Genomic DNA, 50,212 nt, shown 5'->3' with positions numbered 1-50,212 from the left:
AATCCACACCGAACCGGAAGGCCCTCACCCGTTCAAGATCCCTCAGCCGAGATCTGACTCACCCGTCCACAACCTCCCCGGACAGAACACCTAGGGCGCCGTAATACCTGGGGCTGATGGGTAAACGGCTCTGAGGTCTGACGACGGACGTGGCCCGGGTCACTACCTTCGTACGCGTGACTGTGATCGCGACCGAAAGCCTGAGCAAGCGGTTCCCCCGGGTGACCGCACTCGACCGGCTGTCCATGGACATCGGACCCGGTGTGACCGGCCTCGTCGGGGCCAACGGCGCCGGCAAGTCCACCCTGATCAAGATCCTGCTGGGGCTGTCCCCCGCCACGGAGGGCCGTGCCGAGGTGCTCGGCCTCGACGTCGCCACCAAGGGCGCCGCCATCCGCGAGCGCGTGGGATACATGCCGGAGCACGACTGCCTGCCGCCGGACGTCTCGGCCACCGAGTTCGTCGTCCACATGGCGCGCATGTCCGGCCTGCCGCCCGCGGCCGCCCGCGAGCGCACCGCCGACACCCTGCGCCACGTCGGTCTGTACGAGGAGCGCTACCGCCCCATCGGCGGCTACTCGACCGGCATGAAGCAGCGGGTCAAGCTCGCCCAGGCGCTGGTCCACGACCCGCGGCTGGTCTTCCTGGACGAGCCGACCAACGGCCTCGACCCGGTCGGCCGCGACGAGATGCTCGGCCTGATCCGCCGCATCCACACCGACTTCGGCATCTCCGTCCTGGTCACCTCGCACCTGCTGGGCGAACTGGAGCGCACCTGCGACCACGTCGTCGTCATCGACGGCGGCAAGCTGCTGCGCTCCAGCTCCACCACCGACTTCACCCAGACCACGACCACGCTCGCGATCGAGGTCACCGACAGCGACGCCCACCCGGACGGCACCCGCGCGGTCCGCGAGGCGCTCCACGCGCGCGGGGCCGACACGCACGCGGAGGCCGGCGGCCTGCCCGGCGCCGGACACATCCTGCTGCTGACCGCCACGGGCGAGGAGACCTACGACCTCGTCCGGGACGTGGTCGCCGACCTCGGCCTCGGCCTGGTGCGCATGGAACAGCGCCGGCACCACATCTCCGAGGTGTTCACCAGCAGCGACGACCAGCGGAAGGAGGCCGTCGGCCATGGCGGTTGAGCAGCCCACCCATGCGGCGACCCTGGCCGGCGACCAGACCCGCATCCACGACATCGGCTACCGCGGCTACGACGGCCCGCGCCTCGGCCGCGCCTACGCCCGCCGCTCGCTGTACTCGCAGTCCCTGCGCGGCGCCTACGGCCTCGGCCGCTCGGTGAAGTCCAAGGTGCTGCCGATGCTGCTGTTCGCGGTGATCTGCGTGCCCGCGGCCATCATGGTCGCCGTCGCCGTCGCCACCAAGGCGCACGAACTGCCGGTGGCCTACACCCGGTACCCGGTCATCATGCAGGCCGTGATCAGCCTGTACGTCGCCTCCCAGGCACCCCAGGCGGTCTCCCGCGACCTGCGCTTCAAGACCGTACCGCTGTACTTCTCGCGGCCCATCGAGAGCGTCGACTACGTGCGCGCCAAGTTCGCCGCGCTCGCCTCGGCGCTCTTCGTCCTCACCGGTGCCCCGCTGCTCGTGATGTACGTGGGCGCGCTGCTGTCCAAGATGGGCTTCGCCCACCAGACCAAGGAATTCGCCCAGGGACTGGTCGCCGTGGCCCTGCTCTCACTGCTCTTCGCCGGTATCGGCCTGGTCATCGCCGCGTTCACCCCGCGCCGCGGCTTCGGCATCGCCGCTGTGATCGCCGTACTGACCATCTCCTACGGTGCGGTGTCCACCCTCCAGGCCATCGCCGACACCCAGGGCAGCAGCAGCGCCGTCCCGTGGATCGGGCTGTTCTCGCCCATCACCCTGATCGACGGCGTGCAGTCCGCCTTCCTCGGCGGCAGCTCCGCCTTCCCCGGCGGGACCGGCCCGTCCGCCGGCGAGGGCGCGGTCTACGTCCTGTTCGTCCTCGGGCTCATCGCCGGCTGCTACGGCCTGCTGGCGCGCCGCTACCGGAAGGTGGGACTGTGACCACTCTCTCCATCGACCACGTCTCCCGCTGGTTCGGCAACGTCGTCGCCGTCAACGACGTCACCATGACCATCGGCCCCGGCGTCACCGGCCTGCTCGGCCCCAACGGCGCCGGGAAGTCCACCCTGATCAACATGATGGGCGGCTTCCTCGCCCCCTCCACCGGCACGGTCACCCTCGACGGACAGCCGGTGTGGCGCAACGAGGCCGTCTACCGGCACATCGGCATCGTCCCCGAGCGGGAGGCGATGTACGACTTCCTCACCGGCCGCGAGTTCGTCGTCGCCAACGCCGAACTGCACGGCCTCGGCGACGAGGCCGCCCGGCGCGCCCTCGCCACGGTCGAGATGGAGTACGCGCAGGACCGCAAGATCTCCACGTACTCCAAGGGCATGCGGCAGCGCGTGAAGATGGCGAGCGCCCTCGTCCACGACCCGTCGCTGCTGCTGCTCGACGAGCCGTTCAACGGCATGGACCCCCGTCAGCGCATGCAACTGATGGATCTGCTGCGCAGGATGGGCGACGAGGGCCGCACGGTGCTGTTCTCCTCGCACATCCTGGAGGAGGTCGAGCAGCTCGCCCGGCACATCGAGGTCGTCGTCGCCGGACGGCACGCGGCCAGCGGCGACTTCCGCCGGATCCGCCGCCTGATGACCGACCGCCCGCACCGCTACCTGGTGCGGTCCAGCGACGACCGCGCCCTCGCGGCCGCGCTGATCGCCGACCCGTCCACGGCCGGCATCGAGGTCGACCACGCCGAGGGCGCCCTGCGCATCCAGGCCGTCGACTTCGGCCGCTTCACCGCCCTGCTGCCGAGGGTCGCCCGCGACCACGGCATCCGGCTCCACACGGTCTCTCCGTCGGACGAGTCCCTGGAGTCCGTCTTCTCGTATCTGGTCGCGGCGTAGGAGGCCGAAGATGTACGACCCCACTGTCGCCCGGCTCACCTACCGGGCCCTGCTCGGCCGCCGTCGGGCCCTCATCCTCGGCGCTCTGCCGCTGCTGCTCATCGTGATCTCCGTGGCCGTACGCGGCCTGACCGGGGCCGACGACCAGACGGCCGCCGACGTCCTCGGCGGCTTCGCGCTCGCCACCATGGTGCCGATCATCGGTGTCATCGCGGGCACGGGCGCGATCGGCCCGGAGATCGACGACGGCTCCGTGGTGTACCTGCTGTCCAAGCCGCTCAAGCGGCCCACGATCGTCTTCACCAAGCTCATCGTCGCCATCGCCGTGACCATGGTCTTCTCCGCGGTGCCGACGCTGATCGCGGGCCTGATCCTGAACGGCAACGGCCAGCAGATCGCCGTCGCCTACACGGTCGCCGCGCTGGTCTCCTCCATCGCCTACTCGGCGCTCTTCCTGCTGCTGGGCACCGTCTCCCGGCACGCGGTGGTCTTCGGGCTCGTCTACGCGCTGGTCTGGGAGGCGCTGTTCGGTTCCCTGGTGCCGGGCGCGCGCACGCTGAGCGTCCAGCAGTGGTCGCTGGCCGTCGCCCACAAGCTGGCCGGCGGTGACCTGGTGACCTCCGAGGTGGGCCTGCCGACGGCCACCGTGCTGCTGGTGGCGGTCACCGTGCTGGCCACCTGGTACGCCGGCCAGAAGCTGCGCTCGCTGACCCTGGCGGGCGAGGAGTAGCCCGCGACGGCCACCGCGGCCTTGACGGGGACTTCACCCGGCCCCGGGCATTCTGGGCAGAACGGGTGGTACGGCTGGGAGGCCGCGGATGGCTGAGGAGATGCCGCAGCGGGAAGGGCGGGGGCGGGACGGCGAGGACGTCCGGGACAGTGACCGGGACGGCGTCTGGGACGACGTCGTCCTGGACGAGGCGTTCGTCCGGGCGGCCGGGTCCCGCGAGCCGTCCGCCCGGGCCCGGATGCTCGCCGCACGCTGGCGGGCCGAGGCGCCCGAGCCGCAGCCCTGGCGCTCCGAGGAGCCTCCGGCGGGCTGGTTCTTCGGCAGGACGCGGCGTCGCAGGTGGCGGCGCCGCTAGGCCCTCCCTTTCGGATCCTGCCGGCGTCGCCGGAAGGCACCGCCACCCGGAGCCGGCCTGATCCGGAGGAAAGGACCTGGCGGCCGTTTGCCCGCTTTTATTCGGTGGCGCCCAACTCGGTGGCGGGGCAGAGTGGTTGTGCACCATCCGCCGGGATCGTCCCGGCGTCACCGACCGGGAGCGGAGGCGGGCGATGTCCATGCACGGCAGTACGCCCGGCTCCCGACAGGGCAGCCCGAGGCCGGCTCCGGAGTGATTCCCTACCGCTCCGTGGAGCCACGGAAGCTGCCCGGGGCGGTCGCTTCGAGCACGCGATGTCGCTCTCGCGTGGACCGCCCACCCGGAGGATTGGCCGAGTGGTAAGGCACCGGCTCGCGCTGCGTTCCACCAGCGGCGAGCCGTGATCGGGCCCCTGACAGCCCGCGCACGTTCGATCCGTGCATCCTCCGCGAGACGACACCACCGGGATTCCCGCCGCCGTCGGCGGCCCACGGCGGCCCGGCCGGGGCGTTCAGCCCAGCAACCGCTCCAGCACCACCGCGATGCCGTCGTCCTCGGGGGACGCGGTGACCTCGTCGGCCACCGCCTTCAGTTCCTCGTGGGCGTCCGCCATGGCCACGCCGTAGGAGGCCCAGGCGAACATCGGGATGTCGTTGGGCATGTCGCCGAAGGCGATCGTGTCGGCGGCCTTCAGACCCAGCCGGCGGGCCGCCAGGGACAGGCCCGTCGCCTTGGACAGGCCGAGCGGCAGCAGCTCGACGATGCCCGCGCCCGCCATGGCCACCGAGACGAAGCCGCCGGCCGTCCGCCGGGCCGCGTCCGCCAACTCGTCGTCGCTCAGCGTCGGATGCTGGATGTAGATCTTGTTGAGGGGCGCCGTCCAGAGGTCGGAGGCGTCCGTGAACGGGGTCGCGGGCAGCTTGCCGGTGACCGCGTACCCCGGGCCCACCAGCACCTCGCCGTCGAGGCCGTCCCGGCTGGCCGCCAGGTACAGCGGACCCACCTCGGCCTCGATCTTCGCCAGGGCCACGCCCGCCAGCTGCCGGTCCAGGGTGACCGAGGTCAGCAGGCGGTGCGCGCCGGCGTCGTAGACCTGGGCGCCCTGGCCGCAGACGGCGAGGCCGTCGTAGCCGAGGTCGTCCAGGATGTGCCGGGTCCACGGGACCGCGCGGCCGGTGACGACGATGTGCGCGGCGCCCGCCGCGGTGGCCGCGGCGAGCGCGTCACGGGTGCGCCGCGAGACCGACTCGTCCGGGCGCAGCAGCGTTCCGTCGAGGTCGGTGGCGACCAGCCCGTAGGGGAAACTCACCGGGACACCGGCTCCAGGACCTCGCGGCCGCCCAGGTACGGGCGCAGCACCTCGGGGACCCGGACGGAGCCGTCGGCCAGCTGGTGGTTCTCCAGGATCGCCACGATCGTGCGGGGTACGGCGCACAGCGTGCCGTTGAGCGTGGCGAGCGGCTTGACCTGCTTGCCGTCGCGGACCCGGATGGACAGCCGGCGGGACTGGAACTCGGTGCAGTCCGAGGTCGAGGTCAGCTCGCGGTACTTGCCCTGGGTCGGGATCCACGCCTCGCAGTCGAACTTGCGGGCGGCCGAGGAGCCGAGGTCACCGGAGGCGACGTCGATGACGCGGAACGGCAGCTCCAGCGAGGTCAGCCACTGCTTCTCCCACTCCAGCAGGCGCTGGTGCTCGGCCTGGGAGTCCTCGGGCGCGACGTACGAGAACATCTCGACCTTGTCGAACTGGTGCACGCGGAAGATGCCCCGGGTGTCCTTGCCGTGCGAGCCGGCCTCGCGGCGGAAGCACGGGGAGAAGCCCGCGTACCGCAGCGGCAGCCGGTCGGCGTCGATGATCTCGTCCATGTGGTAGGCCGCCAGCGGGACCTCGGAGGTGCCGACCAGGTACAGGTCGTCCTTGTCGAGGTGGTAGACGTCCTGGGCGGCCTGGCCGAGGAAGCCGGTGCCGGCCATGGACTGCGGGCGGACCAGCGCCGGGGTGAGCATCGGGGTGAAGCCGGCGGCGGTGGCCTGGGCGATCGCCGCGTTCACCAGGGCCAGCTCCAGCAGGGCGCCGACGCCGGTGAGGAAGTAGAAGCGGGAGCCGGAGACCTTGGCGCCGCGCTCGACGTCGATGGCGCCGAGCAGCTGGCCCAGCTCCAGGTGGTCCCTGGGCGCGAAGCCCTCGGCACCGAAGTCGCGGATCGTGCCGTGCGTCTCCAGCGTGACGAAGTCCTCCTCGCCGCCGACGGGCACGTCGGGGTGGACGAGGTTGCCGAGCCGGAGCAGCAGTTCCTGGGTCTCGGCGTCGGCCGCGTCGCGCTCGGCGTCGGCGGCCTTGACGTCGGCCTTCAGCTGCTCGGCACGCTTGAGGAGGTCGGCCTTCTCGTCGCCGGTGGCCTTGGGGATCTGCTTGCCGAGCTGCTTCTGCTCGGCGCGCAGCTCGTCGAAGCGGACGCCGGAGGACCTGCGCCGCTCGTCGGCAGACAGGAGGGCGTCGACGAGCGCGACGTCCTCTCCACGGGCGCGCTGGGACGCGCGCGCACGGTCGGGGTCCTCACGAAGCAGGCGAAGGTCAATCACAGGGCCAAGGCTACCGGTGCGGGGTCGCGGCTCACGAATCACTATTCCGGAGGGTTCTGATTCGCGGCTTACGTTCCGTTATGCGGTTATTGCCGTTCGTGTCAAGGAAAAGTGTCTCACTCCCTGGGACGGGGCATGCCCCGGACGCCCGGTTGACCGGATTCCCTTGTCGCGGACGGGATTTGGCGGCCGGGTTGTCCACAGAGGGCGGCACGTTCGGCAGAGTTATCCACAGGGTGTGGGGAAAGTCTGTGGACTTCGGAATTGATCACCGTCGAAACCATGATCAGCTCGATGAATTCCCAGGGCAAACTCCGTCGACACCCACTTTCGGGTGGAAAACGGTCGCTCCAAAAGATGAACCCCGGGAAACGGGTGGACGAAGGGTGAACCGGGCGAAGGTGGCCTCGGTGGGGCACCACAGGGCGATTTGTCGACCCGCCGACCCTGTCCTGTCGACTTGTCCCCAGGTCGAGAAGGGCACCTGTGGATAACTTCTGTGGATAACGTTCGTCCGCAGATACGACCGGTCAGAACCGGCCGTCCTGGCAGCGCGCCACCCAGTCCGCCGCCGCGATGAACTCCTCGTCGGAGGTCCCCGGCGCGGTCGGCCTGGCCCCGCCCGGTGCGATGTCCGCCCGGGGATACGAACCGAGGTAGCGCACCTGGAGGCAGATCCGCCGCAGCCCCGTCAGCGCCTCCGCCATCCGGCGGTCGGCGATATGGCCCTCGGCGTCGATGCAGAAGCAGTAGTTCCCGATGCCCGCGCCGGTCGGCCGGGACTGGAGCAGCATCAGGTTGATGCCCCGCGAGGCGAACTCGCCGAGCAGGTCGCGCAGGGCGCCGGGGTGGTCGTCGCGCTGCCACAGCACCACCGAGGTCTTGTCGGTGCCGGTGGGCGCGGCCGGCCGGGCCGGGCGGCCGACCAGCACGAACCGGGTCTGCGCGTTCTCCGCGTCGTGGATCCCCGTCTCCAGCGCCTCGAGGCCGTACCGGGCGGCGGCGAACTCGCCCGCGAAGGCGGCGTCGTAGCGGCCCTCCTGGACCAGGCGGGCGGCGTCCGCGTTGGAGGCGGCCGACTCCCAGAGGGCGTCCGGGAGGTTGGCCCGCAGCCAGTTGCGCACCTGGGGCTGGGCCGCCGGGTGGGCGGAGACCGTCTTGATGTCCGTGAGCTTCGTGCCGGGGCGGACCAGCAGCGCGAAGGTGATCGACAGCAGCACCTCGCGGTAGATCATCAGCGGTTCGCCGGCGACCAGCTCGTCCAGGGTGGTGGTGATGCCGCCCTCGACGGAGTTCTCGATCGGCACGAACGCGGCCTCGGCCTCGCCGGCCCGCACCGCGTCCAGCGCGGACTGCACCGACACGTAGGGGATCAGCTCCCGGGTGGCCGTCTCCGGGAGCGTGCGCAGAGCGACCTCGGTGAAGGTGCCCTCCGGGCCGAGATAGGCATAGCTCGCTGGCATGACCTCACCCTAATGGCCGCGGGGAGGCCCGTCGCACGTGTCTCATGGATGCCACTCGACCGGGTGGTTTGAACCCGGTTAGCCCTCCAGCAGCCGCTGCCCCACGTACTCGCCCTTCGCCGCCCCGCCCGGCACCGCGAACAGGCCGCTGGCCTCGTGCCGGATGTACGCGGACAGCGCGTCGCCCCGGTCGAGCTTGCGCTGCACCGGTACGAAGCCCCGCAGCGGGTCGGCCTGCCAGCAGACGAACAGGAGACCGGCGTCGGGCGTACCGTCCGCGTCGATGCCGTCGTGGTAGGAGAACGGGCGCCGCAGCATGGCCGCGCCGCCGTTCCGGTCGGGCCGGGTGATCCGGGCGTGCGCGTTCAGCGGGACGACGTAGTTCCCGTGGGCGTCGGCCTTCTCCAGGTCCATCGGGGTCGTCTCGTCGCCGCCGGACAGCGGCGCCCCGTCGGCCTTGCGGCGCCCGATGACCTGCTCCTGCGCGGTGAGCGACAGCTTCTCCCAGTCGTCCAGGAGCATGCGGATCCGGCGTACGACCGCGTAGGAGCCGCCCGCCATCCAGGCGGGCTCGCCCGCGTCCGGCACGAAGATCCGCCGGTCGAAGTCGGCCTCGGTGGGCTTCGGATTGCGGGTGCCGTCGACCTGGCCCATGAGGTTGCGGGCCGTCATGGGGTGGGCGGTGGCGCCCGGGCTGCGGTTGAAGCCGTTCATCTGCCAGCGCACCCGCGCGGCCGAGCCGGCGTCCTTCTGGATCGCGCGCAGGGCGTGGAAGGCGACCAGGGCGTCGTTCGCGCCGATCTGCACCCACAGGTCGCCGTCGCTGCGGGACTTGTCGAGCCGGTCGGAGGAGAAGTCCGGCAGCGGGTCGAGGGCGGCCGGCCGCTGCTTCTCCAGGCCGGTCCGGTCGAAGAAGGTGTGGCCGAAGCCGAAGGTGAGGGTCAGCGCGGACGGGCCCGCGTCCCGGGCCACACCGGTGTCGCCGTGCGGGGCGGCCTCGCCCGCCATCAGCCGCTCGGCCGTCGTCGACCAGCGGCGCAGCACGGCCGCCGCGGCCCTGCGGCCCGCGCCCGGCGCCAGGTCGAACGCGACGAGGTGGCCGCGCGCCTGGAGGCCCTCGGTGATGCCGGGCTGATGTTTCCCGTGAAACATCGCCCGCTCGGAGCCCACCGAGGTCAGCGGGGTGGCCCCGGCGGGCGCGGCGGCGTAGCCCACCGCACCGCCGGCCGCGCCGAGCACGAGACCGGTGGCGCCGGCGGTGCCCAGCACGGCACGCCGGGAGACGCCGCCGGGTCCGGAGGGGGACCCGGGCCGCGCCGGCGGCGCCTCGGGCGTACGGGCCTGGGGGACGGACTGGTCGGGCATGGTGCGGTTCAGCCGATCTGCGCGTTCTTGGAGACGGTCACCTGGTCGATGTCGGAGGTGCGGACCGTGACGGCGACCTTCCAGTCGCCGGCCATGGGGATCTGCACGCCGTTCGCCGACCAGTGGCCGGTGGCGAGGTGGTCGGGGTCCACGGTGAGCGGACCGATCTTCTTGGCCTCCAGGGTGAAGGCGACCTTCACCTCGGGGACGTCGAAGGCGCGGCCGTTGGGCCGCTGGACGTAGACGTGCATCTCGTTGCCGCCCACGCGCGCGGGGTCCAGGTCGACGCTGACGACGCCCTTGCCGTCGGTGCCGCCGGTGTCGAACGGCATGTCCAGGGTGAGCGCGCCGGAGGACGCCGAGGTGTCGGAGCCGGTCGACGCGGAGGCGGCCGCCTTGGCCTCCTGCTCGGTGCGGCCGGGCTCGGTCTGGGTGAGCGCGGTGGTGACGGCGAGCAGCACGAGGGCGACGCCGGCCTCGGCGAGCACCGAGCGGCGCAGGCCGAAGCGGTTCGGGTCGGCGTCGCGCAGCCGCTTCTCACGGGCGGACGCGACGGCCGCGCGCTGCCGGGCGAGCTGGGCGGCCCGCCCGGAGTCGGCGCCCCCGCTCTTGCCGTCGCTGCTCTTGCCGCCGTCGCTCCTGCCGGCGCCGCTCTTGTCGCCGCCGGCCGTCCGCGCGGCGGCGACCTGCTCCTTGCGGGCCTGCACCTGGGCCTGCGCCCTGCGCGGCTTCCCGGCGCCGGCGACCGGGTCGGTCAGCCGGGCCGTCCACCGCCGGGACACGCCCGCGATGCCGACCAGCACCGCCACCAGGGCGATCTTGACCAGCAGCAGCTGACCGTAGCGGGTCTCGGTGAACGCCGACCAGGAGCCGAGCTGCCGCCAGGACTGGTAGACGCCGGTGACCACGAGGGCGAGGACGGAACCGAAGGCCACCCGCGAGAACCGCCGCACGGCGGCGGCCTCGACCGGCGTCTCGGCGGGCGCCCGGTACAGCGCGGTCAGCAGGGCGGTGAGGCCGCCCAGCCAGGCGGCGACGGCCAGCAGGTGGACGACGTCGACCGGCATGGCGAGGCCCGGCTGGAGCCCGGTGGAGGCGTGCTCGGCCATGGCCCAGCTGGCCGCGAGCCCGGCCGCGACGACCACTCCGCCGACCGCGAGCCCGAAGGTCAGGTCGCGTTTCTCCTGGCCCTCCTCGCGGCGGGTGTAGGCGCCGAAGAGCACCGCGACGAACAGCGCGGCGGCGGCGAGCAGCAGCAGCCGGGAGACCAGGGCGGCACCGGTCTTGGTCTGGAGCACCTGGCCGAGCAGGTCGAGGTCGAAGACGTCGGCGGCCTTCCCGGAGGTGGTGTAGGAGCCGCGCAGGAGCAGCAGCCACAGGGTGGCCGCGGTCAGCGCGACCCAGCCGCCGACGACCAGCCGCTGCAGGGGCCGTACGCCCGCGCCGCGCCGCCAGCAGGCGAGCACGAAGGCCGCGCCGCCGGCGAGCACGATGAAGCCGGCGTACGACACGTACCGCCCGACCGCGTAGAGGCCGCCCACGACTCCGCCGCCGGCGACCGGTCCGGTGCCGGAGACGACGGTGCGCGAGGGCGCCCCGATGGAGAAGGTGTAGGCGCCGGCGACGGGGTGGCTGTCGGCGGACACGACCTGGTAGGTGACGGTGTAGGTGCCCTTGGACAGGCCGCTCTTGAGCCGCACGGCGTACGTCGTCCCGCTCAGGTTGGCCGGGCCGCCGGTCTGGACCGGCCTGCCCCGGGGGTCGAGGACGCGCAGGGAGTCGTCGTTCATCGCCACCTTCTCGGAGAAGGTGAGCGACACCTGGGTGGGCGCCTTGTCGGCCACCACCCCCTGTGCGGGGTCGCTGCCGGTCAGCGCCGCGTGGGCGGAGGCCGGTCCGGCGCCCGCCAGCAGCGCCCCGGTGACGGCGATGAACAGCAGCACCAGGATCCGCAGGCGGGGGGTGATGGTCCGGGTCACGGTGGTCCCTCCCTCAGTGGCCGGTCGACGGGTTGTACGTGGTGGACCTCACCGGCATCTCGACGGTGAGGGGACCGGTCTTGGCGAAGCCGAGCTTCACGGTGACCGTCTGGCCCTGCCTCGGTGCCCGCTTCAGTTTCTCGAACATCAGGTGGTTGCCGCCGCTGCGGAAGACGAGCCGCCCGTGGGCCGGTATGGAGAAGGAGGACTTCTCCGTCATGGCCCCGCCGGTGGTGCTGTGCATGGTGACCTCGCCGGCGACGTCACTGCTGACCGAGGTCAGCTCGTCCCCGGCGCCGCCCTTGTTGGTGATCGTCAGGAACCCGGCGGCCATGTCGCCGGAGACGGGCTGGGGCATGTACGAGGCGCTGACGGACAGCTCGGCCCGCTGCGGGCCGGACCCGGAGCAGCCGGTGAGGGCCACGGCGCCGGTGAGCGCGCCCGCGGCGAGGACGGCGGCCGGGCGCCTCACGGCTTGGCTCCCTTGACGAGCTTGGGCAGGTCCTTGGTGTAGTCGTCGACCGTGGCGTCCTCGCCGTAGAGGACGTACCCGGCGTCGGTCTTCGGGGAGAAGGCGACGACCTGGGTGCCGTGCACGGAGACGAGCTTGCCGTTCTTGTCCTTCTTCGTGGCTTCCACGGAGATGCCCAGCGACCGGGCGCCCGCCTGGATCCTGGCGAAGTCGCCGGTCAGGCCGATGAACTGCGGGTCGATGCCCTTGAGCCACCTGCCCAGCTCGGCGGGGGTGTCCCGGCCGGGGTCGGTGGTGACGAACACCACCCGCAGGTCGTCCTGCTCGGCCTTGGGCAGCGCCTTCTTGGCGACGGCGATGTTGCTCATCGTGGTCGGGCAGATGTCGGGGCAGTGGGTGTAGCCGAAGTAGACGAGGGTCGGGTGGCCCGCGGTCTCCTTGCGCAGGTCGTACTTCTTGCCGTGGGTGTCGGTGAGGACCAGGTCCGGCTTGGCGAAGGGCTGGTCGAGGACGGTGGCGGGTCTGCCCGCCCCGGATCCTCCCGAGACCACGGCGACCGGCGACCCGGAGTCGTTCCCGGTGCCGCAGGCGGACAGGGTCAGGGTGGCGGCGGCGAGCAGTACGGCCGCGGTGAGCGTCTTGGTGCGCATAGCAGAAATGTCCTGGTTGTGTGGATTCCGGCGCGCACCGGGGTCGGGCGGGGCCGTCGGGTGACGGCGGGGCGCGACGCCCGGTGCGCGCGGCGGAGGCAGGGGCTCAGGCGGCGGTGCGGCGGCGGCCCGCGAGGACGCCGTAGGCCACACCGGCGGCGCCGATGACGATGCCGACGACGCCGAGCACGCGTGCGGTGGTGTCACTGCCGCTGCCGGAGCCGGCGGCCGCCGCGGCCGAGTTGTCGGTCTTCTCGGCGGCGTTCTCGGTGCCCGCCCCGCCGTGGTGGTCGTCGGTGGCGGCGGACAGCTCCAGGACCGGGGCCGGGTTCTCCGGCTCGTCCTGGCCCTTCTGCGGCACCTCGATCCAGCGCACGACCTCCTTGTCGGAGTACGTCTGCACGGCCTTGAAGGTCAGTTCGTCGGTGTTCTCGGGCAGGGCGCCCAGGGAGAGCGGGAACTTCTGGAAGTAGCCGGGCTCGATGCCCTTGCCGTCGGCGGTCCAGGTGACCTTGGTGACGGCCTCGTCGATCTTCTCGCCGTGCATGGTCAGCGGCTTGTCCAGCTTGGACTTGGTGACCGCGACCTTCCAGCCGGGGACCGGCTGCGGCATCACGGAGGCGAGCGGGTGGCCGGCCGGCAGGTTCACCTCGAGCTTGGTGGTCGAGGCGTTGTCGCGCTCGTTCGGGACCTTGAAGTCCACGACCGCGTAACCGCCCTTGGCCGCGGCGCCCTCGGGCTGCACGGTGACGTGCGCGAAGGCGGGGGCGGACAGGGCCAGAACGGCCGTACCCGCGGCAGCGGCGGCGGCGGCGATACGAGAAGCCTTCATGGAAGGAAGCACTCCACTTCGAGTGAGGTCCGGTGGTGAGAGGTACACGTGTGCGCGCGGCCGGCCGTCCTGGCCGTACCGCTGGGAAAACGCGCACGCGCGCGTGCCGCGCGAAGGCGGCGCACCGGTGTCCGAGTCCGTGGAGGGGAGCGGTGGCCGCGTCAGGCGGCGAGGAGGAAGCCGGCCGCGGGCGGGCCGCGCCGGATCACCGTGTGCTGGAGTACGGCGGTGTGCGGGGCCGGCGTCTCGCCCCGGTCGGGGCGCGGGCCGCGCGGGCCGGGCCCGGCGGCGGGCAGCAGACCGGCGCACAGGGCGCGTGCCAGCGCGAGCGCGGCGCGCAGGGATCGTACGAGTGCCCCCTCCGCGACTCCGTGCGCCGACAGCTCGATCAGCCGCAGCACGGCCAGGTCGCCGCGGCGCAGCAGCCAGCCTGCGGCGAGGGCCGCGAGGACGTGGCCCAGCAGCATCGGCAGCGAGGGCAGCACCCCGGCCGAGGCGCCGGTGGCGTCGTGCGCGTGCTGCAGGACGCCCGGGGCGGCCGTCGGCCGGCCGGCGCGGTCGATGAGCCGCGCGTCGAGCAGCAGCCGGAAGGCGTGTCCCGGGGTGAGGGAGGCCGGCGCCGACCCGCACAGCAGCCGGGCGGCCTGCTCGACCAGCGCGCCGTCGCTCAGCACCCCGCCCGCCGTCGTTCCCGCCGTCGTCCCCGTCGGCATCCCGGCCATCGCGGCCTGGTGCTGGCCCAGTCCGAACAGCGTGTGCAGCGCGGTCTGGCCGAGGGCGAGGAGCGCGGCGATGCCCGGCAGCGAGCGGGTCCGCCCGGCGAGCGGTGCCACGAGCAGCAGGGAGCCGAGGAAGCCCGCTCCGAGCGACCACAGCGGCACGCCCGCGCAGGAGGCCAGGGTGTGCCCGCACGCGGCCAGCGCGACGCAGACCGCGGCGAACACCGCGGCCCGCAGGATCCGGAGCCCGGCTCCGGGACGCGCCGTGCGCGGGTGGGGGGCAGTCATGGCGGCCTCATCATCGCACTGCCCCGACCCGCCGCCTACGGCAGGGCGCCCGAGCCGGCCCCGCCCGGCCGGTCCCTCATACACCGATTCCTCCCCCGGCGCATCGGCTGTATGGGCGGACTCACGCCGACGGAGTGCTTATGACCGCCTACGGGCGGCAATACGTAACCGTATGTCGAGCCGGCCAGGAGGCTGGAGCATGAGCATCTGGTGGTCACTCCATCTGCGGCGTGAGGCCGCCAGCGTGCCGCTCGCCCGGCGGCTGCTGATCGGCACGATGGAGACGGCGGGCGTCGACCCGGACATCTCCTACGACCTCTCCGTCGCCCTGAGCGAGGCCTGCGCGAACGCCGTCGAGCACGGCGGGGACACCGTGCCCGGCACCTCGGAGGCCTACCGGGTGACCGCGTACCTGGACGGCGAGACGTGCCGTATCGAGGTGTCCGACTCCGGTCCCGGCCTCATCCGCCCCGCGGACCCCCGGCCGGCCCGCCCGGACGCCGAGCACGGCCGCGGTCTGTGCCTGATCCGCGAACTCGCCGACCACGTCCACATCGGTGCCCGGCCCGGCCGGGCCGGGACGGTCGTCAGCTTCGACAAGGTCCTCAAGTGGAAGAAGGACCCCTCGCTGCTCACGGCCTGAGCGGCCGGACGGCTGGACCGGCCGGCCTGAGGCGTCCGCCGGCGGGAGCCGGTACGGCGGCTTCAGCGGGCGGGCCCCAGCACCCTCGCCAGCGCATCCAGGGCCTCCGGGTACGCCCGCTCCCGGGGCGTGCCGTAGCCGACGACGAGGCCCTGCGGCCGGCCGGGGTCCGGGCTGTGCCAGTGCTCGCCGAGCGCGCCCAGCGCCAGGCCCTCCGCCTCCGCGCGGGCCAGCGCCTCGGCCTCGTCCGGCACCTCGACCAGCGCGTGCAGCCCGGCCGCGATCCCGCGCACGCTCCGGCGCGCGCCGAGCCGGTCCAGCAACTGGTCCCGGCGGCGCCGGTAGCGCAGCCGGCACGCGCGCACGTGACGGTCGTAGGCGTGGCTGTCGATCAGCTCGGCGAGGGCCAGCTGGCCGATGGTCTCGGTGTGGTGGTCGCTGTGCAGCTTGGCGTCGGCGACCGCGTCGGCCAGGTGCGGGGGCAGCACCATCCAGCCGAGGCGGAGCGCGGGGCCGAGCGTCTTGGAGGCGGTGCCCAGGTACACGACCTGGCCCGGCGCCATGCCCTGGAGGGCGCCGACCGGCTGCCGGTCGTAGCGGAACTCGCCGTCGTAGTCGTCCTCCACGATCAGGCCGCCGTGCGCGCGGGCCCAGTCGGTGAGCGCCCGGCGCCGCTCGGGGTGCAGGGTCACCCCGGTCGGGTACTGGTGGGACGGCGTGACCACCACGGCCGCCGCCCCGCCCAGGTCCTCGGGGCGCACCCCGCGCGCGTCGACCCGGACGGGCAGGACCGTTCCGCCGTTGTGCCGCACCACCTGCCGGTGGAACGGCTGCCCCGGGTCCTCCATGGCGACGGCCGCGCCGTCCAGCACGCGCGTGAGCAGCGCGAGGCCCTGCACGGATCCGGAGGTGACCACGATCCGCTCCGGCGGTGCGAGCACCCCGCGGGTCCGGCCGAGGTAGCCGGAGAGCGCGGTGCGCAGCTCGATCCGGCCGCGCGGGTCGCCGTAGTCGTACGCCAGCGAGGGGGCCGTCGCTATGGCCCGGCGCAGCGCGCGCAGCCAGGCGGCGGCCGGGAACGCGCCGACGTCCGGGCTCCCGGGGCGCAGATCGAAACGCGGCGCACGCGCGTGTGCGTGGGCCCGCGGCGCCTCGGCGTCCACGACGGGCAGTTCCGCGACCCGGGTACCGGAGCCCTGGCGGGCCGTCAGGTACCCCTCGGCGACCAGCTGGTCGTACGCCGCCTTGGCCGTCCCCCGCGAGATCCCCAACTCGGCCGCGAGCCGCCGGGTGGCGGGCAGCCGCGTCCCGGGCGTGAGCCGCCCGTCGCGCACGGCGTCCCTGAGCGCCCGTTCGAGCCCCACCCGGCGGCCGTCCGCCGAGTCCGGTTCCCGGTGCAGGCCGGCACCCACCCCGGACCAGAAGTCGTCCACGTCTCCACCCCCGTCAACCGCCGCGGGAACCGCGCGGCCGGCCGCCGCCCACCGCCCCCGGACGACAACGGCCGGGCACCTCCCCGGTACCCGGCCATTGAATCCCAGATCAGCCCTTCAGCGAGGCCATCCACGCCTCGACGTCCTCGGAGCGCCGCGGCAGGCCGTCGGAGAGGTTCCGGTTGCCGTCCTGCGTGACCAGGATGTCGTCCTCGATCCGTACGCCGATGCCCCGGTACTCCTCCGGCACGGTCAGGTCGTCGGCCTGGAAGTACAGCCCCGGCTCGACGGTGAGAACCATGCCCGGCTCCAGCGTGCCGTCCACGTACGTCTCGGTGCGCGCGGCGGCGCAGTCGTGGACGTCCATGCCGAGCATGTGCCCGGTGCCGTGCAGGGTCCAGCGACGCTGCAGGCCCAGCTCCAGGACGCGCTCGACCGGGCCCTCGACCAGGCCCCACTCGACCAGCCGCTCGGCGAGCACGCGCTGCGCGGCGTCGTGGAAGTCGCGGTACTTGGCGCCGGGCCGCACGGCCGCGATGCCGGCCTCCTGGGCGTCGTACACGGCGTCGTAGATCTTCTTCTGCAGCTCGCTGTAGGTGCCGTTGACGGGCAGCGTGCGCGTGACGTCGGCGGTGTACAGCGTGTGCGTCTCCACGCCGGCGTCGAGCAGCAGCAGGTCGCCGGAGCGGACCGGGCCGTCGTTGCGCACCCAGTGCAGCGTGCAGGCGTGCGGGCCGGCCGCGCAGATGGAGCCGTAGCCGACGTCGTTGCCCTCCACGCGCGCCCGGAGGAAGAACGTTCCCTCGATGTAGCGCTCGCTGGTCGCCTCGGCCTTGTCGAGGACCCTGACGACGTCCTCGAAGCCGCGGACGGTCGAGTCGACCGCCTTCTGCAGCTCGCCGATCTCGAACTCGTCCTTGACCAGGCGGGCCTCGGAGAGGAAGACGCGCAGCTCCTCGTCGCGCTCGGCGGTGACCTTGTCGGTCAGGGCCGCCTCGACACCGGCGTCGTGGCCGCGCACCACGCGGACCGGGCCGGTGGCCTCGCGCAGCCTGTCGGCGAGCTCGCGCACGTCGGCGGCCGGGATGCCGTACAGCGCCTCGGACTCGGTGAGGGAGTGCCGGCGGCCGACCCACAGCTCGCCCTGGCCGGAGAGCCAGAACTCGCCGTTCTCGCGGTCGGAGCGGGGCAGGAGGTAGATCGTCGCGTCGTGGCCGTCGCCCCTGGGCTCCAGCACCAGGACGCCGTCCTCGGTCTGGTCGCCGGTGAGGTACGCGTACTCGACGGAGGCGCGGAAGGGGTACTCGGTGTCGTTCGAGCGGGTCTTCAGGTTGCCCGCCGGGATCACCAGGCGCTCGCCGGGGAAGCGGGCGGAGAGCGCGGCGCGGCGGCGCGCGGTCTCGGCGGCCTGCGGGATCGGCTCCAGGTCACGCAGCTCGGTGTCGGCCCAGCCCGACTTCATGTTCTCGGCCAGCTCGTCGGAGACGCCCGGGTACAGGCCGTTCTTCCGCTGCTTGACGGTCTCCTCGGACTCGGTCTCGGGGCCCTCCGCGGTAGCGGAGTCGGGCACAGCCGGGTTGAGCTCGTCGGACACGTGATCCTCCTCGATACGCCTGGTGATCTCCCCCGGGGCCCGCGACGCTCCTGCTTGTGGCCGAGCGGGGACCTCCATCATCGTACGGTCGCACCGGGAGCGGGCGGGGCCGGATGACCTGTTATGCCCGGTCATGCCGACAGGCCGGGCCCGGCTCTCAGTCGAAGCGGACCGCGAGCAGGACCACGTCCTCCTCGCTGTCGGCGGTGTCCAGGCCGTCCGGCAGGACCGTGCGCAGCACGTGCTCGGCGACGGCGTCGGGATCGTGTCGCACCGCGCGGGGGAGGCCCGCGGCGGCGGCGTGCAGCCGGGCGAAGGCGCGGTCCATCGGGTCGCCGGTACGGTGCAGCAGCCCGTCGGTGTAGAGCAGAACCGTCTCTCCGGCCTCCGCCTGGATCTCCACGCTCGGCGCCTCCCAGCAGGCGAGCATGCCGAGCGGGGCGGAGACGGAGGTCTCGGCGAACTCGGTGCGCCGCTCGCCGACCAGCAGCGGCGGACTGTGCCCGGCACCGGCCAGGGTGACCTTGCGCAGGGCGGGCTCGCAGTAGGCGAACAGGGCGGTGGCCGAGCGGGCGGGCTCGGTCAGCCGCAGCAGCAGCTCCAGGTCGGACAGGACGGCGACCGGGTCCTCGCCCTCCATCACGGCGTACGCGCGCAGGGAGGCGCGCAGCCGGCCCATGGCGGCCACCGCGCTGGGCCCGGAGCCGGTGACCGAGCCGACGGACAGGCCCAGGGCGGCGTCCGGCAGCGGCAGGGCGTCGTACCAGTCGCCGCCGCCGCGCGGGCCGGTGCGGTGCCGGGCGGCGAGCTGCACGCCGGGCACCCGGGGGAGCCGGGTGGGCAGCAGTTCCTCGGCGAGGGTCGCCATCCGCGCGCGCGTGCGCTCCACCTCCAGCAGCCGGGCCAGGTGCTCGCCCGCGTGCCGGACGTACAGCCCGGCGAGGTGCCGGCGGCGCGCGTGCGGCTCGGCCGGCTCGTCGTAGAGCCAGACGACCGCGCCGAGGCGGCCGGCGGACTCGGTGGTGAGCGGCAGGGCGTAGCTGGCGGCGTAGCCGAGGCGGGCGGCCACCTCGCGGTGGCGCGGGTCCAGGCCGTCCTCGGCGAACAGGTCGGGGTGGACCACCTCGGCGGTGCCGCGGGTGTCGTACGGCAGGGCGTGGCGCGGGACGGTCTCCAGGAGGCCGAGGTCGGCGCGGCCCAGGCCGAGGCCCAGGGTGGTGCGGGGACCGAGGCCGTCGGCGGGGTCCAGGACGACCACGCCGCGGCGGGCGCCGACCAGGGCGGCTCCGGCGCGCAGCAGCTGCTGCAGGGCGGGGTCGAGGGCGTGGGTCCGGGAGAGGCGCTCGGTGAGTTCGTGGAGGGTCGTCAGATCGGAGACCCAGCCGGCCAGCCGGTCCTGGAGGAGGGCGCCGGGGGCGGGTGCGTGGGGGGCGGGGACGGCGGCGGGGGAGGCGGGGGCAGTGTGTGCGGGCGGGGGGACCGTAGAATCGATTCCGGCCACTTTCGGAGGGTGCGGGGCGTTCATGGCGTCCGGCCTTCAGACCGGTGCGTATTGCTCAGAAGCATCGCAAACCCCCATGTCATTCTGCGCCGCTAGCAGTGTCTCCACATGTACACGCACTCGTGAGGGGATGTCCAGCATTGTCCTGCGGGGATTCCTGGTGTCCATGGGTGGCGGGAGGGTTTTTTCCGAACCCCTTGCCTTACTGCCAAGTTGGCTGAAAACTGCCTCAGGTATCGGTCCATTGCGGTCGACTGGCCTTGCTCCACGGAGCGTCACAGCGGTCGTGATGGGTACGTACTCGGAGAAGGCCAGGGGTGGTTGGGGACCACCCGGAACCTGGCGACGGACCCGGGCGTCATAGCCACCGACGACCGAGCCCCATCCTCCCGTGGCGGAGGCGGAGAGAAACACGCGCGACGCAAAACGCCAGACTTCGCCACCCCACGCCGCGGCCGTGCTTTTGATGGACGCACGACGGACGCGGACGCGGCCAACGTTCGACCCCGAGGGGTTCCCCATGCCGTGCGCAGGGGTGTGATGCGCCAACAGGTACGCACAGTGAAGAGATCGACACATGGTGTGATGTGACCCACGGTGTTGCCAGCGGTGCAACGGAAAGGAACGAGCGCTCATGCGCGAGATCCTCGGAAGGCGACGCAGGCTTCTGTCCAGGCGGAAGGGCGGGAAGCCTGAGCTGATCGGCGCGGCCCTGACCTTCGCGACGGAATGGCAGTGGCCGGTCCTCCCCGGTGTGGCGCCGGACCCGCAAGGCCGGGCCCGCTGCGCCTGCCCCGACCCCGAGTGCACGGTGCCCGGTGCGCACCCCTTCGACCCCGGCCTGCTCGCGGCCACCACCGACGCGCGCATGGTGCGCTGGTGGTGGACCAACCGGCCGGCCGCCCCCGTCATCCTGGCCACCGGGGGCACGGCACCCTGCGCGGTCAGCCTGCCGGCGCTCGCCGCCGCCCGCGCCCTCGCCCTGCTCGACCGGCGCGGCATGCGGCTCGGCCCGGTCATCGCCGCGCCGACCCGCTGGTCGCTGCTCGTGAAGCCGTACTCCCTGGAACAGCTCGGCGAACTGCTGTACGCCAAGGACTTCGTCCCCGGCTCCCTGCGCTTCCACGGTGAGGGCGGCTATGTCGCGCTGCCCCCGTCCGAGACCGGCCAGGGCGCCGTCCGCTGGGAGCGGGCCCCGCTGCCCGGCTCGGCCGCGCCCTGGGTGCCCGACGTGGAGGCCGTGGTGGACGCCGTGGTCGACGCCCTCACTCGTACGGGTGTGAGCGCGCCCGAGTTGTAGGGGTGTCGGCGCGGGCGGGGCGGCCGGGCCCCGCTCGCTCGTTATGTTCCGCACATGCTGCGACATTCCGGCGACCACCGTGCCCCCGGGCAGGACCCCCGACGGCTGCGACTGCTCACCCTCGGGGGCTTCGTGGCGGCCGCGGTCGCCCTGCCGTTGACCATGGCCTCCGCCGGGCAGGTGGGCGACGCCGGCCGGGCCGCCGTACCGCCTGCCTCCCGAGACGACACCGGGGCCCGCCCGGACCCCGCGCACCGCTCCCCCCACGCGCTCGACCCGGGGCTCGACACCGCCGCCCGGTGCGGCCCCCAACTCACCTCGCCCGACGGCATCGAGGCGCAGACCTGCGTGCTGGCGCAGGGCCAGGACACCTGGGCGCGCACCTACTACCGCAACGCCACCGGCGAGTCGCTGGACTCCGTGCTGAGCCTGATGGGCCCGGACGGCCGGAGCGTGCAGACGCACTGCGTCACCGGGGCCGACGACGAGCCCGGCACCTGCGAGACCCCGCGCCGGCGCGTGGTGGGCGATCCGGGCGGCTACACGGCCGTCACCGAGTTCGCCGATCGCGGCGCGGACGGGCCGCTGCTGCTCCGCTCGGGCAGCAACTCATAAGCCTTGCGGGGAAGTTGTCCACCCGCGGCGCCGGGCCCCGGACGCGGACATGGAAAGGCCCGGTTGCTGGCGACGGGGGATGCACCAGCAACCGGGCTACTGGAACGGTAACAAGAGATCGGCGGTTCGCAAATTCCGGGTTGGCTATTCGGACAGCGATGTGCCTGACGAAACCGGGAGTTGTGACAGGAGTCACCCGCTGCCCGGCCGGCCGGCGCGGCTGACCGGCCGGTCAGCCGCACCCCGGCGCGCGGGCCGTCAGCTGAGCGTGACCTGCCGGTTGGTCAGCCCGCCGCGCGCCCGGCGCTCCTCCGGGGTGAGCGGCTCCCGGACGGCGAGGGCCGCGGCGAGCCGCTCGGCGAACTCGGCGGCCGGCTTCTCCACGTCCTCGGCACCGACCCCGCTCGGCAGGTCCCAGACCGGCACGGTGAGGCCGTGAGCACGGAAGGAGCCGACGAGCCGGGTGCCCTCGCCGAGACGGGAGCGGCCCGCCGCGTGCAGCCGCGCGAGCGCGTCCAGAAGCTGCTCCTCCGGGTGCGGCATGACCCAGCGCAGGTGGTTCTTCTCCGGGGTCTCGCACCAGTAGGCCGCGTCCACGCCGGCCAGCTTCACGGTCGGGATGGCGGCGGCGTTGGCCCGCTCCAGGGAGGCGGCCACCTCCGGGGTGGCGTTCTCCGCGTCCGGCACCCAGAACTCGAACCCGCTGTGCACGACCGGCTCGAAGGCGCCCTCCGGGTCGAGCAGGTCCTGCAGCCGTGGGCCGTCGGCGGGGGCGCGGCGGGCCTGCACCGGGGTGCCGGGTTCCGCCTCCAGGGCGCGCAGCAGCGTGTCGGCCAGGTCGCGGCTGATGTCACCGGACGCCGTGTCGTTCTGCAGGCCGATCAGCACCGAGCCGTCGTCGCGGCGCAGCGCGGGCCAGGCCATCGGCAGCACCGTGGCCAGGGTGACCGACGGGACGCCCTCGGGCAGGCCCTCCCGCAGGGTCAGCCCGGCCGTCGCCGCCGGGACCAGCTCGCGCAGCGCCACCCAGTCGCACTCGCCGGGCAGTCCTTCGAACGGGCGCTGCACCAGCTCGGTCGCGGCGTGCGCGGCGGCCCGGCCGTGGCAGGCCTTGTACCGCCGGCCGCTGCCGCACGGGCAGGGTTCGCGGGCGCCGACGACCGGGACCTCCCCGTCGATCGGCTGCGGCTTGGCCTTCGTCTGGGGTCGCTTCTTGGCCATCGTGGGTGTCTCCCGGTTACGGCTCTTCTCGTACGTCGGGAGCCTAGCCGTTCGGGCCCTGGGGACTCCTGGTCCAACTCCACGAACGGCCGGTCGAACAAGGAGCTGGCCGAACAAGGAGCTGGCCGAACAGGGGGCTGGTGGGGCAAGGAGCTAGTCCAACCCCTCCAACACAGGGCGGGGCGCGTCCGACAGGGGCCGTGCCGGCAGCGCCGCCTGCGTGACGCGCGTAGCGAAAGCGTCGGGGAGGCAGTGGGCGTCGGGGTCATGGACGTCCTCGTGGACCACCACCCAGACCGTCACCTCGCCCTGGACGTCGTCCCGGACGCCCCAGTCGTCGGCGAGGGCCGTGATGATGTTCAGCCCCCGTCCGCCGTGCGCGGTCACCGAGGGGGTGGCCGGCGCCGGGCGGGTCGGGCCGCCGCCGTCCGTGACCTCCACGATGAGCCGCCCGCGCGGGTCGACCCGCCAGGCGGCGCGGACGTCCCCGTCCCCGGCCGGCGCGTCCCCGAGCGGTCGCCCGTGCTTGCACGCGTTGCTCAGAAGCTCCGAAAGGATCAGTACGGCGTCGTCGATGACCGATTCCGATACGCCACCGCTGCGCAACTGCGCCCGCATCCGGTGCCGCGCCTCCCCCACGCCCGCAGGGCCATGGGGTACGGCCATGCTCGACGACGTGGGCACCTCCTGTGCCACCACCAACGCCACCCCCGAGACCTCCTTCGCCCCACGCCACGGTGTGGATGCCCCCCTGGCCTGAACCGGAAACCGGCCAATCCACTTCCGGTGACGCATTCGATACGGCCTACCCGCACCGAATGCGCCGGTGCACTCCCCGTGACGAACTCCGCCCGACAGCAGCCGATATGGCGGGATCCGGGGGCCCCGGGCGGCGTCCGGACGGCTCAGCGGCCCAGTTGCCGCAGCACCGCGCGCGGGCGGTTGGTGATGATGGCGTCGACGCCCAGTCCGACGCACAGGTCGACGTCCTCGGGCTCGTTCACGGTCCACACGTGGACCTGGTGCCCGGCCCGCTTCAGCCGCTCGATGTAGCCGGGGTGGTTGCGCACGATGCGGATCGAGGGGCCCGCCACCTGCACGCCCGCAGGCAGCCGCCCGTCGCGCAGCCGGGGCGAGACGAACTGCATCAGGTAGACCGTCGGCAGCGTCGGCGCCACGGCCCGCACGCGGTGCAGCGAGCGCGCCGAGAAGCTCATGATCCGCACCTGCGACCCGGCGGCGGAGGCCGGCGCGTCCAGGCCGAACCGCTCCAGCAGCGCGATCAGCCGCTCCTCGACCTGGCCCGCCCAGCGCGTGGGGTGCTTGGTCTCGATGGCCAGTTCCACCCGCCGCCCGGCGTCCGCGACCAACTCCAGCAGCCGCTCCAGGGTGAGGACGGAGGTCTCCTCGCGGTCCTCGGGCCGGTGCTCCCAGTCGGGCTCCTCGTCCCGCCCGCGCCAGGCCTCGCGCGTCTTCCAGGAGCCGAAGTCGAGGGCGGCCAGATCGGCCAGCTCCAGCGCGGAGACGGCGCCGCGGCCGTTGGAGGTACGGTTCACCCGCCGGTCGTGGACGCAGACCAGGTGTCCGTCCGCGGTCAGCCGTACGTCGCACTCCAGGGCGTCCGCGCCGTCCTCGATCGCCTTGCGGTAGGCGGCGAGGGTGTGCTCGGGGGCGTCCTCGGAGGCGCCCCGGTGGGCGACCACCTGGATGGTGTGCTGTCGTGCGTGGGTCACCGCGTCATGGTGCCACCGTCGCCGTGCGTACGTCGCGGCGCGGGCCGGTCCTCCGTAAGGACGATCCCTGAGGCGCTCGTTTATAAAACTTTCGCGCGGAAGATCCTATATGAACATATATAAAGGGGAGCGGTGGACCCACAGCCACCGCTTATGGTGCTCTGACGGCCCGTGGGAAAAGCTGACTGCAGAGCAGTGCGACCCGTACGACCGATGACAACAGGCGTGGACCGAGGAGAAGACCTGTGAGCACCGAGAACGAGGGCAACGCGGTACCCCCGGCGCCGTCCGCACCTCCCGTGCCGATGGCCTCTCCCGCCGCCGCCCCGCAGCACCAGGAGCCGTCGGGGAGCGCGCCGACGGCGCCCCTGCCTCCCGTACCCCCGGAGGCCCCCACGGCCTCCGTGTCCCACCCGGGCCCGGCGCACCAGCCCGGCCCGGCCCCCGACGGCTCCTGGCCCCCGCCGCCGGCCACCCCGGCCTACGGTGACGGTGGCGCTCAGGGTGTTCACGGTCCGGGCATGGGCGGCCCGGGTGCCGGTGGTCCGGGCGCCGGCTGGGGCGCCTCGTACCAGCAGCCCGCCCCCAAGCCGCGCAGCGGACGCGGCGGGCTGGTGGCGGCGGTCCTGGTGGCCGCGCTGGTCGCGGGCGGCCTGGGCGGCGGCCTCGGCTACACCCTGGCCAAAGACCGGGACGACCGCGGCTCCACCACCGTCTCCGCCGACAGCAGCGCCACCCAGGTCAAGCGCGCGCCGGGGACGATCGCGGGCGTGGCCGCGAGGGCGCTGCCCAGCACGGTCACCATCGAGGCGGAGAGCAACAACGGCGAGGGCGGCACGGGCACCGGCTTCGTCTTCGACACCCAGGGCCACATCGTCACCAACAACCACGTGGTGGCGGACGCCGTGGACGGCGGCAAGCTGACGGCCACCTTCCCGGACGGCAAGAAGTACGACGCCGAGATCGTCGGCCACGCGCAGGGCTACGACGTGGCGGTCATCAAGCTCAAGAACGCCCCCTCCGACCTCAAGCCGCTCGCCCTCGGCGACTCCGACAAGGTGGCCGTCGGCGACGAGACGATCGCCATCGGCGCCCCCTTCGGGCTGTCCAACACGGTGACCACCGGCATCATCAGCGCCAAGAACCGCCCGGTGGCCTCCAGCGACGGCAGCTCCAGCAGCAAGGCGTCGTACATGAGCGCGTTGCAGACCGACGCGTCGATCAACCCGGGCAACTCCGGCGGCCCGCTGCTGGACGCCTCCGGCGCGGTCATCGGCATCAACTCCGCGATCCAGTCCACCGGCAGCGGTGGCTTCGGCTCCGGCCAGTCCGGCTCGATCGGCCTGGGCTTCGCGATCCCGATCAACCAGGCCAAGTACGTCGCCCAGCAGCTGATCAAGACCGGCAAGCCGGTGTACGCCAAGATCGGCGCCTCGGTCTCCCTGGAGGACTCCGGTGACGGCGCCCAGATCACCGACCAGGGCACGGGCGGCTCCGCCGCGGTCGAGTCGGGCGGCCCGGCGGACAAGGCCGGCCTCAAGCCCGGCGACGTCATCACCAAGCTCGACGACCACGTGATCGACAGCGGCCCGACCCTGATCGGCGAGATCTGGACCCACAAGCCGGGCGACAAGGTCACGGTCACCTACAAGCGGGGCGGCCAGGAGCACACGGTGCAACTGACCCTGGGCGCCCGCGAAGGCGACAGCTGACCACCGCCCCGCGATCGGCCGGCGGCCCGGTAATCTGTACCCGCGCCGCCGGTCTCCGACGGCGCGGGGAGGCGTGCCCGAGCGGCCGAAGGGAACGGTCTTGAAAACCGTCGTGGCAGCGATGTCACCGTGGGTTCAAATCCCACCGCCTCCGCGCAGGTCATAGATACGCAGTTCAGAAGGGGCGCCCCGGTGAGGGGCGCCCCTTCTGCATGGTGTTCCAGCCGATCGTCCGGCCGCCGTTCAAGAAGCGACCGCTGCGTCCACTGATTCCCGGATCTCCAGGACCGTGTCCACTCCGGTGATGTCGAAGAGGCGCCGGAGATGCGGGGGTGGCGCGACCACGCGGAGGGTGCCTGTCTGGTGGGTGAGGATCAGCAGGTTGAGGAACGTGGAGTCCGCGAAGACGACGCCGGAGGCGTCCAGGATCACCTTGGGATGGTTCCGGGCGGCGGCCTCCAGCGCGTCCGCCAGAGGCGCGGTCGAGTGCATGTCGTAGGAGCCGTGGGCGGCGACGACCCAGGCGTCGGGCCGCTCGTACTCGATCACCGCCGCCTCCGGGGCGTGCCCGCTGCCCTGGTCCGGCCGTTGTTCCGCGTCGGCGTTTCGCATGAGCCTTGGCATGACGGCTTCGTCCCAGGACACCTTCAGGCTCCTTCCATGGCTCTTCATCGCGGGAGGCGGTGGTGGTCGGTCAGGGAATACACGAAAAGTATGTCATGTATCTGGGTTCGGGCAACGCTGTCCCCTAAAATGCTTCACATGGTTGGAGTGCCCGAAGCTCACACTGGATGGACGTTCATCACCAACCACGCGCGCGTCCTGGCAGCCATCGCCGACAATCCGAACATCCGGATCCGCGACATCGCCGCCCACTGCCGTCTCACGGAGCGCGCCGTGCAGCGGATCATCGGCGATCTCGAGCAGGACGGGTACCTCTCCCACACCCGGGACGGGCGTACGAACACCTACCGCATCGAGCCGGACAAGGTGCTGCGCCATCCCGCCGAGGCCGGCCTTTCCGTGGCCGCGCTGCTGTCCCTGCTCGTGCAGGACGAGACCGAGCGCGTCAAGAACCCGGTCGCCCCGTAGCCCCGCCCCGGGGCGTCAGGGACGGCGGCCCGTCATGCGGGCCGCCGAGGCGATCGTCGCCCGGGCCTCGCGCTCGGTCAGACCGGTGTGCAGGGCCGCCTCGGTGAGGGGCGCCACCAGGGCGGGGCCGATGCCGTTCTCGTAGGCGCGGCAGGCCGCCCAGAACAGACGGGTGTTGCGCTGGCCCTCGTGCGCGGTCAGGACGAAGTGCACCAGGCCGCGGCCGTGGTCGCCGTGGACGGGCGGTGCCGGCTGGTGGGGGCGCGGCGGGGGCAGCAGCAGGCGGAGCAGGGACGGCGGGCAGGCGGCCGGGGCGAGGTGGGCGGTGCCCGGCGCGGTGGTGTAGACACCGTGGTCGGTGCGGGAGCCGGGACCGACCAGGTAGCCGCCCGCGCCCCGGATGTCGATGCCGGGGGCGAGCCGGCCGGCCGAGTTCGGTACGACGGTGTCCGGCGGGCCGGTCAGCCACAGGTGCCGGCCGCCGCTCGGGGTGAGGACGACGACCGTCTCCGGGATCGTGAACAGGTGACGCAGGGCCAGCTCGCGCAGGGCGGCCGAGGAGTCGCCGGCCTTGGTGTCCAGGTCGACGCCGATCAGATGGTACGGGGGGAGCCCGCAGGCGATGCCGTAGCCGGTGGCCCAGGGCGCGGCGGCGAACAGCTCGCGGATGCGGACGGGGTCGGTGGAGGCGTCGTACACACCGTGGCCGTGGCGTCCGCACTCGCCGTGGCAGGGGTGCCCCGGGGCGGGGTCGTCCCGGTGCGGGGAGCGCAGGGCGGGGAGCTTCGTCCGGGACAGGGGGATGACGGCGAGGCCGCGCTCGGCGGCCGACAGGGCGTGTGCGAGGGCCAGTGTCGCGGTCTGCCGGTCGGTGGTGGCCATGGCTCTATGTTCGTACGTACGTTCGAAAAAAGGAAGGGTGGGGCGCTGGTCCGAGGTCGACGGTCGGGGAGTGCGGCGGAACGATTCGCCTCTTGTGCGGCTTGCGCAGGCGACATCCGTATCGGTCCGTTCTCATGGCGAAAACGACCAAAAGTGGGGATGAGGGTTTATCGACTTGTCATCACACTTGCGTGCGAATCACCGTTTCTGCAACGGTTCGCCGGGGGTCCGGTGGGCAACTCTGGAGGCGCGACGTCGTGCACGGCCAGTCGAGGCGGTCGGCCAACCGCCTTGACGCGAACCACAGTTCATCCACCATCGGCCCAAGGGCCGCTGAATGCCTGGTTCTGGAGGAACAACATGGCAAGCATCCGTACCGCCCGCGTTCTCGCCGCCGTCTCCGCTCTCCCCCTCGCAGCCGCGCTCCTCGCCGGTGTCGCGGCGGCGGACAACGGTGCCATCGCGGGCAGCGGATCGAACGCGGGCGTGGCAGCCGTCCTCGGCAGCGGGGTCGGTCACAACAACAGCGGCAACTCGTCCACGACCAATCAGAACGCGGCCGGCTCCGGTGCCTCGAACCAGAGCAACACCGCCCAGGTCGACGGCTCCGCGTTCACGGCCGTCCAGCAGGGCAACGACAACGTCCACATCGGCTTCGTGAACCTCTGGTGAGCCTCGGGCGGGGGCCCTCGTGACGAGGATCCCCGCGGGGTGTGCTTCAGGGTCGCAAGTCGTCCGCGCGGCGGTGCCTCGGCGCCGCCGCGTCGGCGTGTGCGAGCACGTCCGCACGCGGGAAATCTTGACACCGCAGCGAACCTGACGGACAGTCAGAAACGGTTTGCCGAGTCTCCGGAGTCAGGCGGTGGCGGTGCGCGAGGAACAGGACGGCGACGAACTGGGCGCGCGTCTCAAGGAGTTCGAGGGCCGTCCGGCCGCCGTCGCGGGCGTCGGCAAGGACCCGGTGAACGCGCCGATGATCCGGCACTGGTGCGAGGCCCTGGGCGACACCAACCCCGCCTACACCGGCCCCGACGCCATCGCCCCGCCCACCATGCTCCAGGCCTGGACGATGGGCGGCCTGAGCGGACACCAGGGCCGCACCGGGGCGTACGACGAACTCCTCGGCCTGCTGGACGCGGCGGGCTGCACCGCCGTGGTGGCCACCGACTGCGAACAGGAGTACCTGCGGCCCCTGCGGCCGGGCGACGAGGTCGCGTTCGACACGGTCATCGAGGAGGTTTCCGGCCGCAAGACGACCCGGCTCGGCACGGGCTACTTCGTCACCACACGGATGGACGTCCGGGCGGACGGCGTACCGGTCGCCACCCACCGCTTCCGCATCCTCAAGTACGCCCCCGCGCCCCCCGCCCCGCGCGCGCGACGCCCCCGCCCGGTGGTCAACCGGGACAACGCCGGCTTCTGGCAGGGCGTGGCCGAGCACCGGCTCCTCATCCAGCGCTGCACGGCCTGCGGCACCCCGCGCCACCCCTGGCTGCCCGGCTGCAACGCCTGCGGCGGCCCGGACTGGGACACGGTGGAGGCGAGCGGCGAGGGCACGGTCCACTCGTACGTGGTGCTGCACCACCCGCCCTTCCCGGCCTTCGACCCGCCGTACGCGGTCGGCCTGATCGAGCTGGCCGAAGGGGTGCGGATGGTGAGCAACGTGGTGGGAGTGCCGTACGACAAGGTGCGCATCGGGCTGCCGGTGCGGCTGGAGTTCCAGCGGTGCGACGAGGAGCTGACGGTACCGGTGTTCCGGGTGGTGGGGCCGTGAGGGCCGGGGACCGGCTGCCGCCGCTGGAGATCCCGGTGACCCGCACCCTGATCATCGCGGGCGCCCTCGCCTCCCGGGACTACCAGGACGTCCACCACGACCCGGAACTGGCCCGGCAGAAGGGCGCACCGGACGTCTTCATGAACATCCTGACCACGAACGGCCTGGTCGGCCGGTACGTCACCGACCACTTCGGCCCCGCGGCCGTGCTCCGGAGGGTCGCCATCAGGCTGGGCGCGCCCAACCACCCCGGCGACACGATGGTGCTGACCGGCAGCGTCGAGGAGGTCGACGGGGACACGGCCGTCGTCCGGGTCGTCGGCGCCAACGGCCTCGGCACCCATGTGACGGGCACGGTGACGCTCACCCTCCCGGCGGCCGGATCATGAGCCTGCGCCGACGCGACACCCTCGGCGGCCGCGCGGCGATCGCCGGCATCGGCGCCACCGAGTTCTCCAAGGACTCCGGCCGCAGCGAGCTGCGCCTGGCGGTGGAGGCGGTGGGGGCCGCACTCGACGACGCCGGGCTCACCCCGGCGGACGTGGACGGGCTGGTGACCTTCACCATGGACACCAGCCCGGAGATCACCGTCGCCCAGGCCTGCGGGATGGGCGAGCTGTCCTTCTTCTCCCGGGTGCACTACGGCGGCGGGGCGGCCTGCGCCACCGTCCAGCAGGCGGCGCTCGCGGTGGCGACGGGCGTGGCGGAGGTCGTGGTCTGCTACCGCGCCTTCAACGAGCGCTCGGGCCGCAGGTTCGGCGCGGGCGTGCAGCACCGGGAGCCGACGGCGGAGGGGGCGGCGCTCGGCTGGGTGCTGCCGTTCGGGCTGCTCACCCCGGCCTCCTGGGTGGCGATGGCCGCCCAGCGGTACCTGCACGTGCACGGCCTGACGCCGGAGGCGTTCGGACACGTGGCCGTGGTGGGCCGGGCCTACGCGGCGACCAACCCCGCCGCCTGGTTCCACGGCCGCCCGATCACGCTCGCCGACCACGCCGCCTCCCGCTGGATCGCCGAGCCGCTGCGGCTGCTGGACTGCTGCCAGGAGACCGACGGCGGCCAGGCCGTCGTCGTCACCTCGCTGGAGCGGGCCCGGGACCTGCCCCGCCCGCCCGCCGTGATCGCGGCGGCGGCCCAGGGTGCGGGCCGGGCGCAGGAGCAGATGACCGGCTTCTACCGGGACGACCTGACCGGCCTGCCCGAGATGGGCGCGGTGGCCCGCCAGCTGTGGCGCACCAGCGGACTCGGCCCGGCCGACCTCGACGTGGGCATCCTGTACGACCACTTCACCCCGTTCGTGCTGATGCAGCTGGAGGAGTTCGGCTTCTGCGGCCGGGGCGAGGCGGCGGACTTCGTGGCCGAGCGCCGGCTGCCGCTGAACACCCACGGGGGGCAGCTCGGGGAGGCGTACCTGCACGGCATGAACGGCATCGCCGAGGCGGTACGGCAGCTGCGGGGCACGGCCGTGAACCAGGTCCCGGGGGCGGCCCGCACCCTGGTGACGGCGGGGACCGGGGTGCCGACATCGGGCCTGGTCCTGACGGTGGACGGCTGACCTCCTCGGGGTCGTACCCGCAGACGGTACGGCCCCGCAGTCCACCTTCAGGAGGTGCAGGCAGCCCCACCCCTACAACCTGAGGGGGACGCGCCTTCGGGACCTGCGGGTGATCCGCCGGAGGGGGCCCCGCTCCTAGCGTGGAGCCATGACCACACCCGTCTGCACCAGCGCCTCGGCCGCCGCCGCTCCCGCGCGGCAGACCTACCCGTCGTTCGCGTCGTACGTGCGCGCCCGCCAGCCGGTCCTGCTGCGCACCGCCCGCTCGCTGACCGCGAACCCGAGCGACGCCGAGGACCTGCTGCAGACCGCGCTCGCCAAGACCTATGTGGCCTGGGAGCGGATCGAGGACCAGCGGGCGCTCGACGGCTATGTGCGCCGGGCGCTGCTGAACACCCGCACCTCGCAGTGGCGCAAGCGCAGAGTGGACGAGTTCGCCTGCGAGGAGCTGCCCGAGCCGGAGCCCGTGCCCGGCGGCGACGACCCGGCCGAGCGGCAGGCGCTGCACGACGCCATGTGGCGGGCGGTCCTGCGGCTGCCGGCACGGCAGGGGGCGATGGTCGTCCTGCGGTACTACGAGGATCTCAGCGAGGCCCAGACCGCCGAGGTGCTCGGCGTGTCGGTGGGCACGGTGAAGTCGGCGGTCTCCCGCGCGCTGGGCAAGCTGCGCGAGGACCCGGAGCTGGTACTGGTCCGCTAGCCGCGGCAACGGTCCCCGAGGATGAGTGTTCCCGCTCAGTGACACACCCCCTAGTGACATACCGCCTGGTATGTGCGCAGAATCAGCGCACCGCCCTACCGCCGTGTAGGGCCACCGCGTAGGCAATGTCGCCCGGGAGGACCACCGTGCTGGCCACCATGCAGGACGTACCGCTGCTGATCTCCAGGATCCTGACCCACGGGTCGACGGTCCACGGCTCCTCACGGGTGACCACCTGGACCGGGGAACCGGAACCGCACCGGCGCACCTTCGCCGAGGTCGGCACCCGCGCCGCGCAGCTGGCGCACGCCCTGCGGGACGAGCTGGGGGTGACCGGCGACGACCGGGTGGCCACGCTCATGTGGAACAACGCCGAGCACGTCGAGGCGTACTTCGCGGTCCCCTCCATGGGCGCCGTCCTGCACACGCTGAACCTGCGGCTGCCCGCCGAGCAGCTGGTGTGGATCGTCAACCACGCCGCCGACCGGGTCGTCCTCGTCAACGGCTCCCTCATCCCGCTGCTCGCCCCGCTGCTGCCGAAGCTGCCCACGGTCGAGCACATCGTCGTCTCCGGGCCCGGCGACCGCGCCCCGCTGGCGGGCGGCACCGCCCGGGTGCACGAGTACGAGGACCTGATCGCGGACCGGCCCACCGCCTACGACTGGCCGGAGCTGGACGAACGCCAGGCCGCCGCCATGTGCTACACCTCCGGCACGACCGGCGACCCCAAGGGTGTGGTCTACAGCCACCGTTCGATCTACCTGCACTCCCTCCAGGTCAACATGGCCCAGTCGATGGGCCTGACCGACCAGGACACCTCGCTCGTCGTCGTCCCGCAGTTCCACGTCAACGCCTGGGGGCTGCCGCACGCCACCTTCATGACCGGCGTCAACATGCTGATGCCGGACCGGTTCCTGCAGCCGGCCCCGCTCGCCGGGATGATCGAGCACGAGCGGCCCACCCACGCGGCGGCCGTCCCGACCATCTGGCAGGGCCTGCTCGGCGAGCTGCAGACCAGGCCGCGGGACGTCTCCTCGCTCACCCAGGTCACCATCGGCGGCTCGGCCTGCCCGCCCTCCCTGATGGAGGCGTTCGACCGGTTCGGCATGCGCGTCTGCCACGCCTGGGGCATGACGGAGACCTCCCCCCTGGGCACGGTGGCCCGGCCGCCGGCCCACGCCGTCGGCACCGACGAGGAGTTCGGCTACCGGCTCACCCAGGGCCGCTTCCCGGCGAGCGTCGAGGCCCGCCTCACCGGCCCCGGCGGCGAACGCCTGCCCTGGGACGGCGAGTCGGCGGGCGAGCTGGAGGTGCGCGGGCCGTGGATCGCGGGCGCGTACTACAACGGCCCCGACGCCCCGCCCCTGCGCCCCGCGGACAAGTTCAGCGCGGACGGCTGGCTGAAGACCGGTGACGTCGGCACCATCTCCCCCGACGGCTTCCTCACCCTCACCGACCGGGCCAAGGACGTCATCAAGTCCGGCGGCGAGTGGATCTCCTCGGTCGAGCTGGAGAACGCGCTGATGTCCCACCCGGACGTCGCCGAGGCCGCCGTGGTCGCCGTACCGGACGAGAGGTGGGGCGAGCGGCCGCTGGCCACGGTGGTCCTCCGTCCGGGCGCGACCACCGACTTCGCGACCCTGCGCACCTTCCTCGCCGACGAGGGCGGCATCGCCAGGTGGCAGCTCCCCGAACGCTGGACGACCATCGACTCGGTCCCGAAGACCAGCGTCGGCAAGTTCGACAAGAAGGTCCTCCGCAGCCGGTACGCGGAGGGCGCCCTGGACATCACCCACCTCTGAGGGGGCTCCGCCGGGGCGGGGGCCGGTGGTGGGGGCCGGCGGCCTGGTCACCGCCGGGCCGCCGGGGGCTGGATCAGCCACCCCCGGCCCGCCGCCGACGGGGGCCGGGGGTGGCCGGTGGCCGCCGAGTGAGGTGGCGGCGGGCGCGTGCCGCCGACGCGGGCCCCGTGTGGCGTCGGGCTGATCGCCGCGGGCCCCGTGTGGCGTCGGGCTGATCGCCGCGGGCTGCCGGCGCCGGTCCGGCATGGTGTCGGTACCGTCCACCGTCCACCGTCCGCGGTCCGCGGTCCGCGGTCCGATGCCGGCGCCGGTCCGCCGCGGTGCGTTGGTGCGGCCGCCCGCGTGGCGTCCGCGTGGCGCCCGCGTTGGCCGCCGCGTACTGCCAGTGGCGACCCCCCGTGCCGCCTCGCTGCCGCTGTCGCGTGGCGTTCGTATCGGCTGCCGGTTCGCTGTCGGTACCGGCCGTGGCAGGCGTCGGTGTCGCCGACGACGCGCTGTCAGCGCCGCCTGCCGCGCCCCGCCGGGGCGCAGGCGTGGGCCCGCCGCACCGTGCAGGTGTCGGCCACCGCACCCCGCCCCGCGTCAGCGTCGGCGGCCCCCCGTCGTCGTGGTCCAGCCCAGTACCAGCCACACGGCCGCCACCGCGCACACCCCGGGCCAGCCCCAGTGGCCGTAGGCGGGGCCCGCGGCGGCCGAGGCGAGGGCGCCGCCGGCGAAGCCCGAGACGACGTAGGCCGTGTTGGCGGTGGCCGGGGTGGACGTCGTCGTCAGGGCCAGGGTCTGGTTGGCGACATGGGAGCCCACCAGGGCCGCGTGGATCGCGATCGCGGCGGCGAACAGCGCCGGCAGTACCTGCCCGCCGAGCCAGAACAGCGGTACGGCGACAGCGGCCAGCACATACGCGGCGCCGACGACCCGCCCCGCGCCGAACCGGTCCACCAGCCCGCCCGCAAGCGGCGCCACCGCGCTGGCGGTCAGCCCGAACAGGCCGAAGAGCCCGGCGGTCGCGGTGGACAGCCCGTACCCCGGTCCCGTCAGCAGCAGCGCCAGCGAGGTCCACAGGGCGCTCCACGCCCCGAACATCCCCGCCTGCCGCAGGCACGCCCGTCGCAGGTCGGGCGAGCGCCGCAGCAGCCCCGGCAGCTCGGCGACGCCGGAGAACAGCCCGCCCCGCCGTACCCGCCGCTCGACCGGCAGGGCCAGCGCGGTGGCCAGCCCCAGGACCAGGGTCAGTACGGCCGACCCGGCGAACACCCAGCGCCAGCCGAAGGCCTGCCCGGCCAGCCCGCCGAGGACACGGGCCGCGACGATTCCGGTGAACAGCCCCGCGATGACGGCCGCGACATGCCGGGCGCGCCGGTCGGCCGGGGCGCGCGCGGCCACCAGCGGTACGAGCAGCTGCGGTACGACCGTCGCCGCGGAGGCGACGAACACGGCGGCGGCCAGGGCCCCGGTGCCCGGGGCGACGGCCGCGACGAGCAGCGCCGCCGTGGTGGCGACCGAGAGCCAGCCGACCAGCGGCCGGCGGTCGACACGGTCGCCGAGCGGGGCGAAGAAGAGCAGACCGGCCGCGTAGCCGAACTGGGCCACCGAGGCGATCCAGGCGACGGCCGCGGGGACGGTGCCGAAGTCGTGCGCGATCAGCGGCAGCAGCGGGGCCGCGAGGTAGATGTTGGCGGCCGTGACGGCGGTGCAGACGGCGATCAGGAGAAGGAAGAGGGTGCCGGAGGAGGACTCCTCGCGGCCGGGTATCCGGACCCCGGGTGCCCGGCGGGCGCTGGTGGCTGACGGCATGAGGGGACGCACTCCTTAGAGCCGACTCGCACAACTAACTGGTTGGTTGAAACTCCCCAACAGCATGTACCGCCCCCGCATTCCCAGTCAACCAACCAGTTGGTTACGCCCCACCACGCGACCTACCCTGTCCCCATGGCACCAGTGAGGGACCCCGAGGCCACCAAGGCCCGTATCTTCGACGCGGCGGTCGCCGAGTTCGCCCGGCACGGCATCGCGGGCGCCCGCATCGACCGCATCGCCACCGCGGCCAAGGCCAACAAGCAGCTGATCTACGCCTACTTCGGCAACAAGGCTGAGCTGTTCAGCAAGGTCCTCGGCACCCGCATGGTCGACCTTGCGGCGGCCGTCCCCGTCGACCCCGACGACATCGAGGGCTGGGTCGACCGCCTCCTCGACTACCACGCCACCCATCCCGAACTGCTGCGCCTGCTCTTCTGGGAGGGCATCGAGTACGGCAGCGCCGAACTGCCCGACGAGTCGGCCCGCCAGGACCACTACGCCCGCAAGGTCGCCGCGCTGGCGGACGGCCAGGCCCGGGGCGTCATCACGGACGCCATCCCGGCCGGCGACCTGCTGCTCCTGATCACCGCGCTGGCCAACTGGATGGCCGTGGTCCCGCAGATGCGGCGCATCCTCGTCGGCACGCGGGACGCCGACCGCGACCGCCTGCGGGACTCCGTCAAGGAGGCGGTCCGCAGACTGGTCGCCCGCTAGCAGCGACCACGGCCGTACGGCGCCGGCGCGGGGCGTCGGCGACCGACGACAACGCCGCAGATGCGCGTGCCGGCCCCGCGACGCCGGCAGGTCCGGGGGAGGGCCTAGTTCGTGCCGATCCGGGCCAGCAGGTCCACGATCCGCGTCTGCACCTCGGCGCTGGTCGAGCGCTCGGCGAGGAACAGCACGGTCTCGCCCGAGGCCAGCCGGGGCAGGTCGGCCGGATCGACCGCGGCCGTGTAGACGACCAGCGGGGTGCGGTTGAGCTGCCCGTTCGCCCGCAGCCAGTCCACGATCCCGGCCCGCCGGCGGTGCACCTGCATCAGGTCCATCACCACCAGGTTCGGCCGGAACTGCCCCGCCAGCGTCACCGCGTCGTTGTCGTTCGCCGCCCGCGCCACCTGCATCCCGCGCCGCTCCAGCGTCGAGGTCAGCGCCAGCGCGATCTCCGCGTGCTCCTCGATGAGCAGCACCCGCGGCGGATGCTGCTCGCTGTCCCGCGGAGCCAGCGCCTTCAGCAGGACGGCCGGATCGGCGCCGTACGCCGCCTCGCGCGTCGCCTGCCCCAGCCCGGCCGTGACCAGCACCGGCACCTCGGCGGCCACCGCGGCCTGACGCAGCGACTGCAGCGCGGTCCGCGTGATGGGCCCGGTCAGCGGGTCCACGAACAGCGCGGCGGGGAAGGCCGCGATCTGCGCGTCGACCTCCTCGCGCGAGTGCACGATGACCGGCCGGTAGCCACGGTCGCTCAGCGCCTGCTGGGTCGTCACGTCCGGCGCGGGCCACACCAGCAGCCGGCGCGGGTTGTCCAACGGCTCCGGGGGCAGCTCGTCGTCCAGCGGCTGCGGACGCGGCGTGTCCGCCACCTCCACGGCCCCGCCGGGACCGTCCAGCGGCTCCGGCCCCTCGGCGGCGTCGGGCCCCGGGGCACCTATGGCGTACGACCGCCCGGCCCCCTCGGTGCCCGCGACCGGCCGGGGCTGCCCGCCGAGCGAGGGCTGCGCCACCGCCGGCTGCCCGGCGAGCGACGCCTGTCCGCCGAGGGACGGCTGCCCGGGCGCCGGTTCGGCCGACGGGTGCGGCCGGGCCGCCTGGTCGGGCTGCGGCGGTGACGGCGGCTGCGCCTGCGGCTCGGGGCGGGTGGCCGGGTCGGGGGGCGTGCCCAGCTTGCGCCGCCGGCCGGAACCGCCCGGCGCGTGCGGCGGCGGGGTCGCCGTCGGCTGCTGCACCTGGGCGGCCTGTCGCGCGAACGGCACACCCTGCCCGAGCGTGCGCACACTGATCGCCCGGCCCTGCGTCGAGTCCGGGTCGACCGGCACACCTGCGGCCTCGGCGGGCAACGGCTGCGCGGCCGCCACGGCGGCCCCGGCGCCCGGCCACTGCTGCGGGGCGCCGGCCACCGCGGCCTGGACGCCCTGCGGACCCACGGGAACCTGTCCGGTCCCGGCGGGCGGGGTGCCGTTGCCCTGCGCGGGTACGGCGGCCTGCCCCGGAACGGCGGCACCGGGCTGCCCGGGAGCCGGCTGGGCGGCCGTGCCCTGCGCGGGAACGCCGGGCGCCTGAGGGTGAGCCGGCGGTACGGCCGTGCCCGGCGGGACCTGCCCGGGGGCGGCCGCCGCCGGAGGGGGCCCCGGCGGGGTCTGCCCGGGCACGGCGCCCGGCGCCACCGCCCGCGCGGCCTCGGCCGGCTGGGCCACGGCCCGGCGCCGTCGGCCGGTCGGAGCACTGGTGGGATGCGGCTGCGGCGGGGTGTGCTCGTCGGCCTGGTCGAGCGGTACGGCGTCGTGCCGGCCGTCGTCACCCGCGAGCCCCTCGCCGGACACCGCCACCGGCCCGGGCACCTGCGCCTGAGCCGGCACCGGAGCTTGAGCCCGACCCGGCACCTGGGCCTGCGCCTGCCCGGCCACCGGCACCTGCCCCGGCACCTGCCCGGGCTCCTGAGCCTGCCCGGCAACCTGCGCCTGACCGGGCAGCGGCCCGGCACCGACCGCCGGACCGACGCGCGGTCCCGCGTCGGCGGCCGTACCCGCACCCGGCACGGCCGGGGCACCGGCGCCCGGCACGGCCGGGGCACCGGCACCCGGCACGGGCGGGGCACCCGCCGCCGGTGCGGAAAGACCGTCACCCGGAGCCACCGGGACACCGGCGTTCGCTCCCGCGGGCGCACTCGCCCCCGGGACCACCGGCGCGGCGGTACCCACGGCGGGGACCACCCCGTTCGCCGGCTCGGCGGGAACCGTCCCGTCGGCCGGCTCGGCAGGCACTGCCCCGCCCGTCGGTTCGCCGGGGGCGCGGTCGGCCTCGGCCGGCGGCAGGGCGAAGACCGTACGCGCGCCCGCCTCCTGCGCCGCGGCCCGCTCCGCCGCGGCGGCCAGCGCCCGCCGGCGCCGTCCGCCCGGCTGCGCGCCCTCCGCCGCGTCCCCACCCTGCGCCGGCTCGCCGCCGGCCGCGGGAAGGGCCGGGGGCAGGGCGGCCTGCGGGGCGTCGGGGTCGCGGCGGGCGCGCCGGCCGGTGGGCGCGGGCACGCCCTGCGGCGGCACGGTGCCACCGAGCCCCGTACCCGCGGCGGCGGCCCCCGCGCTCTGCTCGGCCGCGGTCATCACGGCACCCTCGGCCACCCCCGAGCCGTCACCGGCGTCACCGGTGTCACCCGCGTCATCGGCGGGCCGCCCGCGGCGCCGCCCGGTCCCGCCGGACGCGCCCTCCGCGGTCTCGGCCTCGGCCGGAACCACGGCGGCCTCCTCGGCGGGCGCGCCGGCCCGCCGCCGGCGCCGCCCGGTCGGTACGGCCGCCTCGGCCTCGCCGGAGTCGCCGGTGTCATCTGGGTCACCCGCGCCGTCCGCGTCACCGTCAAGGAAGGCGTCCGTGGAGGCCCGTCGGGCCCGCCGACGACCGCCCCCGGCGTCCTGCTCACCCGTGCCGGAGTCGCCCGGGGCGCCCTCCGCGCCGTCCGGGGCCTGCACCGCGCCCGCGCCGCCGCCGAGGGGCACCTCCAGCACGTACGCGCTGCCGCTCATGCCCGGCACCTCGTGCGTCTGGAGCACGCCCCCGTGGGCGCGCACGATCCCGCGCACGATCGGCTCGTGCACCGGGTCTCCGCCGGCGTACGGGCCGCGCACCTCGATACGCGCGACCTCACCGCGCTGCGCGGCGGCCACGACGACGGTGTTGTCCAGGTAACCGCCCGCCGAGACGGGCGTGTTGCCGGTGGCGTCGACCCCGGCGACGTCCGCGACGAGGTGCGCCAGCGCGGTCGCGAGCCGCCGCGCGTCGACCTCGGCCTCGATGGGCGGGGCGTGCACGGCGAACTGCACGCGCCCCGGACCGATCAGCTCGACGGCCCCGTCCACACCCGCGGCGACGACGGCGTCCAGCATCACCTTCGTACGGGCGATGTCCTCGGCGCCCGCGTCCAGCCGCTGGTAACCGAGGACGTTGTCGATGAGGGTCGTGATGCGCGAGTAGCCGGCCGAGAGGTGATGGAGAACCTGGTTGGCCTCGGGCCACAGCTGACCGGCGTCGTCGGCGGCGAGCGCGGACAGCTCGTGGCGCAGTTCGTCCAGCGGTCCGCGCAGCGAATCGGCGAGCAGCGTGAGCAGCTGCTCGTGCCGCCCGGCGAGTGCCTCGTAACGGTCCTTCTCCCGCTCGGCGAGGGAGGCGTACCGCTCCTCGCCGGCCGCAAGCTCCTCCGCGTGCTGCTCGCGCAGCTCCTCGACCTCGGTGACGTGCTGCTGGCGCAGCGCGGTCAGGTCGGAGGCGTGTTCCTCGGCGAGGCGGTCCAGCTCTTCGGCGTGCGCCGTCTCCAGCGCGGCCTTCTCCTCGACCAGGGTGTCGTACGGCCGCCGGTCGGTGAAGGTCATCACGGCGCCGACGAGCTGGTCCCCGTCCCGCACCGGCGCGGTGGTCAGATCGACCGGCACCTTCTTGTCGCCCTTGGACCACAGCACCTGCCCGCGCACCCGGTGCTTGCGCCCCGAACGCAGGGTGTCGGCGAGCGGCGACTCGTCGTACGGGAAGGGCGAGCCGTCGGCACGGGAGTGCAGCACCAGCGTGTGCAGCTCCTTGCCGCCCAGCTCACCGGCCCGGTAACCCAGTATCTGGGCGGCGGCCGGATTGACGAGCACGATCCGCCCGTCGGTGTCGGTGCCGACGACGCCTTCCGAGGCCGCCCGCAGGATCATCTCGGTCTGCCGCTGCGAGCGGGCCAGCTCGGCCTCGGTGTCGACGGTCCCGGACAGGTCCCGGACCACGATCATGAGCAGCTCGTCGCCGGTGTAGCCGTAACCGTCGTACGCCTGCTGCCCGTTCTCCAGGTTGGCGCTGGTGACCTCGACGGGGAACTCGGCCCCGTCGGTCCGCCGTGCCACCATCCGGGTCGGCTTGGTCCGGCCCCGCGGGTCCATGTGGTCGGGCCGCCGCATCGACCCGGGGATCAGCCGGGAGTCGAACTCGGGCAGCAGATCGAGCAGCCCGCGCCCCACCAACGCCGTACCGGGCGCCTCGAAGGCCTCCAGCGCGATGGTGTTCGCGTTGACGACGGTTCCGTTGGCGTTGACCAGGACCAACGCGTCCGGCAGCGCGTCGAGTATGGCTGCGAGGCGAGCAGCGCCTCGGGATGGCCTGCTGCTCACGAGTCGCCTTCCTCCCTGTTACCGCACCTTGCCGACCGCTCGGGCCATCTTGCCAACCGGCCCGCGACGTGTCACGCGAGGGAGTCTAAGGGCACGGGTCGCGCTCGCGGCGCCGGATGAGAGGGAGGTCCCACGAGGAAGTGACGGCGAACGCGTGACCGCATGGGCCGACTCCGCGAGACCTTCTCCGGACCTTTACGGAACCGATGCGTCCGCCCAGCGCCCCGCGGACCCCCGAGCGGGCCCCTACGACGGGCCGCCCGGCTTCGGCAGCAGCGGCACCATCCGGTCCCACCGTCCGATCTCGCACCCGTTGCCCCGGCCGTACGACGCGTCGACCGGGCGTCCGGCCCAGGTCCCGGTGACCCGGGCGGTGGCCGGGCCGCCGTAGAGCATGGTGCAGGTGCTGTCGGGGGGCACCGGCGCGAAGGGATCCCGGCCCCAGCGCGTGTGCTCGTCCAGCACCCGGCAGGCCCCGGCGGCATCCGGGTGCGTGCCGGCGGCGGGATGGCAGGACACCTCGTACGTCCCGTCCCGCCCGGCCCCGGCGTGCCGGACCACGACGGTGAGGTGGTCCCCCCGGTCCTCGGGCCGCACGGGCGGCGGCAGGGCGCCCGCCGCGGCGGCGGGCGCGGCGGTGAGAGGGGCGAGGGGGACGAGGGGCGCGACGGCGCACAGGGACGTCAGCAGAAGGCGCCGTCCGGCGCCCGGCAGCACAGAGACCATGCCCGGTCCAACGCGGATCCGGCACAGACGTTGCGCCCGACCCCTCCCTCGGCCCTCCTCCGGCCCGCCCCGCCGGGCGAAGCCCTTTGCCCTGCGGCCCGAGTGCCTAGTACCGTGGGGGGCGATTGGTGACGCGGTGCTCGACTGTGTCATCATCTGCACGCACCACTCGCGCGCTCGCGTGAGCGGTTGTGCTGGAGGCGTCGCCTAGTCCGGTCTATGGCGCCGCACTGCTAATGCGGTTTGGGCCTTAAAGCCCATCGAGGGTTCAAATCCCTCCGCCTCCGCCCCTATCCCGAAGCCCCGGTCCCCAGGACCGGGGCTTCGGCGTTCCCAGGGTTCGGGTCCCACCCCCGGGACTCTGGACGTTTTCGCAGGTCACAAGGGGTGTGCGGATCGGATTTCACATGACGGCGGCAGTCATGTAATGTTCTTCCTGTCGCCGCGAGCGGGCCGAAAGGACCGGGAGCGGGGGCAAAACAAAAGAACAAGCACTCGTAGCTTAACGGATAGAGCATCTGACTACGGATCAGAAGGTTGCAGGTTCGAATCCTGCCGAGTGCACAACAGACCAGAGGCCCTGTGGAGTGATTCACAGGGCCTCTGGCTTTTGCCTTGCCGTCAGTGTCTGACGGCAACCGACTCAGTGGGCGGATGCGGAGCCGCTCAGACGGCTACGCGGACGCAGGCCACGCCGTCGTCATCGTCCGGCCCGCTGCCGTCGCCCTCAGCGCGTCGCCGACGCGGTCGAAGGCGGAGCGCTGGGAGTCGAGCCGTACGAAGGTGTAGATGTCCATGGGCCCACGGTTCAGCTCAGGGCCTTACCGACCTCGTAGATCGTGGGTCTGTCCTCGGGCGCCGGGCTGAGCATGGCGTCGATCAGTTCGCCCAGCTCGCCATCCGCCTTCACAGGCCGACGCTTGCCGCTTGCAACTGCCCTTCTCTGCTCAAGGCGCGGTGCGTCGTCCGGATACTCGACAGCCCGCCAGCCCGTGGCGGAGATGAGCAGGGAGGCGCCGAGGGCGTAGACGTCGGCTTCCTGCGTAGGCTCTGCCTCTCCGGTCGCGACCACGCTGCGCGCGATCTCCGGCGCCTCGTAGTGGACGAGGCAGCCGCGGAAGGGGAAGTCGTACCCCTCGGGGACGCGTCCGCCGCGCGCCAAGGCCAGGTCGATGAGGTGCGTCCGCTGCGGCCCGATGATGAAGTGTGCGGGCTGCACATCGCCGTGGGCCCAGCCTTTGCCGTGCAGTTCGGCCAGCGCCTCTACGCAGCCGAGGGCCGCGCTGGGATGAGGTTCTGAACGAGAGTCCGGCTCACGACAGGGCTTCCACAGCTCGTACAGGTCGAGTCCTTCGTGCCACGGCTGGAAGTTCCAGGTGCCCAGCTCCCATTCGCCGTACGCGAAGTCATCGAGGCCGAGTCGGTACAGCACGGCCCCTTCGCGTGCGGGGGCGAGGGCCGTCCAGGGCTGGGCAGGCCAGTCGGCCGTAGCCTCGATCGGGTAACCGACCTTCACGGCGTACTGCCCCCGATGGCTCTCGACCTCCCAGACCATCGAGCCCCGACGATTGACGACCAGGCGCTGGGCCTCGGGCTTCAGTGCGTCGAGCACGACGATCGGCAGTTCAGGGGGTGTCCCGGACAACGTCTGTTCTCCTTCCGGGCGACGCGGCCGACCCCGCATCGAGGCCGGCCGCGTCGCTGGTGTCGTGTCGCTATGCCTGACCGTACGGACGGCCGCAGTCCGAGTCGCACTGCGCCAGGTTCGTGCCGTCCACGGTCCAGAGGTCGTCGAAGACCATGAACCCGGTCGCCTTCATCGCGTGGGCGGAGGCGGCGACCTTCTTCGGGTCACGGGGCCCTCCGCCCGGCTTCGGGTTGTGGTGGAGGAAGCGGCCGGCGGACCGCTCGCACAGGTCGGCGTACTCCTTCGTGTGCAGGATGAGCGCGTGCAGACCGAGGTCCACGTCGTCCGACGGGACCATGGGAACGGTCGCGGTCGCGGCGGTGACCACGAAGGCCACCGCCTGGTCCGCGATCCGCTCGGCCCGCTCGCGGGACTGCCCGTCGTGGACGATCACGAAGTGGGTGAGGCTGTCGAACAGCTCCTCACCAGCCACTGCGCGACCGGTCTTCTGGTCGTTGGCTGTTGCCGTCATGCGAATACTCCTTGAGTGTCACTGTGCTCTGGCACTTGCGCCCGCATCGGTCGCCGAGGCACGGCCTATGGCGACCGGGGGATGGAAGGCCGACCCCGAACGGGGAAGGGGAGCCAGGGAAGGTGGCACCCCGTGCCGGGCTGCCGGTCTACTGGCTGGTGCCGATGGCCATGCCGATCACCGGGCCAGACGATCCGCTGATCATGATGATGAACAGGACCCCGGCATACCGGCCGATGGCGCGCATCACAGGCCGTCCCGGCTGTTGCCGTTCTTGATGGCCAGGCGGGCGCTCAGTTCTTCCCTCGGGGTCGGGGCCACCACGTTGTCCGGCAGGGCATCCCACTCGACGCCGCCGCCGACGGGCCTTATCTGCACCCTGGCGCCGACCTCGCCCATGACGACGCCGATACGTCCACTGGCAGTGTCCTTCGCCAGTTCACCGATGCCTGGTCTGGTCTGCTGGTTGCTCACCATGCGGACGAGCATTCTGCCGCTCATCAGGACGTCGGAACCTCCGACAAACCCCACTTCGGGACGTCCCGCGTCGAGTAGAACGTCCCTAGTGCCGTCCCCGGGTGTCAGGAGAGATTGGGATGCCGAACGAGAGGTTACGTGCTGCCATGGCGGCCGGCGGCTGGACGTATGCCGCCCTTGCGGACAAGGTCGAAGTCGACCCCAAGTCCGTTGAACGGTGGGTCAATCTGGGGCGTACGCCGCGCCGTGCCACAGCCATGCTGGCAGCGGAAACACTAGGAGAAGACGTGCACGCTCTATGGCCCGCGCTCCGGCAGGCGCGTCCTGCCCGCGCTGTCAGTCCGGAACTTGTGGCCCTCTACGACCAGCGGGCGGACATCCCCGTGTCGACCTTCGTGGACATGCTGACCCAGGCCCGCGAGCGGATTGACGTGTTGGTGTACGCCGCCGTCTTCCTGCACGAGGCGTACCCGCGACTCAATGACCTACTGCGAGAGCGGGCGGACGACGGGTGTGTGGTCCGTATCGCGATCGGCGACCCGGACAGTGCGAATGTCCAACAGCGCCGCGCGGAGGAGAGGTTCGGCCACGGGATCGAGTCCCGTTGCCGACTCGCCCTCATGCACTACCGCCCGCTTGCCGGGGTACCTGGCATCGAGGTGCGCACCCATGCCACCACGCTCTACAACTCGATCTATCGTGCGGATGACCAGGCACTGGTCAATACCCATGTCTGGGGCGTGAACGCCTATGGCGCTCCCGTGTGGCATCTCCGGCGCAGCGGGAAGGGCGGCATGTTCGACACCTACACCAGCAGCTTCGACGCGGTGTGGGAAACCGCGACGCCGGTTCGAGAGGGGTGACCATGGCACGGACCGAGTACTACGACGACCCAGCGGCACCGGAGCCGAACAGCCTGGTTGTCGCGGCGTCCGCCGTGGTCACCGACGACGAAGGGCGCGTACTCCTTCAGCGCCGCCGGGACAACGATCTCTGGGCGCTCCCGGGTGGCGGTATGGAGATGACCGACTCACTCCCGGGAACGGCCGTCCGCGAGGTGAAGGAAGAAACCGGTCTGGACGTGGAGATCACCGGGCTCGTGGGCACGTACACCGACCCTCGCCACGTCATCGCCTACTCGGACGGTGAGGTGCGCAGGCAGTTCAACGTCTGCTTCACCGCCCGCGTGGTCGGTGGCCGGCTCGCGATCTCGGACGAGTCCACGGAGCTGCGGTTCGTCCGGCCGGAGGAGATCGACCAACTGCCGATGCACCACACGCAGCGACTGCGGATCCGCCACTTCCTGGAACACCGGGAGCGGCCCTACCTCGGGTGATCTGACCTGGGACACCCGCGAAGGTGCGAGTCGGTGCCACCGGCAAACCTGACGGCAACGACGGCACACAGAGACCGTTGATCACGACCGTCAGCGATCAGCCGGGAGGAAGGCGGAGCCTCCGCTGGCCAACCTGCCCGATCCTACGGATCAGAAGGTTGCAGGTTCGAATCCTGCCGAGTGCACACAGACAAGAGGCCCCGGATAACTCCGGGGCCTCTTGCGTTTCAGGGGCGAGTGCGGCCACCTCTTCCTCGCCGGCACGTGTGGCGCGTGTTCCGGAGCGGGATCACCCGGAGGCCGCGGGACGTAGCGCAGTGGTCGACGCGAGCGGTCTCCAGAACCGCGGGGTCCGCGGCCTGCGCCATAGTCCCGAGGTGGCTCCCGGGGACCTTTGTGCCCACCCCCCTTGACCGCGGACCTCGAAGGTTCTCTGACCGGTCTCTCTCCGCCGGGCAAGCTAACAGGGGGCACTGACAACGGTGCCGCGGCCGGGAGTTGGCCCCGGATCATTCCGGGGTCCGGCGGGTTCGGGGCTGCTCAGCACTCCTCGTCCGGGTCGTTCCGGTTCAGCTTCTCCAGGTATTCGTGCGCCAGGTCAGTGGCGCGGGTGAACCAGTCGGTGATGATCGCCAGTTCGGCCGGGGAGTAGTCGGCGAAGAGGGCCGTCAGGCGCTTGTAGTGCCCCGCGTACACCGCCTCGACGCGGGTGACGGCGTCCGGTACGGCGGCCACGCGGACCCGGCGGCGGTCCGTGGGGTCGGGGAGGCGGGTGACGTAGCCGGCGCGTTCCAGGCGGTTGAGGATGCCGGTGACCGCGCCGGTGGTGACGTGGGCGCGGGCCGCGAGGTCGCCCGCCGTCAGCAGGTCGTCGCCGGCCTCCAGCACGAAGCCGAAACAGGTCAGGTCGGTGACGGTCAGTCCCAGCCGCCGGGCCAGCTCCTGCTGTCCGATGAGGTGGGCGGCGATGAGGTGGTCCATCGCCGACAGTGCCTGGGCCGGGGTGGCGGGCGGGCGCGGCGTGCCGTGCATCTTACGTAATCCCTTAGTTCGTGAGATATTCGGAGTGAAAACTTCTTAGTTCGTGAGGTACTCGGGTATTCGTTTCGTCGCTGGAGGCGGCTCCATGAGTCTGTACGACGAGGGTCACACGATCGCCGGCTGGACCGGCTTCGGCATCGCGGCCGTGGGCGGCGCTGTGGCCGGGTGGGGGGTGTGCGCGGCCTCGCTGCCACTGGTCACCGGCGGACTGGCCGTCGTCGCGGTGAGCGTTCTGGTCACCTGGGCCCTCCATCTCTCCGGCTGGGGCAAGCCTCCCGGCGTGCGGCCGCGCGGGCAGTGGGGGATGCGGGTCCGCGACGCGCAGGCCCGCGAGGGCCACGCGGGATGCGTCGGCTGCCGGCTCGCGGGGCGGGGCCGGGTGCGGCGGTCCGGGGTGCCGACGCCGGAGACGGTCCCTGCCGGATCGGTCCCTGCCGGATCGGCCCCCCTGTCCCCTGTCGAGTGAACGAGCTCTCTCCGCACGGCGATTGCGTCTCGCCGGCCCCGGCTTCCGGCGTGGAGGTGATGCTCGACGGACGGGCGGAACGACACCCCGCCGGAACAGCCGGCGGGGCGCGGGCAGGACGCGACCGACATCGACGGCTTCGTGTTCGCGGCCACGGGGACGCGGGGACGGAGGCTGACGCTGCCGGACGGGGAGCACGGGTTGTCAGACCCACCCTCTACCCTCACGAGTGATGGCACAGGTCTGGAGGTGCACGGGACTGCGGTGGGCGGCAGGTGGTCCGGTGCTGGAGTGGGACGGCGGGCGGCGTAGTGCGCTGCCCCGGGGGAAGCGGGTCGCGTTCGGCGTGCCGGAGGGGGGTGTGCGCGGGTGTGTGGGGGCGCGGGGGCATGCCTGTGCGGTGGGGGCGGTCGTGCCGGGACGGAGTACGGGGGCCCGGTGCGAGGAGTGTGCGCGGCTGGACCGGGCGCACTCCGTGGCCGCCGACACGATCGCCGACGATCCTCGGCAGTACCGCGTGTACCTGGCGTGGTTCGGGCCGGGCATGGTGAAGGTCGGCATCACCGCCGTCGAGCGGGGCCCGGCGCGGCTGCTGGAGCAGGGGGCCGTGAGCTTCAGCTGGCTGGGCACCGGCCCGCTGATGGCCGCGCGGCGCACCGAGGAGTTGCTGCGGGCCGCGCTCCGGGTGCCGGACCGGATTCCGTACGCCGAGAAGCGGGCGGTGCGGGCCGCCCTGCCGGCGACACGGGAGGAGCGGGCCGCCGAGGTGCGGGAGCTGCACGCGCGGGCCGTCGCACTGGCCGGATGGCCGGAGACCCTCCGGCCGGAGCCCTGCGAAGTCGTGGATCACGTGCGGGCTTTCGGGCTGGGAGGGCCGGAGACGTTCGGCGGACTCGGCGATCCCGTGACAGCCTTCGACGCCGGGCCCGCGCCGTTCGGTGAGGTCGTGGAGCTGGTGCCCGGCGCCGGCGTCGGTGGGGAGCTGGTCGCGGCGGCCGGCCCCGATCTCCATCTGGCGGTCGGCGATCGTGGGGTCGTCGTCCTCGACACCCGGCTGATGACCGGCTGGGAGCTGGTGCCGCCGGGGCCGGCGGACGCCGGATGCGGGTTTCCCGTAAGGGAGTTCAGGCGGGAGCCGGACGGGTTGTTCTGACCCGGGGATTCCCTGGGAGACACCTGTGCGTTTCTCAGGGAAATCACAGATTCGTGAAAGCGTGCTCTCAGAGGACCCCGACAAGGTGTCCAGCATGACCACGACCTCGCCCCAGGGGCGCACCGAACTGCTCAGGCCGGACGGGAGCCCCGTCCGGGTGCTTGTGGTGGACGACGAGCTGTCGATCACCGAACTGCTGAGCATGGCTCTTCGTTACGAGGGCTGGCAGATCAGGAGCGCGGGGGACGGCCAGGGGGCCCTCCGGACGGCCCGCGAGTTCCGGCCCGACGCCGTCGTGCTCGACATGATGCTGCCCGACATGGACGGGCTCGCCGTCCTCGGCCGGCTGCGCCGCGAACTGCCGGATGTGCCCGTGCTGTTCCTGACCGCCAAGGACGCGGTGGAGGACCGTATCGCCGGGCTCACCGCCGGCGGCGACGACTACGTCACCAAGCCGTTCAGCCTGGAGGAGGTCGTGGCACGGCTGCGGGGGCTCATCCGCAGGTCCGGGGCCGCCGACCGGCGTTCGGACTCCGTGCTCGTCGTCGGGGACCTGACCCTGGACGAGGACAGTCACGAGGTCTCGCGGGCCGGGGACTCCATCCACCTCACCGCGACCGAGTTCGAGCTGCTGCGCTTCCTCATGCGCAACCCCCGGCGGGTGCTCAGCAAGGCGCAGATCCTGGACCGCGTGTGGTCGTACGACTTCGGCGGTCAGGCCAACGTGGTCGAGCTGTACATCTCCTACCTGCGGCGGAAGATCGACGCCGGGCGGGAGCCGATGATCCACACCCGGCGCGGCGCCGGTTATCTGATCAAGCCCGCCGTGTCATGAGCGGGCGACGACGGCCGCGTCCGCGGCGGCGCCCGAATCGGCGGGCGGGACAGCCGCGCACCCTGCGGACCCGGCTCGTCGTCGCGTCCGTGACACTGATCGCCGTGGTGTGCGCCGTGATCGGTACGGTCACCACGCTGGCGTTGCGCTCGCACCTGTACGACCAGCTGGACGGCCAGGTGGGGGAGGCCGGCAAGCGCCTGTCGGGACCCATGCGGCCCGGCGGCATGAGCGACTCCGGACTGACGGACCGGCTCACGGGCTTCGTCAAGGGGCCGACCCAGCCGGGGACCATCGCCGCCGAGGTCGCCGCCGACGGCACGGTCACCCGGGCGGTCTTCGCCCGGCAGGCCTCCGCCGACAAGGGCCCCTTCCAGCGCAACGACGCCGTCGCCCTCAGCGACGCCCAGAAGGCCGCCCTGGGCAGGGCGCCCACCACGGGCACGCACACCGTCGGGATCCCTGGCCTGGGCGACTACCTCGTGCGGTACGTCAACGGGACCGAGGGCACCTACTACGTGGCCCTGCCGACCGAGACGGTCGGCAACACGATCAACACCCTCGTCCTGGTCGAGATCAGCGTCACCGCCGCCGGGCTGGTCGCCGCCGCCATCGCCGGGTACGTGCTGGTCGGCCTCGCCACCCGCCCCCTGCGCAGGGTCGCCGCGACCGCCACCCGGGTCTCCGAACTCCCCCTGCACGCCGGCGAGGTGAACCTCAGCGAGCGGGTGCCGGACTCGGAGTGCGACCCGCACACCGAGGTCGGCCAGGTCGGTGCCGCGCTCAACCGCATGCTCGACCATGTGCACGGCGCCCTGCACTCCCGGCAGCAGAGCGAGACGCGGGTACGGCAGTTCGTCGCCGACGCCAGCCATGAGCTGCGCACACCCCTCGCCTCCATCCGCGGGTACGCCGAGCTGACCCGGC

General features: G+C 73.1%; 48 protein-coding genes and 4 tRNA genes (1 of these 52 running past the window's edge). 27 read left to right on the top strand and 25 right to left on the bottom strand.

The genetic code is table 11. The features are described from left to right. Positions 1–182: 182 nt before the first annotated feature. The 6 genes from ACZ3ZD_RS33130 (at position 183) to ACZ3ZD_RS33105 (ending at position 4,494) form a co-directional block, all read left to right on the top strand. On the top strand, positions 183–1,148 hold the full coding sequence (locus tag ACZ3ZD_RS33130; RefSeq protein WP_467405704.1) for an ABC transporter ATP-binding protein: 966 nt from the start codon (positions 183–185) through the stop codon (positions 1,146–1,148). Continuing rightward, the gene (locus ACZ3ZD_RS33125) at positions 1,138–2,052 is read left to right on the top strand and encodes an ABC transporter permease subunit (RefSeq protein ID WP_467405679.1); all 915 of its coding nucleotides are present in this window, start codon (positions 1,138–1,140) and stop codon (positions 2,050–2,052) included. The genes ACZ3ZD_RS33130 and ACZ3ZD_RS33125 overlap by 11 nt, the downstream gene beginning before the upstream one ends. Next, on the top strand, positions 2,049–2,960 hold the full coding sequence (locus tag ACZ3ZD_RS33120) for an ABC transporter ATP-binding protein (protein ID WP_467405675.1): 912 nt from the start codon (positions 2,049–2,051) through the stop codon (positions 2,958–2,960). The genes ACZ3ZD_RS33125 and ACZ3ZD_RS33120 overlap by 4 nt, the downstream gene beginning before the upstream one ends. A 10-nt stretch (positions 2,961–2,970) precedes the next feature. Next, the gene (locus tag ACZ3ZD_RS33115) at positions 2,971–3,690 is read left to right on the top strand and encodes an ABC transporter permease subunit (RefSeq protein ID WP_467405673.1); all 720 of its coding nucleotides are present in this window, start codon (positions 2,971–2,973) and stop codon (positions 3,688–3,690) included. 88 nt (positions 3,691–3,778) lie between these two features. Next, the gene (locus ACZ3ZD_RS33110; protein WP_467405669.1) at positions 3,779–4,045 is read left to right on the top strand and encodes an SGM_3592 family protein; all 267 of its coding nucleotides are present in this window, start codon (positions 3,779–3,781) and stop codon (positions 4,043–4,045) included. A 342-nt stretch (positions 4,046–4,387) separates the two neighbouring features. Next, positions 4,388–4,494: transfer RNA gene (locus ACZ3ZD_RS33105), tRNA-OTHER, on the top strand. A gap of 62 nt (positions 4,495–4,556) precedes the next feature. On the opposite strand, the gene ACZ3ZD_RS33100 is transcribed toward ACZ3ZD_RS33105, so the two are convergent. The 9 genes from ACZ3ZD_RS33100 to ACZ3ZD_RS33060 form a co-directional block, all read right to left on the bottom strand. Next, the gene (locus ACZ3ZD_RS33100) at positions 4,557–5,354 is read right to left on the bottom strand and encodes an HAD family hydrolase (protein WP_467405667.1); all 798 of its coding nucleotides are present in this window, start codon (positions 5,352–5,354) and stop codon (positions 4,557–4,559) included. Continuing rightward, the gene (serS, locus tag ACZ3ZD_RS33095; RefSeq protein ID WP_467405663.1) at positions 5,351–6,628 is read right to left on the bottom strand and encodes a serine--tRNA ligase; all 1,278 of its coding nucleotides are present in this window, start codon (positions 6,626–6,628) and stop codon (positions 5,351–5,353) included. Before serS ends, ACZ3ZD_RS33100 begins: the two co-directional genes overlap by 4 nt. 530 nt (positions 6,629–7,158) lie before the next feature. Further along, positions 7,159–8,091 (bottom strand): prephenate dehydratase, encoded by a 933-nt coding sequence (gene pheA / locus ACZ3ZD_RS33090; protein WP_467405660.1) that lies wholly within the window; start codon positions 8,089–8,091, stop codon positions 7,159–7,161. A gap of 78 nt (positions 8,092–8,169) precedes the next feature. Then, the gene (efeB, locus tag ACZ3ZD_RS33085) at positions 8,170–9,456 is read right to left on the bottom strand and encodes an iron uptake transporter deferrochelatase/peroxidase subunit (protein ID WP_467405656.1); all 1,287 of its coding nucleotides are present in this window, start codon (positions 9,454–9,456) and stop codon (positions 8,170–8,172) included. An 8-nt stretch (positions 9,457–9,464) separates the two neighbouring features. Further along, positions 9,465–11,435, bottom strand: a complete 1,971-nt coding sequence (locus tag ACZ3ZD_RS33080) for a copper resistance CopC/CopD family protein (protein WP_467405652.1) — start codon at positions 11,433–11,435, stop codon at positions 9,465–9,467. Positions 11,436–11,448: 13 nt separating this feature from the next. Further along, the gene (locus ACZ3ZD_RS33075) at positions 11,449–11,907 is read right to left on the bottom strand and encodes a copper chaperone PCu(A)C (RefSeq protein ID WP_467405650.1); all 459 of its coding nucleotides are present in this window, start codon (positions 11,905–11,907) and stop codon (positions 11,449–11,451) included. Beyond that, on the bottom strand, positions 11,904–12,557 hold the full coding sequence (locus ACZ3ZD_RS33070) for an SCO family protein (protein WP_467405647.1): 654 nt from the start codon (positions 12,555–12,557) through the stop codon (positions 11,904–11,906). Before ACZ3ZD_RS33070 ends, ACZ3ZD_RS33075 begins: the two co-directional genes overlap by 4 nt. A 106-nt stretch (positions 12,558–12,663) precedes the next feature. Next, positions 12,664–13,389 carry a YcnI family copper-binding membrane protein gene (locus tag ACZ3ZD_RS33065; protein ID WP_467405645.1) on the bottom strand — a complete coding sequence of 242 codons (726 nt, stop codon included), beginning with the start codon at positions 13,387–13,389 and terminating at the stop codon, positions 12,664–12,666. 161 nt (positions 13,390–13,550) lie between these two features. Further along, positions 13,551–14,396: a hypothetical protein gene (locus ACZ3ZD_RS33060; RefSeq protein ID WP_467405642.1), complete on the bottom strand. Its 846-nt coding sequence runs from the start codon at positions 14,394–14,396 to the stop codon at positions 13,551–13,553. A 199-nt stretch (positions 14,397–14,595) separates the two neighbouring features. Here ACZ3ZD_RS33060 and ACZ3ZD_RS33055 point away from each other — a divergent pair, with 199 nt between their 5' ends. Continuing rightward, positions 14,596–15,039 carry an ATP-binding protein gene (locus ACZ3ZD_RS33055; protein ID WP_467405640.1) on the top strand — a complete coding sequence of 148 codons (444 nt, stop codon included), beginning with the start codon at positions 14,596–14,598 and terminating at the stop codon, positions 15,037–15,039. A 62-nt stretch (positions 15,040–15,101) separates the two neighbouring features. Here the strand turns inward: ACZ3ZD_RS33055 and pdxR are convergent, their stop codons facing one another. From pdxR to ACZ3ZD_RS33040, 3 genes are all read right to left on the bottom strand, one after another. After that, a complete protein-coding gene (gene pdxR, locus ACZ3ZD_RS33050) occupies positions 15,102–16,472 on the bottom strand; it encodes a MocR-like pyridoxine biosynthesis transcription factor PdxR (RefSeq protein WP_467405637.1) in 1,371 nt (456 codons plus the stop codon). A 109-nt stretch (positions 16,473–16,581) separates the two neighbouring features. Further along, the gene (locus ACZ3ZD_RS33045) at positions 16,582–18,066 is read right to left on the bottom strand and encodes an aminopeptidase P family protein (protein WP_467405634.1); all 1,485 of its coding nucleotides are present in this window, start codon (positions 18,064–18,066) and stop codon (positions 16,582–16,584) included. Between the two features lie 157 nt (positions 18,067–18,223). Next, positions 18,224–19,591, bottom strand: coding sequence for a PP2C family protein-serine/threonine phosphatase (locus ACZ3ZD_RS33040; protein WP_467405632.1), 1,368 nt, complete (start codon positions 19,589–19,591; stop codon positions 18,224–18,226). A 610-nt stretch (positions 19,592–20,201) separates the two neighbouring features. Between ACZ3ZD_RS33040 and ACZ3ZD_RS33035 the strand changes: the two genes are divergently transcribed. Together ACZ3ZD_RS33035 and ACZ3ZD_RS33030 are read left to right on the top strand one after the other, a co-directional pair. Continuing rightward, the gene (locus ACZ3ZD_RS33035; RefSeq protein WP_467405629.1) at positions 20,202–20,867 is read left to right on the top strand and encodes a bifunctional DNA primase/polymerase; all 666 of its coding nucleotides are present in this window, start codon (positions 20,202–20,204) and stop codon (positions 20,865–20,867) included. 54 nt (positions 20,868–20,921) lie between these two features. Then, complete coding sequence (locus ACZ3ZD_RS33030; RefSeq protein ID WP_467405626.1) at positions 20,922–21,482, top strand: hypothetical protein; 561 nt, start codon at positions 20,922–20,924, stop codon at positions 21,480–21,482. Positions 21,483–21,740: 258 nt separating this feature from the next. On the opposite strand, the gene ACZ3ZD_RS33025 is transcribed toward ACZ3ZD_RS33030, so the two are convergent. From ACZ3ZD_RS33025 to ACZ3ZD_RS33015, 3 genes are all read right to left on the bottom strand, one after another. Then, on the bottom strand, positions 21,741–22,703 hold the full coding sequence (locus tag ACZ3ZD_RS33025) for a DUF5926 family protein (RefSeq protein ID WP_467405624.1): 963 nt from the start codon (positions 22,701–22,703) through the stop codon (positions 21,741–21,743). 153 nt (positions 22,704–22,856) lie between these two features. After that, entirely contained in the window at positions 22,857–23,411 is a 555-nt protein-coding gene (locus tag ACZ3ZD_RS33020; RefSeq protein ID WP_467405621.1) for an ATP-binding protein, read from the bottom strand. Between the two features lie 197 nt (positions 23,412–23,608). Then, positions 23,609–24,436: a glycerophosphodiester phosphodiesterase gene (locus tag ACZ3ZD_RS33015; RefSeq protein WP_467405618.1), complete on the bottom strand. Its 828-nt coding sequence runs from the start codon at positions 24,434–24,436 to the stop codon at positions 23,609–23,611. Between the two features lie 245 nt (positions 24,437–24,681). Here ACZ3ZD_RS33015 and ACZ3ZD_RS33010 point away from each other — a divergent pair, with 245 nt between their 5' ends. Both ACZ3ZD_RS33010 and ACZ3ZD_RS33005 read left to right on the top strand, forming a co-directional pair. Beyond that, entirely contained in the window at positions 24,682–26,148 is a 1,467-nt protein-coding gene (locus tag ACZ3ZD_RS33010) for a S1C family serine protease (RefSeq protein WP_467405615.1), read from the top strand. A 67-nt stretch (positions 26,149–26,215) separates the two neighbouring features. Next, a tRNA-Ser gene (locus ACZ3ZD_RS33005) sits at positions 26,216–26,302 on the top strand. Positions 26,303–26,391: 89 nt separating this feature from the next. Here the strand turns inward: ACZ3ZD_RS33005 and ACZ3ZD_RS33000 are convergent. Then, positions 26,392–26,760 (bottom strand): STAS domain-containing protein, encoded by a 369-nt coding sequence (locus ACZ3ZD_RS33000; protein WP_467405612.1) that lies wholly within the window; start codon positions 26,758–26,760, stop codon positions 26,392–26,394. Between the two features lie 150 nt (positions 26,761–26,910). Between ACZ3ZD_RS33000 and ACZ3ZD_RS32995 the strand changes: the two genes are divergently transcribed. Then, on the top strand, positions 26,911–27,240 hold the full coding sequence (locus ACZ3ZD_RS32995; protein ID WP_467405610.1) for a helix-turn-helix transcriptional regulator: 330 nt from the start codon (positions 26,911–26,913) through the stop codon (positions 27,238–27,240). Between the two features lie 15 nt (positions 27,241–27,255). Here ACZ3ZD_RS32995 and ACZ3ZD_RS32990 read toward each other — a convergent pair whose 3' ends face one another. Further along, positions 27,256–28,122, bottom strand: a complete 867-nt coding sequence (locus ACZ3ZD_RS32990) for a bifunctional DNA primase/polymerase (protein WP_467405607.1) — start codon at positions 28,120–28,122, stop codon at positions 27,256–27,258. Positions 28,123–28,482: 360 nt separating this feature from the next. Between ACZ3ZD_RS32990 and ACZ3ZD_RS32985 the strand changes: the two genes are divergently transcribed. From ACZ3ZD_RS32985 to ACZ3ZD_RS32960, 6 genes are all read left to right on the top strand, one after another. Continuing rightward, positions 28,483–28,794 (top strand): hypothetical protein, encoded by a 312-nt coding sequence (locus ACZ3ZD_RS32985; protein WP_467405604.1) that lies wholly within the window; start codon positions 28,483–28,485, stop codon positions 28,792–28,794. 196 nt (positions 28,795–28,990) lie between these two features. After that, on the top strand, positions 28,991–29,896 hold the full coding sequence (locus ACZ3ZD_RS32980) for a bifunctional MaoC family dehydratase N-terminal/OB-fold nucleic acid binding domain-containing protein (RefSeq protein ID WP_467405601.1): 906 nt from the start codon (positions 28,991–28,993) through the stop codon (positions 29,894–29,896). Continuing rightward, positions 29,893–30,285, top strand: a complete 393-nt coding sequence (locus ACZ3ZD_RS32975) for a MaoC family dehydratase (RefSeq protein ID WP_467405599.1) — start codon at positions 29,893–29,895, stop codon at positions 30,283–30,285. The genes ACZ3ZD_RS32980 and ACZ3ZD_RS32975 overlap by 4 nt, the downstream gene beginning before the upstream one ends. Beyond that, on the top strand, positions 30,282–31,448 hold the full coding sequence (locus ACZ3ZD_RS32970; protein WP_467405596.1) for a lipid-transfer protein: 1,167 nt from the start codon (positions 30,282–30,284) through the stop codon (positions 31,446–31,448). The genes ACZ3ZD_RS32975 and ACZ3ZD_RS32970 overlap by 4 nt, the downstream gene beginning before the upstream one ends. Positions 31,449–31,596: 148 nt before the next feature. Further along, positions 31,597–32,148, top strand: a complete 552-nt coding sequence (locus ACZ3ZD_RS32965; RefSeq protein WP_467405593.1) for a SigE family RNA polymerase sigma factor — start codon at positions 31,597–31,599, stop codon at positions 32,146–32,148. 125 nt (positions 32,149–32,273) lie between these two features. Beyond that, positions 32,274–33,950, top strand: a complete 1,677-nt coding sequence (locus ACZ3ZD_RS32960; protein ID WP_467405590.1) for a long-chain fatty acid--CoA ligase — start codon at positions 32,274–32,276, stop codon at positions 33,948–33,950. Positions 33,951–34,532: 582 nt separating this feature from the next. On the opposite strand, the gene ACZ3ZD_RS32955 is transcribed toward ACZ3ZD_RS32960, so the two are convergent. Then, the gene (locus ACZ3ZD_RS32955; protein WP_467405588.1) at positions 34,533–35,744 is read right to left on the bottom strand and encodes an MFS transporter; all 1,212 of its coding nucleotides are present in this window, start codon (positions 35,742–35,744) and stop codon (positions 34,533–34,535) included. A 135-nt stretch (positions 35,745–35,879) separates the two neighbouring features. Here ACZ3ZD_RS32955 and ACZ3ZD_RS32950 point away from each other — a divergent pair, with 135 nt between their 5' ends. Further along, on the top strand, positions 35,880–36,461 hold the full coding sequence (locus ACZ3ZD_RS32950; protein WP_467405585.1) for a TetR/AcrR family transcriptional regulator: 582 nt from the start codon (positions 35,880–35,882) through the stop codon (positions 36,459–36,461). A gap of 104 nt (positions 36,462–36,565) precedes the next feature. Here the strand turns inward: ACZ3ZD_RS32950 and ACZ3ZD_RS32945 are convergent, their stop codons facing one another. After that, positions 36,566–41,092, bottom strand: a complete 4,527-nt coding sequence (locus tag ACZ3ZD_RS32945; protein ID WP_467405582.1) for a hybrid sensor histidine kinase/response regulator — start codon at positions 41,090–41,092, stop codon at positions 36,566–36,568. Between the two features lie 246 nt (positions 41,093–41,338). After that, entirely contained in the window at positions 41,339–41,818 is a 480-nt protein-coding gene (locus ACZ3ZD_RS32940) for an SSI family serine proteinase inhibitor (RefSeq protein WP_467405579.1), read from the bottom strand. A 196-nt stretch (positions 41,819–42,014) separates the two neighbouring features. On the opposite strand from ACZ3ZD_RS32940, the gene ACZ3ZD_RS32935 reads away from it, so the two are divergent. Continuing rightward, positions 42,015–42,105: transfer RNA gene (locus ACZ3ZD_RS32935), tRNA-Ser, on the top strand. 204 nt (positions 42,106–42,309) lie between these two features. Then, a tRNA-Arg gene (locus tag ACZ3ZD_RS32930) sits at positions 42,310–42,382 on the top strand. Positions 42,383–42,492: 110 nt separating this feature from the next. On the opposite strand, the gene ACZ3ZD_RS32925 is transcribed toward ACZ3ZD_RS32930, so the two are convergent. The 4 genes from ACZ3ZD_RS32925 to ACZ3ZD_RS32910 all read right to left on the bottom strand — a co-directional run bounded on the left by ACZ3ZD_RS32925 (position 42,493) and on the right by ACZ3ZD_RS32910 (position 44,466). Next, positions 42,493–42,615 (bottom strand): hypothetical protein, encoded by a 123-nt coding sequence (locus tag ACZ3ZD_RS32925; protein WP_467405576.1) that lies wholly within the window; start codon positions 42,613–42,615, stop codon positions 42,493–42,495. Positions 42,616–42,626: 11 nt separating this feature from the next. Continuing rightward, entirely contained in the window at positions 42,627–43,463 is an 837-nt protein-coding gene (locus ACZ3ZD_RS32920) for a protein kinase family protein (RefSeq protein WP_467405573.1), read from the bottom strand. 70 nt (positions 43,464–43,533) lie between these two features. Next, positions 43,534–43,977, bottom strand: a complete 444-nt coding sequence (locus tag ACZ3ZD_RS32915; protein WP_467405571.1) for a glycine-rich domain-containing protein — start codon at positions 43,975–43,977, stop codon at positions 43,534–43,536. Positions 43,978–44,223: 246 nt separating this feature from the next. Continuing rightward, positions 44,224–44,466, bottom strand: a complete 243-nt coding sequence (locus ACZ3ZD_RS32910; RefSeq protein WP_467405700.1) for a hypothetical protein — start codon at positions 44,464–44,466, stop codon at positions 44,224–44,226. A 107-nt stretch (positions 44,467–44,573) separates the two neighbouring features. On the opposite strand from ACZ3ZD_RS32910, the gene ACZ3ZD_RS32905 reads away from it, so the two are divergent. Then, a complete protein-coding gene (locus ACZ3ZD_RS32905; RefSeq protein ID WP_467405568.1) occupies positions 44,574–45,317 on the top strand; it encodes an XRE family transcriptional regulator in 744 nt (247 codons plus the stop codon). Positions 45,318–45,319: 2 nt separating this feature from the next. Further along, on the top strand, positions 45,320–45,790 hold the full coding sequence (locus ACZ3ZD_RS32900) for an NUDIX domain-containing protein (protein ID WP_467405565.1): 471 nt from the start codon (positions 45,320–45,322) through the stop codon (positions 45,788–45,790). Positions 45,791–46,330: 540 nt separating this feature from the next. Here ACZ3ZD_RS32900 and ACZ3ZD_RS32895 read toward each other — a convergent pair. Next, positions 46,331–46,822, bottom strand: coding sequence for a MarR family winged helix-turn-helix transcriptional regulator (locus tag ACZ3ZD_RS32895; protein WP_467405561.1), 492 nt, complete (start codon positions 46,820–46,822; stop codon positions 46,331–46,333). Positions 46,823–46,916: 94 nt separating this feature from the next. Between ACZ3ZD_RS32895 and ACZ3ZD_RS32890 the strand changes: the two genes are divergently transcribed. From ACZ3ZD_RS32890 to ACZ3ZD_RS32875, 4 genes are all read left to right on the top strand, one after another. Next, the gene (locus ACZ3ZD_RS32890; protein ID WP_467405556.1) at positions 46,917–47,297 is read left to right on the top strand and encodes an HGxxPAAW family protein; all 381 of its coding nucleotides are present in this window, start codon (positions 46,917–46,919) and stop codon (positions 47,295–47,297) included. A 232-nt stretch (positions 47,298–47,529) separates the two neighbouring features. Then, entirely contained in the window at positions 47,530–48,450 is a 921-nt protein-coding gene (locus ACZ3ZD_RS32885; protein ID WP_467405552.1) for a DUF2797 domain-containing protein, read from the top strand. A gap of 94 nt (positions 48,451–48,544) precedes the next feature. Next, on the top strand, positions 48,545–49,285 hold the full coding sequence (locus ACZ3ZD_RS32880; protein WP_467405548.1) for a response regulator transcription factor: 741 nt from the start codon (positions 48,545–48,547) through the stop codon (positions 49,283–49,285). After that, positions 49,282–50,212: the 5' portion of an ATP-binding protein gene (locus ACZ3ZD_RS32875; protein ID WP_467405545.1), read on the top strand. It continues 692 nt past the right edge of the window; only the first 931 of its 1,623 coding nucleotides appear in the window; the start codon lies at positions 49,282–49,284; its stop codon lies beyond the right edge, outside the window. The genes ACZ3ZD_RS32880 and ACZ3ZD_RS32875 overlap by 4 nt, the downstream gene beginning before the upstream one ends.

This window comes from Streptomyces sp. NPDC023481, from assembly GCF_055560195.1.
Note: the sequence above shows the minus strand (reverse complement) of the source record. Positions and strands in the feature narration are given on the sequence as shown.

What these genes read in the sequence shown, in the direction of transcription:
- ACZ3ZD_RS32970 (WP_467405596.1), top strand. Translation starts at nt 30,282, where the DNA reads ATGAGCCTGCGCCGACGCGACACCCTCGGCGGCCGCGCGGCGATCGCC.
- ACZ3ZD_RS32925 (WP_467405576.1), bottom strand. Translation starts at nt 42,615, where the DNA reads ATGGACATCTACACCTTCGTACGGCTCGACTCCCAGCGCTCCGCCTTC.
- ACZ3ZD_RS32955 (WP_467405588.1), bottom strand. Translation starts at nt 35,744, where the DNA reads ATGCCGTCAGCCACCAGCGCCCGCCGGGCACCCGGGGTCCGGATACCC.
- ACZ3ZD_RS32895 (WP_467405561.1), bottom strand. Translation starts at nt 46,822, where the DNA reads ATGCACGGCACGCCGCGCCCGCCCGCCACCCCGGCCCAGGCACTGTCG.
- ACZ3ZD_RS33035 (WP_467405629.1), top strand. Translation starts at nt 20,202, where the DNA reads ATGCGCGAGATCCTCGGAAGGCGACGCAGGCTTCTGTCCAGGCGGAAG.
- ACZ3ZD_RS32885 (WP_467405552.1), top strand. Translation starts at nt 47,530, where the DNA reads ATGGCACAGGTCTGGAGGTGCACGGGACTGCGGTGGGCGGCAGGTGGT.
- ACZ3ZD_RS33025 (WP_467405624.1), bottom strand. Translation starts at nt 22,703, where the DNA reads ATGGCCAAGAAGCGACCCCAGACGAAGGCCAAGCCGCAGCCGATCGAC.
- ACZ3ZD_RS33065 (WP_467405645.1), bottom strand. Translation starts at nt 13,389, where the DNA reads ATGAAGGCTTCTCGTATCGCCGCCGCCGCCGCTGCCGCGGGTACGGCC.
- ACZ3ZD_RS32940 (WP_467405579.1), bottom strand. Translation starts at nt 41,818, where the DNA reads ATGGTCTCTGTGCTGCCGGGCGCCGGACGGCGCCTTCTGCTGACGTCC.
- ACZ3ZD_RS33110 (WP_467405669.1), top strand. Translation starts at nt 3,779, where the DNA reads ATGGCTGAGGAGATGCCGCAGCGGGAAGGGCGGGGGCGGGACGGCGAG.
- ACZ3ZD_RS33125 (WP_467405679.1), top strand. Translation starts at nt 1,138, where the DNA reads ATGGCGGTTGAGCAGCCCACCCATGCGGCGACCCTGGCCGGCGACCAG.
- ACZ3ZD_RS32985 (WP_467405604.1), top strand. Translation starts at nt 28,483, where the DNA reads ATGGCAAGCATCCGTACCGCCCGCGTTCTCGCCGCCGTCTCCGCTCTC.
- ACZ3ZD_RS32960 (WP_467405590.1), top strand. Translation starts at nt 32,274, where the DNA reads ATGTCGCCCGGGAGGACCACCGTGCTGGCCACCATGCAGGACGTACCG.
- ACZ3ZD_RS33000 (WP_467405612.1), bottom strand. Translation starts at nt 26,760, where the DNA reads ATGCGAAACGCCGACGCGGAACAACGGCCGGACCAGGGCAGCGGGCAC.
- ACZ3ZD_RS32880 (WP_467405548.1), top strand. Translation starts at nt 48,545, where the DNA reads ATGACCACGACCTCGCCCCAGGGGCGCACCGAACTGCTCAGGCCGGAC.
- ACZ3ZD_RS32890 (WP_467405556.1), top strand. Translation starts at nt 46,917, where the DNA reads ATGAGTCTGTACGACGAGGGTCACACGATCGCCGGCTGGACCGGCTTC.
- ACZ3ZD_RS33040 (WP_467405632.1), bottom strand. Translation starts at nt 19,591, where the DNA reads ATGAACGCCCCGCACCCTCCGAAAGTGGCCGGAATCGATTCTACGGTC.
- ACZ3ZD_RS32950 (WP_467405585.1), top strand. Translation starts at nt 35,880, where the DNA reads ATGGCACCAGTGAGGGACCCCGAGGCCACCAAGGCCCGTATCTTCGAC.
- ACZ3ZD_RS32915 (WP_467405571.1), bottom strand. Translation starts at nt 43,977, where the DNA reads ATGACGGCAACAGCCAACGACCAGAAGACCGGTCGCGCAGTGGCTGGT.
- ACZ3ZD_RS33070 (WP_467405647.1), bottom strand. Translation starts at nt 12,557, where the DNA reads ATGCGCACCAAGACGCTCACCGCGGCCGTACTGCTCGCCGCCGCCACC.
- ACZ3ZD_RS32900 (WP_467405565.1), top strand. Translation starts at nt 45,320, where the DNA reads ATGGCACGGACCGAGTACTACGACGACCCAGCGGCACCGGAGCCGAAC.
- ACZ3ZD_RS32995 (WP_467405610.1), top strand. Translation starts at nt 26,911, where the DNA reads ATGGTTGGAGTGCCCGAAGCTCACACTGGATGGACGTTCATCACCAAC.
- ACZ3ZD_RS33115 (WP_467405673.1), top strand. Translation starts at nt 2,971, where the DNA reads ATGTACGACCCCACTGTCGCCCGGCTCACCTACCGGGCCCTGCTCGGC.
- ACZ3ZD_RS32965 (WP_467405593.1), top strand. Translation starts at nt 31,597, where the DNA reads ATGACCACACCCGTCTGCACCAGCGCCTCGGCCGCCGCCGCTCCCGCG.
- efeB (WP_467405656.1), bottom strand. Translation starts at nt 9,456, where the DNA reads ATGCCCGACCAGTCCGTCCCCCAGGCCCGTACGCCCGAGGCGCCGCCG.
- ACZ3ZD_RS33055 (WP_467405640.1), top strand. Translation starts at nt 14,596, where the DNA reads ATGAGCATCTGGTGGTCACTCCATCTGCGGCGTGAGGCCGCCAGCGTG.
- ACZ3ZD_RS33060 (WP_467405642.1), bottom strand. Translation starts at nt 14,396, where the DNA reads ATGACTGCCCCCCACCCGCGCACGGCGCGTCCCGGAGCCGGGCTCCGG.
- ACZ3ZD_RS32910 (WP_467405700.1), bottom strand. Translation starts at nt 44,466, where the DNA reads ATGCTCGTCCGCATGGTGAGCAACCAGCAGACCAGACCAGGCATCGGT.
- ACZ3ZD_RS32990 (WP_467405607.1), bottom strand. Translation starts at nt 28,122, where the DNA reads ATGGCCACCACCGACCGGCAGACCGCGACACTGGCCCTCGCACACGCC.
- pheA (WP_467405660.1), bottom strand. Translation starts at nt 8,091, where the DNA reads ATGCCAGCGAGCTATGCCTATCTCGGCCCGGAGGGCACCTTCACCGAG.
- ACZ3ZD_RS33030 (WP_467405626.1), top strand. Translation starts at nt 20,922, where the DNA reads ATGCTGCGACATTCCGGCGACCACCGTGCCCCCGGGCAGGACCCCCGA.
- ACZ3ZD_RS32905 (WP_467405568.1), top strand. Translation starts at nt 44,574, where the DNA reads ATGCCGAACGAGAGGTTACGTGCTGCCATGGCGGCCGGCGGCTGGACG.